The sequence below is a fragment of the Microvirga zambiensis WSM3693 genome (assembly GCF_016735695.1).
Classification (GTDB): domain Bacteria; phylum Pseudomonadota; class Alphaproteobacteria; order Rhizobiales; family Beijerinckiaceae; genus Microvirga; species Microvirga zambiensis.
Map to the genome: position 1 here is coordinate 1 of NZ_JAERQD010000047.1, position 44628 is coordinate 44628.

The 44628-nt window shown below is 58.4% G+C and carries 41 protein-coding genes and 1 pseudogene; 19 read left to right on the plus strand and 23 right to left on the minus strand.

Going from position 1 to position 44628, the window contains the following annotated elements:
* Positions 1 to 87: 87 nt before the first annotated feature.
* The 17 genes and pseudogenes from JKL46_RS36945 to JKL46_RS25940 all read right to left on the minus strand — a co-directional run.
* A pseudogene (locus tag JKL46_RS36945) lies at positions 88 to 515 on the minus strand (transposase); the annotation flags it as partial.
* A 193-nt stretch (positions 516 to 708) separates the two neighbouring features.
* The gene (locus JKL46_RS25865; RefSeq protein WP_201838706.1) at positions 709 to 1479 is read right to left on the minus strand and encodes a ferredoxin--NADP reductase; all 771 of its coding nucleotides are present in this window, start codon (positions 1477 to 1479) and stop codon (positions 709 to 711) included.
* Between the two features lie 55 nt (positions 1480 to 1534).
* Positions 1535 to 2482 carry a glycosyltransferase family 2 protein gene (locus JKL46_RS25870; RefSeq protein WP_201838708.1) on the minus strand — a complete coding sequence of 316 codons (948 nt, stop codon included), beginning with the start codon at positions 2480 to 2482 and terminating at the stop codon, positions 1535 to 1537.
* Entirely contained in the window at positions 2479 to 2859 is a 381-nt protein-coding gene (locus JKL46_RS25875) for a GtrA family protein (RefSeq protein ID WP_201838710.1), read from the minus strand. The genes JKL46_RS25870 and JKL46_RS25875 overlap by 4 nt, the downstream gene beginning before the upstream one ends.
* A gap of 13 nt (positions 2860 to 2872) precedes the next feature.
* A complete protein-coding gene (locus JKL46_RS25880; RefSeq protein ID WP_201838712.1) occupies positions 2873 to 3838 on the minus strand; it encodes an NAD-dependent epimerase/dehydratase family protein in 966 nt (321 codons plus the stop codon).
* An 18-nt stretch (positions 3839 to 3856) separates the two neighbouring features.
* A complete protein-coding gene (locus JKL46_RS25885) occupies positions 3857 to 5656 on the minus strand; it encodes a thiamine pyrophosphate-binding protein (RefSeq protein ID WP_201838714.1) in 1800 nt (599 codons plus the stop codon).
* Positions 5657 to 5722: 66 nt separating this feature from the next.
* Positions 5723 to 7084 carry a lipopolysaccharide biosynthesis protein RfbH gene (rfbH, locus tag JKL46_RS25890; protein WP_246529537.1) on the minus strand — a complete coding sequence of 454 codons (1362 nt, stop codon included), beginning with the start codon at positions 7082 to 7084 and terminating at the stop codon, positions 5723 to 5725.
* Positions 7085 to 7128: 44 nt separating this feature from the next.
* A complete protein-coding gene (gene rfbG / locus JKL46_RS25895) occupies positions 7129 to 8199 on the minus strand; it encodes a CDP-glucose 4,6-dehydratase (protein ID WP_201838719.1) in 1071 nt (356 codons plus the stop codon).
* Positions 8196 to 8966, minus strand: coding sequence for a glucose-1-phosphate cytidylyltransferase (rfbF, locus tag JKL46_RS25900; protein WP_201838720.1), 771 nt, complete (start codon positions 8964 to 8966; stop codon positions 8196 to 8198). Before rfbF ends, rfbG begins: the two co-directional genes overlap by 4 nt.
* A gap of 589 nt (positions 8967 to 9555) precedes the next feature.
* Positions 9556 to 11061, minus strand: a complete 1506-nt coding sequence (locus JKL46_RS25905; protein WP_201838721.1) for a hypothetical protein — start codon at positions 11059 to 11061, stop codon at positions 9556 to 9558.
* A 372-nt stretch (positions 11062 to 11433) separates the two neighbouring features.
* Positions 11434 to 12306, minus strand: a complete 873-nt coding sequence (gene rfbA, locus JKL46_RS25910; RefSeq protein WP_201838722.1) for a glucose-1-phosphate thymidylyltransferase RfbA — start codon at positions 12304 to 12306, stop codon at positions 11434 to 11436.
* Positions 12307 to 12342: 36 nt separating this feature from the next.
* Positions 12343 to 12900 (minus strand): dTDP-4-dehydrorhamnose 3,5-epimerase, encoded by a 558-nt coding sequence (rfbC, locus tag JKL46_RS25915; RefSeq protein ID WP_201838723.1) that lies wholly within the window; start codon positions 12898 to 12900, stop codon positions 12343 to 12345.
* A gap of 62 nt (positions 12901 to 12962) precedes the next feature.
* Positions 12963 to 14024, minus strand: a complete 1062-nt coding sequence (gene rfbB / locus JKL46_RS25920) for a dTDP-glucose 4,6-dehydratase (RefSeq protein WP_201838724.1) — start codon at positions 14022 to 14024, stop codon at positions 12963 to 12965.
* A gap of 173 nt (positions 14025 to 14197) precedes the next feature.
* The gene (locus JKL46_RS25925) at positions 14198 to 16234 is read right to left on the minus strand and encodes a glycosyltransferase (RefSeq protein WP_201838725.1); all 2037 of its coding nucleotides are present in this window, start codon (positions 16232 to 16234) and stop codon (positions 14198 to 14200) included.
* 135 nt (positions 16235 to 16369) lie between these two features.
* Entirely contained in the window at positions 16370 to 17137 is a 768-nt protein-coding gene (locus tag JKL46_RS25930; protein ID WP_201838727.1) for an ABC transporter ATP-binding protein, read from the minus strand.
* 9 nt (positions 17138 to 17146) lie between these two features.
* Positions 17147 to 18001, minus strand: coding sequence for an ABC transporter permease (locus JKL46_RS25935; protein ID WP_343074126.1), 855 nt, complete (start codon positions 17999 to 18001; stop codon positions 17147 to 17149).
* A gap of 77 nt (positions 18002 to 18078) precedes the next feature.
* On the minus strand, positions 18079 to 19386 hold the full coding sequence (locus JKL46_RS25940; protein ID WP_201838731.1) for a nucleotide sugar dehydrogenase: 1308 nt from the start codon (positions 19384 to 19386) through the stop codon (positions 18079 to 18081).
* Positions 19387 to 19836: 450 nt separating this feature from the next.
* Between JKL46_RS25940 and JKL46_RS25945 the strand changes: the two genes are divergently transcribed.
* Positions 19837 to 20730: a glycosyltransferase family 2 protein gene (locus JKL46_RS25945; protein WP_201838733.1), complete on the plus strand. Its 894-nt coding sequence runs from the start codon at positions 19837 to 19839 to the stop codon at positions 20728 to 20730.
* 1 nt (position 20731) lies between these two features.
* Here the strand turns inward: JKL46_RS25945 and JKL46_RS25950 are convergent, their stop codons facing one another.
* The 3 genes from JKL46_RS25950 to JKL46_RS25960 form a co-directional block, all read right to left on the minus strand.
* Complete coding sequence (locus JKL46_RS25950) at positions 20732 to 22171, minus strand: phosphomannomutase (RefSeq protein WP_425493302.1); 1440 nt, start codon at positions 22169 to 22171, stop codon at positions 20732 to 20734.
* A gap of 221 nt (positions 22172 to 22392) precedes the next feature.
* On the minus strand, positions 22393 to 23391 hold the full coding sequence (locus JKL46_RS25955) for a Gfo/Idh/MocA family protein (protein WP_201838737.1): 999 nt from the start codon (positions 23389 to 23391) through the stop codon (positions 22393 to 22395).
* A 41-nt stretch (positions 23392 to 23432) separates the two neighbouring features.
* The gene (locus JKL46_RS25960) at positions 23433 to 24503 is read right to left on the minus strand and encodes a LacI family DNA-binding transcriptional regulator (RefSeq protein ID WP_201838739.1); all 1071 of its coding nucleotides are present in this window, start codon (positions 24501 to 24503) and stop codon (positions 23433 to 23435) included.
* A gap of 159 nt (positions 24504 to 24662) precedes the next feature.
* On the opposite strand from JKL46_RS25960, the gene JKL46_RS25965 reads away from it, so the two are divergent.
* From JKL46_RS25965 to JKL46_RS25995, 7 genes are all read left to right on the plus strand, one after another.
* A complete protein-coding gene (locus tag JKL46_RS25965; protein ID WP_201838741.1) occupies positions 24663 to 25901 on the plus strand; it encodes an ABC transporter substrate-binding protein in 1239 nt (412 codons plus the stop codon).
* Positions 25902 to 26035: 134 nt separating this feature from the next.
* Positions 26036 to 26920 (plus strand): carbohydrate ABC transporter permease, encoded by an 885-nt coding sequence (locus JKL46_RS25970; RefSeq protein WP_425493303.1) that lies wholly within the window; start codon positions 26036 to 26038, stop codon positions 26918 to 26920.
* Positions 26917 to 27801, plus strand: coding sequence for a carbohydrate ABC transporter permease (locus tag JKL46_RS25975; protein ID WP_201838745.1), 885 nt, complete (start codon positions 26917 to 26919; stop codon positions 27799 to 27801). Before JKL46_RS25970 ends, JKL46_RS25975 begins: the two co-directional genes overlap by 4 nt.
* Before the next feature lie 3 nt (positions 27802 to 27804).
* Entirely contained in the window at positions 27805 to 28884 is a 1080-nt protein-coding gene (locus JKL46_RS25980) for an ABC transporter ATP-binding protein (protein ID WP_201838746.1), read from the plus strand.
* A 70-nt stretch (positions 28885 to 28954) separates the two neighbouring features.
* Entirely contained in the window at positions 28955 to 29722 is a 768-nt protein-coding gene (locus JKL46_RS25985) for a sugar phosphate isomerase/epimerase family protein (RefSeq protein ID WP_201838747.1), read from the plus strand.
* A gap of 5 nt (positions 29723 to 29727) precedes the next feature.
* Positions 29728 to 30903 (plus strand): Gfo/Idh/MocA family protein, encoded by a 1176-nt coding sequence (locus JKL46_RS25990; RefSeq protein WP_201838748.1) that lies wholly within the window; start codon positions 29728 to 29730, stop codon positions 30901 to 30903.
* Between the two features lie 36 nt (positions 30904 to 30939).
* Positions 30940 to 31584, plus strand: coding sequence for a ThuA domain-containing protein (locus JKL46_RS25995; protein WP_201838749.1), 645 nt, complete (start codon positions 30940 to 30942; stop codon positions 31582 to 31584).
* Between the two features lie 7 nt (positions 31585 to 31591).
* On the opposite strand, the gene JKL46_RS26000 is transcribed toward JKL46_RS25995, so the two are convergent.
* Positions 31592 to 31864 (minus strand): hypothetical protein, encoded by a 273-nt coding sequence (locus tag JKL46_RS26000; RefSeq protein WP_201838750.1) that lies wholly within the window; start codon positions 31862 to 31864, stop codon positions 31592 to 31594.
* Positions 31865 to 31892: 28 nt separating this feature from the next.
* Positions 31893 to 33359, minus strand: a complete 1467-nt coding sequence (locus JKL46_RS26005; protein WP_201838751.1) for a type II and III secretion system protein family protein — start codon at positions 33357 to 33359, stop codon at positions 31893 to 31895.
* Positions 33360 to 33744: 385 nt separating this feature from the next.
* On the opposite strand from JKL46_RS26005, the gene JKL46_RS26010 reads away from it, so the two are divergent.
* The 6 genes from JKL46_RS26010 to JKL46_RS26035 all read left to right on the plus strand — a co-directional run bounded on the left by JKL46_RS26010 (position 33745) and on the right by JKL46_RS26035 (position 38790).
* Positions 33745 to 34260: a tetratricopeptide repeat protein gene (locus JKL46_RS26010; protein ID WP_201838753.1), complete on the plus strand. Its 516-nt coding sequence runs from the start codon at positions 33745 to 33747 to the stop codon at positions 34258 to 34260.
* A gap of 241 nt (positions 34261 to 34501) precedes the next feature.
* On the plus strand, positions 34502 to 35569 hold the full coding sequence (locus JKL46_RS26015; protein WP_201838755.1) for a glycosyltransferase 87 family protein: 1068 nt from the start codon (positions 34502 to 34504) through the stop codon (positions 35567 to 35569).
* 201 nt (positions 35570 to 35770) lie between these two features.
* Complete coding sequence (locus tag JKL46_RS26020) at positions 35771 to 35959, plus strand: Flp family type IVb pilin (protein WP_201838757.1); 189 nt, start codon at positions 35771 to 35773, stop codon at positions 35957 to 35959.
* Positions 35960 to 36059: 100 nt separating this feature from the next.
* Entirely contained in the window at positions 36060 to 36575 is a 516-nt protein-coding gene (locus JKL46_RS26025; RefSeq protein WP_343074125.1) for an A24 family peptidase, read from the plus strand.
* A 39-nt stretch (positions 36576 to 36614) separates the two neighbouring features.
* Positions 36615 to 37376, plus strand: a complete 762-nt coding sequence (cpaB, locus tag JKL46_RS26030; RefSeq protein ID WP_201838758.1) for a Flp pilus assembly protein CpaB — start codon at positions 36615 to 36617, stop codon at positions 37374 to 37376.
* A gap of 55 nt (positions 37377 to 37431) precedes the next feature.
* Positions 37432 to 38790 (plus strand): CpaE/TadZ family protein, encoded by a 1359-nt coding sequence (locus tag JKL46_RS26035; protein WP_201838759.1) that lies wholly within the window; start codon positions 37432 to 37434, stop codon positions 38788 to 38790.
* 71 nt (positions 38791 to 38861) lie between these two features.
* On the opposite strand, the gene JKL46_RS26040 is transcribed toward JKL46_RS26035, so the two are convergent.
* Positions 38862 to 39314: a pilus assembly protein N-terminal domain-containing protein gene (locus tag JKL46_RS26040; protein ID WP_201838760.1), complete on the minus strand. Its 453-nt coding sequence runs from the start codon at positions 39312 to 39314 to the stop codon at positions 38862 to 38864.
* A gap of 212 nt (positions 39315 to 39526) precedes the next feature.
* On the opposite strand from JKL46_RS26040, the gene JKL46_RS26045 reads away from it, so the two are divergent.
* From JKL46_RS26045 to JKL46_RS26065, 5 genes are all read left to right on the plus strand, one after another.
* Positions 39527 to 41011 (plus strand): TadA family conjugal transfer-associated ATPase, encoded by a 1485-nt coding sequence (locus JKL46_RS26045; RefSeq protein ID WP_246529538.1) that lies wholly within the window; start codon positions 39527 to 39529, stop codon positions 41009 to 41011.
* A 28-nt stretch (positions 41012 to 41039) separates the two neighbouring features.
* Positions 41040 to 42032, plus strand: a complete 993-nt coding sequence (locus JKL46_RS26050) for a type II secretion system F family protein (RefSeq protein ID WP_201838761.1) — start codon at positions 41040 to 41042, stop codon at positions 42030 to 42032.
* A 7-nt stretch (positions 42033 to 42039) separates the two neighbouring features.
* On the plus strand, positions 42040 to 43011 hold the full coding sequence (locus tag JKL46_RS26055; protein WP_201838762.1) for a type II secretion system F family protein: 972 nt from the start codon (positions 42040 to 42042) through the stop codon (positions 43009 to 43011).
* A gap of 229 nt (positions 43012 to 43240) precedes the next feature.
* Complete coding sequence (locus tag JKL46_RS26060) at positions 43241 to 43618, plus strand: TadE/TadG family type IV pilus assembly protein (protein ID WP_201838763.1); 378 nt, start codon at positions 43241 to 43243, stop codon at positions 43616 to 43618.
* A partial coding sequence (locus tag JKL46_RS26065; protein WP_201838765.1) for a TadG family pilus assembly protein occupies positions 43615 to 44628 on the plus strand: 1014 nt, incomplete at its 3' end. The genes JKL46_RS26060 and JKL46_RS26065, both read left to right, overlap by 4 nt.

Genomic DNA, 44628 nt, shown 5'->3' on the forward strand with positions numbered 1-44628 from the left:
ACCTTAAAGCGAGCCTTAAGGTCAGAACGTCACGCGCAAACAGCGCTCTCACAAGAGGGCGCACACCGAGTGCTTACCCCTGTTCTTCAGCAGAATGCCTTGCGTATCAACGAGAAGACGGCGCTTACGCCCCTTGACCTTCTTGGACCATCATAGCCACGCCGTCCGCCCATCTCGGCGGTCTTGACCGATTGACTATCGATGATCTCGGCTGTCGGCTGCGGCGCCCGGCCGATCTTACAGCGATAGCTTTCTCGCAGAACCTGGGTCACGTACTCTCATGTGTCATCCTCGCGCCACCGGGCATAGGGGTAGAGGACGGCACCACGCAGGGGATACTCGTGCGGCAGCACCCGCCACTGGACTCTGGTGCGCAGCAGGTAGAAGATCGCATCGACGATGCGCCGCAACGGATAAGTCTGTCGCCGTCCGGCCGGATGGCCGCGGGGGAAAAGGGGCGCGAGCAGCGCCCATTCGGCATCAGTGAGATCACTGGCATAGGGATAGGTGTTCATAGCGGGGCTCCTCGACCGTCAAACAGCCCGCATTCACCCGATCGATTCTCAAAAAATCTATTCTGAATCAAGTATTTGAATCGAGTAATAAAATTGCTCACCAGCCTCTAATCTATGACCGCATCGGCGGTTGGAGCCTCAGCCTTACCCAGATCAGCTTTATTTTGTGCGAAGGTCTGCTCGCGCAGCCTCCTCATCGCTCAGCAAATGCCTTTTCGACGACAAAATCACCGGGTTCGCCGTGATTGCCCTCTTGCAACCCCATATCAATAAGAATCTGCTTCGTATCTCTAAGCATTGCCGGACTGCCGCATATCATAACCTTATCTAGGTCTGACAAGGGCTCCACCCCAATGTCTTGGAAGAGCTTCTTACTCGTGAGCAATCGTGTAACGCGACCGGTGTTATCGAACGGCTCACGAGTGACGGTTGGGTAATAGATTAGCTGATTACGGATGCATTCCCCTATATACTCGCTTGCCGGAAGTTCCTGCTTAATGACCTGGAAATACGCTAGGTCAGAGACACGGCGACATCCGTGCACAAGAACAACCCTCTCAAAACGCTTATAGGTTTCAGGGTCCTTAATGATACTTAAGAATGGGGCGAGGCCGGTACCGGTACTAAGCAAATACAGGTTTCTTCCCGAATGCAGATTTTCGAGAACGAGCGTGCCAGTCGCCTTTCGCCGGACGATGATGGGATCACCTTCCCTAAGATGCTGCAATCTGGAGGTTAGAGGGCCATCTGGAACAATTATACTGAAGAACTCAAGTTCATCCTCATAGTTCGCGCTAGCGATACTATATGCCCTGAGCAAGGGCCGGCCTTGAACCTCAAGGCCAATCATAGTGAACTGACCATTTACGAACCGAAACGTCGGATGTCTGGTTGTCGTGAAGCTAAATAGCCCTTCGGTCCAGTGTTGGACTTTTGTTACCGTTTCTTCGTTCGAGTTACTCATCGCATTCGTCATCTTATCAATGAAGTGAGGATCTCTTACTGCTCTGTGACTCGCATTACTCACTGGGATTGATGTTGATTGTTTCCCGCTCTATCACAATCGGACCACGTCGGACTTGCGCATGGATAGAGGTAACATACTCACCCAGCATCCCAATAAAGGCGAGTTGAACCCCAGACAAGAAGAACAATGAAACGATTACGGTCATAATTCCTGGCGGTGCGAGATTTGGTACCGCGATAGAGGCTAGAATCGAGAACGCCGCGTAAATGAAACACAGGGCGGCGATTCCGAAGCCGACATAAATGCAAAACCGCATTGGCGCATTCGTAAACGAGAATATCCCGTTCAGTGCCTGGTCTATAAGACGCGGCAGATTGTTCTTGGACAGCCCACGCTTACGCGCCTTCCAAGTGTAAGGGACAATCAGACGCTTGAACCCGCATGAGGCGATGATACCGCGGATGTAAGGGTAATGATCATCATGCGAAACGACAGCGTGCCAAACTTTCCGATCAATCAATTGGAATTCGCCTACATCTGGCGGAATATCAAAATCTGAAAGGCTATTCACAACCCGATAGAAGATCCTGCGGCATGATCTTAGCAGGAAACTTTCTTCCCTGTTCGCACGAGCGCCAGCAACAACCTCAATGCCATTCTCCCAGTGCCGAACGAACTCCGGAATCAGTTCTGGCGGATCCTGAAGATCTACGGGAAGAAACACGAGAATTGCGTCGCCGGTCGCATATCGAAGTCCATTAAACAAAGATCGAAACGGCCCAAAGTTCCTCGCATTCAGGATAACTTTCACATTCGAGTCACTTGCAGCAATCTCCCGCAAGATCTCGACAGTACGATCCGTAGACGCGTTGTCTGCAAAGATGTGCTCTAGGTGATAGTTTGGCAATTCCTGCTCAAAGATCTCTTTAACCCGCTTGTAGCAGGCATAAACGTTCTCCTCTTCATTGAAGCAAGGAGAGACGACTGAGATGGTCTTCATCGTGCGTTTTCCTGAAAAACGTAGGCCCGGAGCGCAATGAATGTCAGAATTACATTCATTGGCAGCAGCATCACTTGGCTCAATAGAGGATCAAGTCCGTTCATGATAAGAATGCGCAAGGTGCTCGCATTAAGCAGATAGACAGCACCGTACACAGCCACAAATCGGAGGAAGTACCGTTTCGTAGCGCCAGCGAAGGCGATTTTACCAGTGGAGTAAAAATTGAAGATCAGTCCTAATCCCGTTGCGACCAAAAGGGCCAACTCTGGAATCAAACTGAGCATGATCAACAGCGCATAAATGCTATAGCCGACGGCAGTATTCAGCAGGCCTGCTACCAAAAAAAGAGTAAAACGTCTCAGGACGTCTGTGGTCAATGATACGGAAATCCTAGGCACAGTGTTCTGCTGGCGCTTTACTCGGGGTGCCTCCCGAGTGCGTGCGCTGCCCTCTATGCCATGTGATTGTTTGCTGTAGACCGGGCATCAAATCGATCCGGGGCGACCACTCCGTGAGGCTCGTCAATCTCGTGATGTCTGCCTCCATATGCCAGATCTGATCGTCGCGATATGGGATCTCTCCAAAGACGAGTTCCATCTTTGGGTCGATTACATCACGAATGGCTTCAACGACCGATCGGATGCTGATCGCGCGCCCAGAACCCAGATTGAAGACCCCTGTCGCGGTTTGGGTCGTGGCTACTGCAAGGATCCCTCTCGCTACATCATCGATGTACAGGTAGTCCCAAAGCTGGGTCCCGAGCGTCGTCTTAGGGCGACTTCCATTCAGCATTTGCTCAATTAGCGAGGGGACCAGCCAATGGGGATTATCGCCAGGCCCATAGGTTGAAAATAGACGCAACCAAGCGAAGGACATGCCGGCATTAGCCGCAAGCTGTCTAGTCAGATAGAGGGTGGCGAGCTTCGATGCGCCATAAAGGGATGTCGGGACTGGAAGTGCGTCTTCACCAATGCGTCCGCTGAGCAGGCCGTACTCACCCTGCGAACCCAGTCCAACGATCTTCGATACTCCGGCCTGTGCGGCGGCCTCAACCAGTGCGCAGGATGCCGAAATGTTGTCGTCAATCTGTACTTGCTCCTGTCGCGCCCTGTTGCTGACGCCGCTCCAGGCTACGTGTATGATCACGTCAGGGCGACTGTTCGCAACAGCCGATGCAACGGCTGTTGCGTCGCGCAGATCTAATGGCGCGAGCTCCAGGTTCGAATGAACTGCAGAAATTCTGTCAGCAGAGCTTCCGGGACGGACCGTTGCAGTAACAGAATGGCCATCTTCCAAAGCCTGTCGTGCAACAGCCGCTCCTACAAATCCACCTGCACCTGTAACGAAAATTCGCATGTCCGTACCTAGACAATATCAGAGAGACTGCTGTTCGAGATTACTGCCCTCAGCTCCAATCATGACCTCTAAGTGAGCGGGCCTCGGATATGGCACGTACCGGTTGCCCTGTGTATACTCAGCTTGGCTCAGGTAAGGGTACTGGTCATTGATAGGGCGTCCCATTTCAAGCTTTGGCTCAATCAACGTTTGATCACTAAGAACAACATCGATCAGGATCGGTCCTTGCTTGAACAGATCAGGGGTGAGATCACTCATCTTCTCGATCCGGGCGTAAGCCAGTCCGTAGGCTTTTGCGACTGCGCCGAAGTCTGGCGTGCTATACCCGTCCTTTGAAGCGATATACCGGCTACCCAAATAGCTATCTTGGAATTGCTTGATGATGCCGTAACAGCCATTGTTCATGACGATTACTGCGATATCTAAGTCAAGATGCCTGATCGTTTGCAGCTCTTGGATATTTACCTGAAGACCGCCGTCTCCATTGTAGGAGATCACCTGTCGTTGTGGAGCTTCTAGCTTGGCACCGATTGCAGCGCACAGTGCGTAACCCATTGGAGAGTTTCCGCCGGCGGTAAAGAGCGTCTGCCGTTTGACGCTGAAACTCTGGTGCAGCCAGCATACCGCCGCGCCCGTGTCTGCTGCGATGACTGCATCCTCATCGACAATCTCACTGAGGCGCCGAATGACATCATAAGGTGACAAAGTGTTTAATCGAAGAGCCGTCGAGCTGGTTTCTCTGCCATAGTACGCTGACTTCATCTCGCGCACATACGCGATCCACTCTGGATCGAGATTGACCGATGGAACCTGTGCGGCGACTTTCGGAAAGTCATGAAGATCCAGGTGAATGCCACGATACCGGTCATTCGCGTATTTTCTGAGTTCCTCGACGTCGACGTCGACAACGGCAACGGTAGCATCCGTGGCAAAATTGTCCGCATTGCCGGAACGCTGGCGATTGTCAAGCCGACTGCCGAGTGCGATGACGGTGTCCGCATTCTGCAAGACAAAATTCGCCCCGCGATTTCCATAAACTCCAATCTGCCCAACAAACTGTGGGTGCTTATGGGGGAACGATGTTAAACCCGCCCAACTGGATACAAATGGGAGGCCAGTCTCCGAGATCCAAGTCGCGACATCTGCCTCGACTCCAGCCAACCCAATGCCGCCGCCCCATAGAACAACCGGTCTCTTCGCCGCAGATAAAATGTCGCTCAGTGCGTATGCCGCATGATTGATGCTCTCGACGTCAACATCGTCCCTTCGAGACAAATCATCGAAGATGGGCTCCATTTCAGCTTGCTGAATGTCCATGGGAACGTCGATGAGAACCGGCCCCATACGCCCGCTTATAGCTATATTGTAGGCCTTGCTCAGCTCGCGCCGGAGCTCTTCGACACTTTTCACAAGAACCGCATACTTGGTGATTGGACGAACAATTTCGACGATCTTCGTTTCCTGAAACCCTGACTGACGCACGTTAGCGCCGTGAACAGCGCTGCTCTCTCGTTGATTAACCTGACCTGTAATATGGATGGAAGGAATCGAGTCAAAGTATGAGCAGGCGATGCCAGTAATAAGGTTTGTCGCGCCGGGCCCAGACGTCGCCATAGTCACACCAACCCGACGGCTGACACGCCAAACCGCATCGGCCGCCATCGCAGCAGCCTGTTCGTTTTGGACGCAGATCACCTCCAGATCAGGATGACGTCCAACTGCATCAACCATAAATGCACAGGCTCCGCCCTGCAGGGTGAATACGCGGCGACTTCCAATGCGAGTCAAGAACTCTGCGATGTATTCAGAGCCGGTCATTGATCGGGTACTCCGTAGGTTAGGGCCAGAATCCATCAGGAAGCCCCCTTCGTCAGGCGTATAGGCTTAGCGAGCTGCTGCGAACGAACTAGCCGTTCCTAGGCGGAAATTTCTGACATACTCATGCAGGTTTTCAATGATGTAATCGAGGTGATCTGTTCCTAACCCTGGGTAGACGCCAACCCAGAATGTACGATTCATCACAATATCGCTGTTCTCGGTTCCACCAACAACTCTGTACTCCCTCCCTGCCATGTATGGCTGGCGAAGAAGGTTGCCGCCGAATAGCAGGCGGGTTCCGATCTTTCTCTCGTTGTTCAGAAAACGGAGCAGATGCTCGCGATCTATTGGAGCATCGGGACGAAGAGTTAAGCAGAAGCCGAACCAGGACGGCTCGCTGTCCTTCGTCGCCTCGGGCAACAGGAATATGTCTTCGAGCTCCTTCAAGCCGTCCTTTAAGTAATTCCAGTTCTGCCGCCGAGCATCAACGAAAGCTGAAAGGCGATCGATTTGCGCGAGGCCGATGGCAGCCTGCATATCGGTAATTTTGAGATTATAGCCCAGATGGGAGTAGGTATACTTGTGATCATACCCGAACGGAAGCTCACCGAGCTGCCACTCAAACCGCTTGTTGCAGGTATTATCCTGCCCAGGTTCGCAGTAACAGTCTCGTCCCCAATCCCGGATTGATTCGACAATTCGCTTGAAGATGGTTTTGTTGCAAAGAACAGCACCTCCCTCACCCATTGTGATATGATGGGCGGGATAAAAGGAGAGAGTAGCCAACTCGCCAAACGTACCCACTTTCTGGCCATTGTAGGTTGCCCCGAGAGCGTCACAGCAATCCTCTACAAGGAACAGACCATGCTTCTTGGCGAACGCGCTGATCACGCCAAGGTTGAATGGATTCCCGAGGGCGTGCGCCACCATGATAGCCCGAGTTCGAGGCGTTAACGCTTCTTCAAGGCATCTGACATCGATATTGTAGGTACCGAGTTCAACATCCAGAAATACAGGAACGAGGCCATTCTGAATGATCGGGTTCACTGTCGTCGGAAAACCGGTTGCACACGTGATAACCTCGTCACCGGGCTTCAGCGCCTTGTCACCGAGGATATGTGAAGTGAGGGCTGTCGCGGCCAACAAGTTGGCTGAAGATCCCGAGTTGGTCGTCAAGGTTCTTCGCGCACCAGTCGTCTTAGCAAGGACAGCTTCAAACCGAGAGTTGAATCGTCCGGTCGTCAGCCAAAAGTCGAGACAGGAATCGACCAGATTTCGCATCTCTGGAGCACCCAGAACCTTGCCAGCAGGAGGCACTGGTGTCGAACCAGGCACGAATGCCTGAGGACCGTGCGCCAACTCAGCATAGCGTTCGGATAGAGAGAGAATTTGTGCCCGCAATTCAGCGAGTTCAGCATTAGACTTCATGGTCGCCATCGCTCATATACTGGGGGCGCGTGAGCATCAGCTCCTCACGCCTCATAAAAATCGGCTATTTGTTGCTTCGTGAATGCCCTCATGTCCTGGCCCTGATCCCAGGCTGCATACCATTCAGCAGTCCAGCGGATTGCCTGATCGAACCGCAATCGAGGGTTCCAGCCGAGCTTCGCCTTGGCCTTCGCACAATCAAGCGTCAAGAGGTTCGCTTCATGTGGGCCAGACGCAGCCCGATTGGTTACAATGCGTCCTTTACCGATCGCACTTACCAAAGCATCCGCTACATCGATCACTGCACGCGTGTCGTCCGCCTCTGGACCAATGTTCCAAGCCTCGTCGACTCCCTCGGGCGATGTTGTCAGACGTTCTGCAAGGCCCAAGTAAAACGCGACAGGATCCATGACATGTTGCCAGGGCCGGACAGCATGCGGGTGACGGATCTGAACCTCACCGGAAGCACCGAGACAGCCGCGAATGATGTCAGGGACTAAGCGATCCTCTGACCAATCTCCGCCACCAATGACATTGCCAGCCCGAACCGTGGCGATCCGCGCTGGATGACCATCGGCCGCGTAGGGAGAAAAGTAACTCAGCTGCATCGACTGTGCAGCAATCTCGGCACAGCCCTTGCTCGCGCTGTACGGATCGCGTCCGCCGAGGCGATCGTTTTCACGGTAACCCCAGACCCATTCACGATTGTCGTAGCATTTGTCGCTGGTGACAATGAGAGCGGCCTTAACCGACGGAGCTCGTCTTATAGCGTCAAGGACAGTTACAACGCCGCCGACATTAGTGGCGAACGTGCCGACCGGATCCCTGTATGAGGCCCGTACCAACGCTTGGGCGGCAAGGTGAAATACAACCTCTGGCTGGTACGTTCGTAGAACTTCTTCGAGCAGGCTTAGGTCATTGATCTCACCTATTGATGAGGAAACGAAATGCTCGGCTCCGACTACGTGGAAGAAGCTTGGATTGGAATTCGGCGAGTGAGCCAAGCCTACAACCTCCGCGCCCAATTCGGCGAGGCAAAGCGAGAGCCATCCTCCCTTGAAACCCGTGTGCCCGGTCACGAGCACCCGTTTCCCGGACCAGAAACTGTGGTTCATGCCCAAACCTTCCAAGGCGCCCGGCCTGTCGCCCAGAGTTCCTCCAGATAGTTTTTGTCGCGCAATGTATCCATAGGTTGCCAAAATCCCTCATGCTTGAAGGCATGGAGCTGGCTCTCTTTCGACAAACTCTCGAGGGGTTCACGCTCCCAGATCGTGCTATCGTTGGCCAAGTAGCGACCAACTTTCGGTGACAGAACGAAGAACCCGCCGTTGATAAAACCTCCCTCGCCGTCAGGTTTTTCTTTGAAATCCCGAACCTCGCCTTCGACGATCTCAAGCTGGCCAAAACGCTTCGGGGGGTATACGGCAGTTACGGTCGCCAAGCCTCCGTGGCTTTTGTGAAAACGAAGCGAGGCGCCGATATCGACGTCAGAAACGCCATCGCCATAAGTCAGAAGGAAGTCGTTCTCTCCAATATGGTTTAGAACGCGCTTGAGGCGGCCGCCTGTTTGGGTTGTGTCGCCGGTATCGACAAGCGTCACACGCCACGGTTCAGCACTGTTGCGATGCACCTCCATACGGTCTTCCGCAAGATGCAAAGTTACATCAGACGTATGAAGGAAGTAGTTGGCAAAGTACTCTTTGATTGCGTAGCCTTTATAACCCAGGCACACGACAAAATCGTTGAACCCATGATGACTGTACATCTTCATGATGTGCCAAAGGATCGGCTGACCACCGATTTCAACCATGGGTTTGGGCTTCACTACTGTTTCTTCTGACAGCCGAGTCCCGAGTCCGCCTGCCAGGATGACAACCTTCATATTGGAATGCACAGGCCCCTCATTCGGATCTGGTGATCGGATACATCATTCGCCACTTCCCTTCCTGACCACCGCTATGCTGTGGCAGGATCGAGTGGCCATTCAACGTTGGCAGGCTATTGGGATAAATCGCTTGGAACGTCAAGTCAGCGCGGCGAGAGAGTTACATTTTCTTTGAACATCCGAGACAGGAACTTCGCCGGAAGATTAAGTATTTTTCGGTTTATAGCTCTGTATTTGTACCAAGCCGACCTCGTGTCTTGAGCAATAGCTTAGGTTAACGTACGGCACGCTTTCTCTTGTTGCCACTTACCGCCAATCACATACATTGCATGTACATAAAATTCGGACGCATAAACTTCATGTTATGAGATATACACGCCTATAGTCGAGCGTTACGCTGTAAACTTGGTCGCGGCGCTGCGGCCGCCCACTAAATGTCCAAAATGGGCTGCTTTGCCTCAGCCTTGTCTTCCAACCGAGATGATACGATCGACGCGCTCGGTAGAGCTCGGCAACGTAGCAGGCCTCGTAATGCTGTCCTGCACGCCCTAAGATTTGAGTCGGGCAAGTTGCTGTCGTTCGATCTTTACTGCGTGATTAGTTGCGGTGCGGGCCGGAGTTTCACACGCCCACCATCAAGACCCAACCAAGCGTACTTTCCGCTCTGAACCCCGGCGAACTGGATGAGTCCAATGGCGAATATCAAAGTTGCCACTGCAGCAATGGCGCCAAGTCTTGCCCGAAGCAACATCAATGTAGAACCACGAATGCCTACGAACGCCAATAGCATGTAGAACCACATCTGCGCGGGAAAGAAGAACCGCCCCTCAATTGAAGTCGGCACTATAACAAGCAGTGGCACCACCGATGCTAGAACGAACCATTTGTACTTAGCGGACCAAACTATCTTGGACGCGACACATACAAGTCCAATTGCCAGACCTCCTAGAAGCAGCGACGCTAGGGATAAAAAGGTGTCGTACATTCGGTAATTACATGCATAGATATTATCCCGTAATACCGTGAACCCGTTGAATATGTGTCTGATATACAACGCTGCAAAATCAATTGGATGGCGCAAGACCATTCCAACATACTCTAGTATCGATCGATTTTCGATCGATACATCAAAGTAAAACGCACCCTCCGGTGCTGGCTTGAGAACCTCAATTCCGTTTCTGGCTAAGAGCGAAACGCCAGCCGTATCCATGAAGTAGGCGCACTCGTGCCTTTGAACGGCAGTTCCCATGAATATCTGAAGGACATACAAGCTACCTGAGTGGGAGAGTGGGTTTGCAGTCCCAATCTGAGCAGCATTCAACAGGGCCTGCGGTACCAAGGCAGCAAACACACCACCGATGAATGGGAGCAGGACAAGAGTTTTCACATTGGGGGTAACACCCCTCGCAAGCATAATGCCTAGGACATAAATAGGTAAGGAAAGTGCGTAAATTGGCCTGATATTGAGGCACAGACCGACGGCAGCTCCAGCGATGAGCCCCAAGAAAAGGCGCTTGCCGTCTGACGCGCTTTCCAGAGCAAGGATGGTCGCAAGAGCCGCCGCCGCCGCGAGGAAAAATGACCATGTGTCGCTCAGGGGGTTTATAAGATATCCGCCCCAGAAGAGCATGAACAAAGCAATAGTCAGTAACGTGCCAACCGCTGTGGAATCTACAGAGAAGACCTTTTTGGCCAGAGTTGGAATCACATAAACCAAAGCCGCCGCGGTAACGACAGCATTGAACACATGAAAGAGCCTGAACTCTTCTATTTGGATCGCCTTTGCTATAAACCTAAGAAACCCGAGTATCAGCGGGAGCGAATAGCCCCTAAACGTGGTTTCGAAGTCATAGAGTGAAAAACTGCCACTTTTGAAATAGCTGCTACCTAAGTTCCAGTAATGCTCAGCGTCACAGCAGAAATATGGAGGCGGGTTCGATCCGGCTACATATCCCATCATTACCATAACGGTGATAATGAAAATTGCGAGGCGCATTTTCGGATATTGTACTACATCAGCTGTAAACCAGTTGCGCGGCGGCAGACTGACTGGTTGCGACATATCGTTCACGTTCCTCAGGGGTTCGGGCATGCTACTATCGAGGCACGAGAAATCCCGCCTAAGATGAATTGTCAATGCGGGATTGAAGCACGACGCTCAGGTTTCCTGCACTCTTGATCCTCAGGTCATCAGTCGCACTCCGATACCGAACACGTTGATCGATTGATCCGGACCTAACAGCAGATCAGTTGCTCGGAACACGACCGTTGCAATGAACGTGCGGAACGTAGTTGTTGTGCCGAACCTTGTTCCGGAGATGCAGACATTGGGAAGTGGAAGCGTGTAGCCTATGCAACGTGCACTCCAAACACCATAATGAGTGCAAAGGGTGGAACATTGGCGTAGTCAATGCTGACCAAACGGAGTTCACTTCGCTAACGCCCATTCTGCAGAGTTTATCGTCTATCTTTCGAATTCAGCAATGCGGAGCAAATACTGCCCATAGCTGCTCTTTGGAAGCCGATTAGCAAGCTCCACCAATTTGGTCCGATCGATCCAGCCGGACGCGTAGGCAACTTCCTCGGGACAAGCGATCCGGAAGCCTTGCCGTTTCTCCAATGCACGAACGAACTCGGCAGCTTCCACAAGGCTATCAGGCGTACCAGTGTCAAGCCAGGCGTACCCGCGTCCCATAAGCTCAACCTGAAGCTCTCCCTTTTCGAGGTAAACACGGTTGACGTCGGTGATCTCGAGTTCGCCACGCAAGGAAGGCTTCAGGTTTGCAGCAATGTCGACGACTTGGTAATCGTAGAAGTATAGACCTGTGACGGCCCAGCTTGAGCGCGGCAGTTTGGGCTTCTCCTCAATCGAAGCCGCTTTACCAGTACTATCGAACTCGACAACGCCGTATCGTTCGGGGTCGGTTACATGGTAGGCGAAGACTGAAGCTCCTGATGTGCGACTGGCGGCAGAGCGCAGCAAGTCTGTCAGACCATGCCCATAGTAGACGTTGTCGCCCAAAATTAGCACCGACGGGCCCCCGGCCACAAAATCAGCACCAATGATGTACGCCTGCGCAAGCCCCTCCGGCTTTGTCTGCTCGGCATATGACAAACGAACGCCCCACTGCTCACCAGTTCCAAGAAGCTGCCGGAACCGTGGAAGATCTTCGGGCGTCGAAATAATGAGAATGTCCCGAACACCCGCTAGCATGAGGGTGGTCAGCGGATAATAGATCATCGGCTTATCATAGATGGGCAGCAGTTGCTTGGACGTGACATAGGTCATTGGATGTAGGCGCGTCCCGCTGCCACCTGCCAGAATGATGCCCTTCATGTCTTTATCTCTCGCTAGAATTGAGTATCACCGGACTCAGTCGAAATAGAACGGCAACTCAGCCAGAGCCGGTTGCCGTTGGTCCTTCTCGGAAAGAACTGCGTCGTCCTGGTTGATGGGCCAGAAGATGCCGATGGCCCGATCATTCCAGAGCAGCCCATGATCGTGAGCTGCGGAGTAGTAGTTCGAGACCTTGTACTGGATCTCGGTATCCGGCTCGAGTGTACAGAAGCCATGGGCAAAGCCGACCGGGATAAAAAGCTGGCGGCCATTTCTTGCCGACAACTCGACTGCGACATGCTTTCCAAATGTCGGGGATGAGCGCCGAATATCCACTGCAACATCAAGAATGCTGCCACGCACAACCCGGATCAATTTGGCTTGCGCAAATGGCTCGCTCTGAAAATGTAGTCCCCGCACAGTGCCGACCGTTGCTGATAAGGAGTGGTTATCCTGTACAAATTCCGCATCGATACCAGCGTCTACGAAACGTCCCCGGTTGTAGGTCTCGGAAAAGAATCCGCGATTGTCGCCAAAGCGTTGCGGCGTCACGATCTTCACATCAGGGATTACAGTCGGCTCAACAACAAGCACGTGACACCTTTCCTCATTCACATTCAGCACTGGGTCGTGAACCGGTGGATCAAGCAACGAGCTTAGACCGCGATCCCGAGGCGTTCGCCCTGGTAAACGCCGGAGCGGACGCGCTCCCACCAGGCTTGGTTATCAAGATACCAAGTAACTGTCTTTCTCAACCCGCTCTCGAAGGTCTCGGCCGGACGCCATCCTAACTCGCGCTCGATCTTGCTGGCGTCGATGGCATAGCGCCGGTCATGGCCGGGCCGGTCCGTCACGTAGGAAATCAGCTTTTCCCGCGCACCGATCGCATTGCTCGGCGCCATCTCGTCGACGAGCTGACAGATGGCGCGCACGACATCGATGTTCGTGCGTTCGTTCCAGCCGCCAATGTTGTAGTTCTCGCCCACCCTGCCCTTTTCGGCCACGAGGATCAAAGCGTCCGCATGGTCATCGACATAGAGCCAGTCGCGGACATTCTCACCCTTGCCATAGACCGGCAGCGGCTTTCCCTCAAGCGCGTTCAGGATCATGAGGGGAATGAGCTTCTCAGGGAAATGATACGGCCCGTAATTGTTGGAGCAGTTCGTGATCAGCGTCGGTAGGCCGTAGGTGTGGTGCCACGCGCGCACGAAATGGTCCGATGCCGCTTTGGAGGCCGAGTACGGCGAGTTGGGCTGGTAGGGGTATTCCTCGTGGAAGAACCCCTCTTCGCCCAGGGAGCCGAAGACCTCATCGGTCGAGATGTGATGGAAGCGGAAAGCATCACGGCGCGCGGCGTCCAGCTTGTTCGAGTACGCCAGCGCAGCTTGCAGAAGCGTAAAGGTGCCGACCACATTCGTCTGCACGAACTCCCCCGGGCCGTCGATTGACCGATCGACGTGGCTTTCGGCGGCAAGATGCATGATCACGTCGGGCTGATACTCGCCAATCATTGCCTCCATCTGCTTTGCATCGGCAATATCGGCGCGCAAAAAACGATAGCGATCGCTACCGGCAACGGGTTCAAGAGAATCGAGATTCCCCGCATAGGTGAGCTTGTCGACGACCAAGACTTGATGCGGCGTGTCGGAAATCAGCTTGCGGACGACGGCCGATCCAATGAATCCGGCACCTCCGGTGACCAAATATCTCTTTGCCATGACCCCTGCTCTTCTTCATCCCCGGTCGCGGAGCATGCTCTTTCGTCGAGTATGAGCAACCCGCTTTCTGTATATCCGGCCGGGTACTAGCGTATAATGGCGATACCGTCCACGGCTTCTTGCTTTGGCCCGACTAAGAGGGCAATAAGCCACATTCGTAGAGCACGCTCGACCTATGGTAGATAAGATGCCCTCTCCCGAGGACTCCGAGGCAACTGCAGATAGCGCCCAGCCTCCGTACGCACCCGGTTCAGCAGAGGGTGTTCCTCTACCTGTCGATAGGCCGCCAAGATCTTGTCCGCACCATAGAGTTCCCGCAGGCGCTTCCAAGCCTCGGCCATATGCATCACCCGCTTTTCCTCATCGATGCTTCTCGACTTACGGTGATAAACGAAGGTGTTGGTCGCAACGGCAAGCTCAAATCCCGCGTCAAGCGCCCGGAAGCAATAGTCATTCTCTTCACCGTAGAAGAGCTTGAAATTCTCCTCGTCGAAGAAGCCGACACTTTCGATGACCTCCTTCTTGATGCCGAAGCAGAAGCCATGGACGAGGGGCACGCGGGGCACGAGATCTGCGTCGCTCCACGCCTCGCAGGCGAGATCGAGGTCGGAAGGAGCCACATCTGGCGGCAGCAGGTTGATGGCGGTGTTCTTGCCCTTGGCCTTGATCTGGGGGATGGATTGTGCCCCTGCGGCATTCGAAAGCGGACCCACGATGCCGATCCTTGGGCTCTGGTTTGCCGCGTCGAGAAGCTTGAGGGCCCAATTCGGGCTGACGATGGTGTCACTGTTCAGGAGAATGCGAAGATCCGCGATTCCGGCGGCAAGGCCCCGGTTAGCGGAGCGTGTATAGCCCAAATTATCCTCATTCTCGATTAGGGTGACCTGTTCCCTGCCCTTTGCAAACTCGCGCAAGTAGGACGTTGTCTGCGCATCGGAACGATCATTGACAATGATGATCCTGTGCTTGGGCAGCAGGCTTGCCCAAGCCGATTCCAGGCAAAGGCGCACATCCTCCAGGGCATTGTGCACGCATATGATGATATCGACAGGAACATTGGTGACGGATTTCAGCCGCCCGTCCTTTGCCTCAGCGAAAGAACGCTCTTTGAACGGGCTGGCGAGCGTCCCATAGTGAAGGATTTTCTCCGGAACAGTCAGGGTTCTTGCAAAAATATGCCGAAAGTACAGGAAATCCTCATGATGCCTCACAGAGGCACCCTGCGGCAGCAGGGGAATTATGGAAAGATCGGGACAGCGATAAATCACCCACGCCAGGCCCAACTGGTCACGGCGGCTATACCGTTCTATTTGCTGCCACCACAGGTGAAGGACGTCGGATGTCTCTTGCCTCTTGAGGGGAACTACCATGAAGCCGGTTTCGAACAGCGGCTGCTTGAGGGGCAGTCCAGCCCTTCGGTAGTGCTCGATCTGTCTGTCGATGAGCTTTGCGGAATCCTTGTTGAGGCGCTTGCAGGCTTCGGCCTCATCGTAGAAGCATGCGCGATGGGGGTGCGCTATAAGTCCTAAATCGGCGCCCTTGCTCGTGACCAATCCAATGTAATGGTGAATGTCGCCCTTCAGGATGATGTTAGCGTCCAGCCAAATGGCGATCTCATGATCCTGAAACAGCTCATGGGGGTGCGTCTTGACCCAGCGAGCAATTCTCGTCGGGTCGGGATGATAATACGGCGCGGCGCGCATCTGCCAGACACCATAGTCGTTTCGTGGGCGATCCGTGAAGCACACGTAATCGACATACGGATCAATGCGCTCCGGGAGGAGCAGGTTGTCATATTCGCCGAAGATCGCCGTGTAGATTACAATCCGGCGCCCGTCTGCGGGGGCCGCTCGATAGGCCGCGATCTGCCTACCTATATCGTCCCGAACAACCCAACGACTGTCGAACAAAGCCTGGGCAGCCTGTTTCGGTAATATGACGGCGAAACCATCCTTCGTTCGATCAAGAGTGCGCTGAACCAGGGCCGCCACACCGGGTAGGCTGCGGGCTAGGGCGCGCAAAGGACGCGTGACGGTCCAGGACAGCGATCCACGCAATTCCCTGATCTCAGCGTACAAGCCATGAACGGTGGCTTGGAGCTCGGCGATCTCCTCGCTCTGTCTTTCGAGTTGCTCGCGTAGAGAGGTAGCGTCAGCTCCAGCAGCCGCGTTGTCGTCCGGAGGTGTAGACTGCAGGGCATCCTGAGTCATCGATCCAAGACCTTGCCGCACGCTATTCGCGAAACCCTCCGAGGAAGACTTGGGGTTGCCGCGCGCGAGGCGATCCAGCTTCCTGCATTCAATGCATGCCCTTCTTCCTCGCGCTTTCGTGCCGACATTGTGAGATCACCCATCCTTGGCGCTGACGCCCGCGGAAGCGGCATAGGTTTCGATCACCTCCTCAAGATCGCCGAATGCTTTGATGCGACCATGTTCCAAGAGGACCGCCTTGTTGCAGAGATCCCGCAGCACCTTGTTGGAGTGGGAGGCCAGGACGAGTAGCTTGGACTCACGTGCAAAGCTCTCAAGCTTCTCGTTAGCTTTTTGCAAGAAACGGGCGTCACCTGTTGCTACGACCTCATCCAGCAAAAGGATGTCCGTTTCCACATGCGTTGAGATGGCGAAAGCCAGACGTGCCCGCATGCCCGAGGAATAGGTGCGCATAGGCAGATCGAGAAAATCTCCGAGCTCGCTAAACTCCGCAATAACATCGGCTTTTTTCTTTAGTTCTGCCTTGCTCATCCCAAGGAAGAGCCCGCGAATAAAAATGTTGTCATAGCCGGTCGAATCCATATCGAGACCGAAGCTAAGGTTCAGCAGTGGCGCCACACGTCCTTGAATGGTGACCCGTCCATGCGTCGGCGGATAGAGCCTGGCCATCACTCGCAGGAGCGTGGTCTTGCCCGCTCCGTTATGCCCCAGAAGTGCCAGACGATCGCCTGGACCAAGCGTCAGCGAGAGTTTATCGAGGGCGCGCACCACCATCTGCCCCGCCTGCCCTGATGACAGTTGCCCGCCGATGGGCTTGTCCGCAGATGAAGGACGCTTCCTATCAGACTTCGAGGCGTGGACCGGAAATTCCAGCGTTATGTTTTCAAGCTTGATCAGCGCCATTATCCGACCTCAAACCCAGAACGCTATGCGCCGGCGCCAATGAGCATAGACTGGCAAGGTGATCCCCCAACCGACAACCGTAATTCCAAAAGCCACAGCCCAGATCAAAAGGCCTGGCGGCTGCCCCAGAAGCGGAGCGCGCAAGAGTTCTATGAAGTAGTAAAATGGGTTGAAGTAAACGAAGACTGCGCGGATGCCGCTGGCACTGTCGGGAAACCAAAGGATGGGCGTCACGAAGAAAGCAAGGCGCATGGCATTCGGAATCAGCTGCCCTAAATCTCGATAACGTACATTGATGAGGCCCAATAGCAGGGCCACCCAAATCCCGTTCAGCAATATCATCGCTAGTGCGGGCAGAACCAGGACGATGCTCGGAAACGGCCACACTTGGTAAAGAGCAAGAACCGCAAAATAGACAATGGCGTTAAAGCCGAGGATGATCAAATTTTTCCAGAGAAGTTTATAGACATACACTGTCCCGGGAACGGCGATCTCTCGGATGGCGGAGGCGTTACTCACGAAGGCGTCTTTCCCCTCGGTCACTAGCGCATTTAGAAAGATCCAGATCATATAACCGGTGACGAGATGGGGAATATAATCCGACATCGGATGCCCCATAATCCCGCCGTAGAGACTGCCAATACAAGTCGCAACAAACGCCAAGCTGAGTGTGTTCCAGAACGGGCCAATGTGTGATTGCCGATGACGTGTCTGCACGTCTCGCCAGCCAAGCGTCATCCACAGTTCGCGCCAGCGCCATCCATCACGAACCTCACGTAATACGTCTAACACTTTCGAACCGTCGGTTCTCAACTTTGTTTCCTTGATTTTGATAGCAGCGCTTGAGCCATCATCCCGAAGCACCAAACGCTTTTATCTTGAACCGAAGCCCAGCGATAAGGCAGTGATCATAATCTCAGAACTTTGGTCGTACAGGCAGATTACGCCTTCACCACGTTGCTGCGCGCCCCGAGATACCGTCCGCGCGTATCGACAATGAGCTTCGCGTACTTCTCGATAGTCTCGTAGTCGAACTTGTCGTGATCGGTCGCCAGCAGCACGAGATCGTAGCTGGCCAGCACCTCTGGCGTCAGTTCGACGCTTTTGAGATCGAATGAATAACGCCGCATCTTCGGGAAACTCGGAACATGTGGGTCGCTGAAGGCGATCTGTGCCCCCTTCGCCTGCAGCAGTGTCATGAGCTCGACCGACGGCGATTCCCGCATGTCGTCGACATTCTTCTTGTAGGCAATGCCAAGGACAAGGATCTTGCTGCCGCGGATCGGCTTCTCACGCTCGTTCAAGGCATCGGCGATCTTCTCGACCACCCATTCGGGCATTGTGCTGTTGATCTCACCAGCGAGCTCGATGAAGCGCGTGTGCAGACCATATTCACGCGCCTTCCAGGTCAGATAGAACGGATCGATCGGGATGCAGTGCCCGCCGAGGCCCGGGCCCGGATAATAAGGCACGAAGCCGAAGGGCTTGGTCGCGGCGGCCCGAATGACCTCGTGAATGTCGATCCCCATCCGGTCGGCAATGATCTTCATCTCGTTGACGAGGCCGATATTGACCGCCCGGTGAATGTTCTCGAGCAGCTTCGTCAGCTCGGCTGCCTGGGTCGAGCTCACCGGCACAACGGTGTTGATCACCTGGCCATACAGGGCGAGGCCGACCTCGAGGCATGACGGCGTGCTGCCGCCGCAGACCTTGGGAATGGTGTGCGTGCTGAACTTGGCATTGCCTGGATCCTCGCGCTCGGGCGAGAACACGAGAAATGCATCCTCACCGATGGTAAATCCGGCCTTCTCGAGCCGTGGGCGCAATTCTTCCTCCGTCGTCCCGGGGTAAGTCGTGCTCTCCAGGGACATGACCTGGCCGCTTTTCAGGTGGGGAAGAAGGGCGTCGACCGTGTTCAGCACGAAGCTGAGATCCGGCTCCCGGTATTTGTTCAGGGGGGTCGGCACACAGAGGATCAAGGCATCCACATCGCGGGCACGGGAGAGATCCGAGGTCGGCTCGAAGCCATTCCTGATCGCTTTCGCGATCCCGTCCGAGCCGATATGTTCGATATAAGTCTGCCCCCGCTTCAGGACGTCGACCTTGCTCTGATCGATATCGAAGCCGACGACCCGGTATCCGACTTCAGAGTAGCGGAGCGAAAGCGGCAGACCGACATAGCCAAGCCCAACGATGCCGATCACAGCGGTCTTATCGTTCAACTTTTTTAGCAGCGTATCTTTGTGCATCGGGACAACTCGGCTTCAGGCTCGTGGGACGGCGCGCCCCTTCTATAAGGGCATTGATCGAGACCGCATACCTCGGGAAAGCGCCATAGTGCCGCGCCTGCCATAGGGAGAGGCATCCGGTCGGCAAGCCTGACCGGTACGCGTCGGAGGCCGCTATACCGCTTTGGCCCCTCGCCAGCAACCCTGGCCACTCGCACCGGCTCAAAGGATGTGCAGCGTCGCGAGTACGATCACTTGGCTCGTCGAATAGGTTAAACTTCTGAATTGATTCTAAAGTTTTAAATATGTAATGTTGTTACAAAGCGCTCGTCATTGCACCACGCAGAAGGCAACTCGAGCGCCTGCAAAGCCTAGTTTCCGATTGTTGGACCGTTCTCTCACGGTGGAGCCCCGAGCTTGCTCGGCCCTGGAGATCACCTTACTAGGGCGCACCTGATCCTGGGGAACATCATGCGCATCGTGGCCGTCGCGGTTACTTACAATCCGGACATTGACGTTCTGGCCCAGACCCTGCAATCGGTCACCTCCCAAGTTCAGCACCTCGTTGTAGTTGATAATGGTTCCGGGAATATCGAGGACATCCGGAGCACGGCCGCAGAGCTTTCGGCCCACCTTGTTGATAACCCTAACAATATCGGGATTGCGGCCGCCCAGAATCAGGGTGTTGCCTATGCTCGCGCCGAAGGTTTCTCACATGTGCTGCTGCTCGATCAGGACACCTTCCTCGCCCCAGAGGTCGTGGCTGACTTAGCCCAAAACCTGCTCGCCCTCGAACGCGACCACGGCCCAGTCGCCGCAATTGGGCCGGCCTATTATGAACTCAACAGCCGGCGGCAAACGAGGGGCTACGTCGCCAACGGACTCTGGCTATCCCGGCTATCCCTCGCAGATGCGAAACGCCCGGTCGCCAGCGACTTCATCATCGCATCGGGCTCCCTGATCCCACTGACCGTCCTCGACCAAGTCGGCGGGTTCAAAGAGGAACTCTTCATTGACCTCGTGGACGTCGAATGGTGCTTCCGGGCCCGCAAGGCAGGATACAAAAGCTTTCTCTCGCCGACGGCCACCGTCGATCACCGCCTAGGCAACGACACCGTTCAGATCGGCACGAAGCGTGTCGCGGTCCATGTACCGATCCGGAACTATTACTGGGTGCGAAACGCGCTCTGGCTCGCCCGCCAGCCCCATACGCCGCTCGCCTGGCGCCTCTATTTCGTCAGCCGAAGCCTTGGATTTCTGGCAACCTACACGACACTCGTCGACGAGCGGGCGCGCAGGCTGCAGCTCATGGCTCGCGGAATTTGGGACGGCATCGGCGGGCGGCTCGGCCCCCTCCGGCAGTGATTCACCCCACATGCCTCTGCGCGGTGGCAAGGCCCCATTCCAGCAGGGCTTCAGCCCGCTCAGGGGTATCCGCTTCAACGTAAACACGGAGTTCGGGGGCGTTGCCGGATGCCCGGAAATGAACGATCTCGCGATTATTCGCCGTCAGGCGCAGACCGTCGCGCCGATCAAGCTCGGCACAGCCGCCCAAGGGGGCGAGCGTTTCGTCAAGGAAACCCCTATCCTCTTGCAGTCGATTGAGGAATGAGGCGCTCCTCTCGCTGGCCACATCCTTCAACCGGTTGCTCGCGGCAGCCTTGAACGCATAGGTAGCCGCAACGTCGGCAAGTGGTCTTGCCTCCCCTACAACTTGCCCGAGCACGCAGAGGATCGGCAGCATCGCGTCACGGGTTGGGAGCACCTTCAGACTGCGCCCATTCCGGACGATGTCCGAACCGAGCAGAACCCCGCCGTTGGCCTCGAATCCGACGATGGCCTCGGCGCCCGAGCGGGCCGCTTCCTTCATTCCCTCGATGACGTAAGGGGATCCGACCCGGGTGCGAATGACTGTGGGGAATGCGCCTGAGGCTTCCAGGGCCGAGTTGGAGGTCACTGGGGTGACGATAACGTCCGCCCTCAACAATTTGGCCGTGATTGCCCCCACCAGATCGCCACGCAGGAAGGTTCCGTTTCCGTCAGAGATCAGAGGCCGGTCCGCATCGCCATCCGTCGACACGATGGCGTCAAGCGCCTGCACGCCGGCCCAGCGCCGCGCCAGAGCCTCGTCCTCCTCCCGCAATGCTTCCGTGTCGACAGGGATGAATTGCGTGGCGCGCCCGAGCGGCACAGCCCGGGCTCCAAGGGTTTCGATCATCTCGACCATGATGTCACGGGCCACTGAGGAGTGCTGATACACCCCGATCGTTAGGCCCTTCAGCGCTCCGGTCCCGAAGAAATCTCGGTAGCGAGCCAAGTAAGCCGCAATGAGGTCAGTGTCCGGTGCTTCGGCCTGGAAGCTATGGGCAGCCTCCGGTATCGAGGCAATCGCCAGCCTGGCATGCCAGGCCAGAATGGCAGCCTCGTCTTTCTTGTCGATCTCGCCCTGAGCCCGATAGAATTTCAGCCCATTGCGATCCTCCGGAATATGGCTTCCGGTGACCATGATGGCAGGGAGGCCAAAGCGGATGCCGTGATAGGCAAGCGCCGGCGTCGGCAGGGCACCGCAATCGAGAGGCCGAAGTCCGGACGCGTGAAGGGCGGCACAGCAAAGTCGGGAGATGTCCGGGCTGCTGGCGCGCAGGTCCTGTCCCACGAGGACGACATGGCCGGCCGCAGCCGCCGCGCCATCGGCTTTCAGCATCTCCGCGAACGCGCATGTATATGCGAAAGCCGGAACGCCATCCAACTCCGTTACGAGCCCACGCAAGCCGCTTGTGCCGAACTTGAGGGACGACTGGACCACGTCCGGAATCATATCCATCCTCGTTTGCACTCTCGTCCTGAAGCCGGAGAGATCGATGGCCTGCTTGCCGCATCGCCAAGGGAATGGCGATCAGGGCTATTTTCGCGACTTGGCGATCAAGATCAATGCATCCACTTGGGGAGTCCCGTCATCCTCATGGGTGGCGCTTCCGAAGGATTGCCTTCAGGACGAGCCGTTCGACGCACCTTGCCTTATGCCGTTCAAACCCGTTCCCACGCCTCCGAGCCCTCCGATCTGCGCAGCGCATCCAGGATGCGCATGTTCATGACCGCATCCTCCAGTCCATAGGCCAGAGGCTCGATGCCACGGACCGCGCGGCTGAAGGCTTCTCCCTGCAACCGGTATTGGTCCACCACGGGAAACTCGATGGCACGGGCGGAGCGGTTGGCATGGGCAGTTCCCTCGTCGACGAAGATCCGCGTGGGAATATCCGGCGGGGCGTTGAAGGGGATCTCGATTTCGATCCTTCCCTTCGTTCCGAGGATCTGGACCCGCTGGTAGGGCACCGACTGGGTCGAGACCGTGAAGGTCATCTGCCGCCCGCCCCCGAAATCCATCAGCGCGCTGGTGGTGCGGTCGACGCCGAAGGCGGGATCGCGGTCCATCAGCGTGACCGCCCGAACGGGGTCCACATCGAAGAAATAGCGACCGGCGACGACCGCGTAGCAGCCGATGTCGAGGAGCCCTCCCCCGCCGATGTCGGCCTTGTTGCGGATATTCGTGGGATCGCTGTTGAAATAGGCGAAGAGAACCTGGATCGCGCGCAGCTCCCCGATCTCGCCGCTCTGGATGATCTCGCGGGCCCGGTGCCATTGCGGGTGATGGCGGACCATGAAGGCCTCCGCGATCAGGACCTGCTTCGAGGCCTTTCGGAGCTCTTCGGCCTCGTCCGCCGTGATGGCGATCGGCTTCTCGCACAAAACGTGCTTGCCAGCCGCCGCGGCGGCCAGGGTCATCGGCACATGCAGATGATTGGGCAGCGGATTGTAGATCGCCTCGATCTCGGGATCGGCGAAAAGGGCCTCATAGGAGCCATGGGCTCCGGGAATGCCGAGCTCCGCCGCCATGGCCCTGGCCGCCCCCTCCTCCCGCGAGGCGACGGCAACCACATCGCAGAGCGGGCTTTTCATCATGCCCGGAACGACTTTCGTTCGACCGATCCGGGCCGTGCTCAGGATGCCCCAGCGGACGGGTTGCATGGCGTTCTCCTCCTCCCCGCTCATTGCGGAGCATTTCGGCTTCAGAATACCGAGCGGCGCAGCGATTTGTAATCCTTGTGCAGAACCGGCCCGGTCGTCTCGCGCTCCAGGAGCGTCAGGGGCAGGCGGATGTTCCAATCCTCGGATTTCATCTCGCCCCGGATGAGCTTCAGGAGCACATCGGCCCCGACCCGCCCGAGTTCATGCAGGGGCTGGCGAAACGTCGTGAGTGTCGGCTCGGAATAATCCGAAAACTCGACCCCGTCGAAGCCGATCACCGACACGTCCTGCGGCACGCGGATGCGCTCGGCCCGCACGCGTTTGATGAAGCCGATCGCGCTCTCGTCACAGGCGGCGAAGATGCCGGTCGGACGGTCCTCCATCCGCACAAAGGCTTCGGCGGCGGCAACGCCGGTCGAGAAGACGAAAGGCCCTTCCCAGCGCACGAAATCGTTCCGGCTGAGGCCGATGGCCGCAATCCCCTCCTTGAAGCCGCCGAACCGCTCGCTCTCGATGATCGAGCTCAGCGTGCCCGAGATATAGCCGAACCTGCGGTGGCCGAGGGCGGCGAGATATTCCACGGCCCTGCGGGTGGCCTCCCGGTCCTGGACGACCACATTCGGGATGGCCGGGTCCTGAATGGCGGCGCACATGCCGACGATCGGGAGGCCTGATTCGCGCATGCTGCGGGCGCCGTGCTCGGGGATGTAGCCGGTCAGCAGGAGAACGCCGTCCACCTGCCGGGACAGGACGAGGTCGACGTAGCGGGCCTCGCGCTCGCGCCGGTTGTCGAGATTGCCGATGATGATGCCGTATCCCGACTTCGTCAGCTCGTCGTCGACGCCGCGGAGGATCTCGGCAAAGACCGGGTTCGTCAGCCTCGGCGCCACCACCAGCACATTCATGGTGCGGCGGGTGCGCAGCTTCTGCGCCGTGCTGTTGGGAGTGTAGCCGCTGCGGCGCACAGCCTCCATCACGGCATCGTGCGTTTTTTTCCGAACCTTGTCGGGATCCGAGAGGACACGGCTGACAGTTGCCGTGGATACGCCTGCAAGTCGTGCAACGTCGGCAATGCGTATGTCCTTGACCGCCCTCCAGCTATTCCGACTCATGCAGGTTACCCCTAGGACCTCGGCAAGATACGTTACCCTCTTTCAGGGGGCGACAACTTACCTCAACTTCCTTCTTGACTAATCTAAAAAGCACATACAACCTATAACTCAAGATGTAATCGATTACAAAAATCGATAAAGCGCTTCTGGGAGGAAGCTATGAGCATGAAAACACGCGTTTCCGCGTATACTCTTTCTGTTGCCCTCGTCTGCAGCACCGGAGCCTTTGCGCAACAAAAGGCCGAGGTTCTCCATTGGTGGACCTCCGCCGGCGAATCGGCCTCGGTGAAGGTCTTCGCCGACCAGTTCACCAAGGCCGGCGGCACCTGGGTCGACAACGCCATCGCGGGCGGCGTCAATGCGCGCACCGCCGGCATCAACCGGATGGTGGGCGGCAATCCCCCGACCATGATGCAGTTCAACACCGGCAAGCAGTTCGACGAGCTGGTCAGCAACGATCTGGTGCGCGACGTCGACGCCCAGGCAAAAGCCGGCAAGTGGCGCGAGATCATGCCCAAGCCGATCGTCGAGGCTGCCGTCCGCAACGGCAAGTTCTATGCGGTTCCCGTCAATATCCACGGCCAGAACTGGATGTTCTACAACACGAAGATCTTTGCCGATGCAGGTCTTCAGCCTCCGAAGACTTTTCCTGAGCTGATCGAGACCGGAGAAAAGCTCAAGGCCAAGGGCGTGATCCCGATCGCACTTGGCGGACAGCCGACCTGGGAGCACAACCTGTTCCGCGCCGTGCTCGTCGGCAATGGCGGCGCCGAGATGTTCCGTCAGTTCTACGGCGTCCGTAAGCCGGACGTGCTGAAGGATCCGAAGTTCAGGCAGACCGTCGAGCTCTTCGGCAAGATGCGCGGCCTCGTCGATCCGGCGAGCCCCGGCCGCAACTGGAACGACGCGACGGCGCTCGTGATCACCAACAAGGCGGCGATGCACTTCAACGGCGACTGGGCCAAGGGCGAGTTCACCGCGGCCGGCCAGACGCCAGGCAAGGAATACGGCTGCACCCTTGTGGGCGACACCCCCAAGGAAGTGATCGGCGGCGACGTCTTCGTCTTCCCGGCGACCAAGGACAAGGCGGCGCTCGAGACCCAGGACAAGCTGATCCAGGTTCTTCTCGACCCGGCCACCCAGCTTGCCTTCAACATCAAGAAGGGCTCGATCCCGGTCCGACTGGATGTGGACGTGTCCTCGATGGACGTTTGCGCCCAGAGGTCGAGCGCGGTGCTGAAGGATCCGGCCAACCAGGTCGAGGCTATGGAGCTGCTGAGCCCGCCGAACTACTCGGGCGCCATCCAGGATGCCGTCACGCAGTACTGGAACACCCCGAGCATGACGGTCGATACCTTCATCGAGAAGGTGAGCAACGCCATGCGGGACGCGACCTGAGGACTGCCTGCCTCGCCCCGTATCATACCGGGGCGAGGCACCCCATCGCTGGATCTTAATGCACTCTCAACGGAGCCTGTCCGGTGGATACCATCTCGATTCGCGCTCCAAGCGTCAGCCCGAGTGGCACGAAGATCCGGCGCAGCCTGCGAACCCGCCTGCCCGCGGCCATTGCCCTTCTCCCGACCGCGCTCATCGTTCTCGTTGTCTATATCGGCTGCATGCTCTGGACCGTGCGGCTTTCGTTCACGAGCTCGACCCTTCTGCCCAAGCTCGACTGGTTCGGCGTGACGCAATACACCCGGCTCTTCGCCAATGACCGTTTCGTCACATCGGCCGAGAACATTTTCATTTTCGGGGCCTTGTTCATCTCGGGCTGCCTCATCATCGGCTTCCTGCTCGCGGTCTTCATCGACCAGAACGTGCGCGGCGAAGGCCTTTTCCGCACGATCTTTCTCTATCCTTTCTCCATGTCCTTCGTCGTCACCGGCGTTGCGTGGCAATGGTTCCTGAATCCCGCCCTGGGCCTGCAAAAACTCGTCCGCGACATGGGATTCGAGACCTTCACCTTCGACTGGATCGTGAACCAGAGAATGGCGATCTACACCATCGTCATCGCCGGCCTCTGGCACGGCTCCGGCCTCACCATGGCCATCATGCTCGCTGGCCTGCGCGGCGTGGACAAGGATCTCTGGAAGGCCGCCAAGATCGACGGCATCCCGACCTGGCGCGTCTATACATCCGTCGTTCTGCCGCTGCTCCGGCCGATGGTCGTCACCGCAGTGGTGCTGCTCGCGACCGGTGTCGTGAAGCTCTACGACCTCGTGGTCGCCATGACCCTCGGCGGCCCCGGCATCGCCACCGAAGTGCCGGCGAAATTCGTCATGGACCACCTGTTCGAGCGCAACAACATCGGACTGGGAACCGCCGCCGCGACGATGATGCTGATCACGGTCGTGATCGTGCTCGCCCCCTGGGTCTATGTCCGCTACGTCCGTCCGCAAGGGAGCCACGCATGAACGCCGCAGAGCCGCAGGGCCGCCGCCCTCACCGTCTCACCGTCGGGCGCATCGGCGTCTATGCTTTCCTGGCGACGTCGGCCCTGTTCTTCCTGCTGCCGCTCTGGATCATGGTGATGACGTCGCTCAAGCCCATGGAGGAGATCCGGCTCGGCAACATCCTCGCCCTGCCCGCCGCCATGACCTTCGAAGCCTGGACGAAAGCTTGGTCTTCCGCTTGCACAGGTCTCGAGTGCAACGGCATCAGCGTCGGCTTCTGGAATTCGGTGCGGATCCTGATCCCCTCGGTGATTCTTTCGATCATCGCCGGCGCGGTCAACGGCTACGCCCTGTCGTTCTGGCGCGTGAAGGGCGCCAACGTGATGTTCGGCATCCTGCTGCTCGGCGCCTTTATCCCCTACCAGGTCTTCCTCTATCCCCTGGTGCGCATCTTCTCGCTGACCGGGGTCTACAATTCACTGCTCTGCATCGTGGTCGTGCATGTGATCTTCGGCCTTCCCACCATGACGCTCCTGTTCCGCAATTATTATGCGGGCCTGCCGCTCGAGCTGTTCAAGGCAGCGCGCATCGATGGCGGCGGGTTCTGGTCGATCTTCTTCCGCGTCATCCTGCCCATGTCGACGCCCATCATCGTGGTCGCGGCGATCCTGCAGGTGACCGGCATCTGGAACGACTTCATCTTCGGCCTGACGTTCGCCGGCCGCCAGAACCTACCCATGACCGTGCAGCTGAACAACATCGTCAACTCGACCCAGGGCGAGCGCGCCTACAACGTCGACATGGCCGCCACCATGCTCGCGGCGCTCGTTCCGCTCGTCGTCTATTTCGTCTCCGGCCGCTGGTTCGTCCGCGGCATCGCCGCCGGCGCTGTGAAGGGATAAGGCATGTCGACCGTTTCCGTTCGTGATGTGAGTGTCGCCTTCGAGGCCGTTCAGGTCTTCGATGGTCTCTCTCTCGATATCGACGAAGGAGAGTTCATCGTCCTGCTCGGGCCGTCCGGCTGCGGCAAGTCCACCCTGCTCAATGCCATTGCCGGACTGCTCGACGTGGCCGAGGGGCAGATCTGGATCAACGGAAAGAATGTCACTTGGGATGAGCCCAAGGACCGCGGCATCGCCATGGTGTTTCAGTCCTATGCTTTGTACCCGCGCATGAGTGTGCGCGAGAACATGTCCTTCGGGCTCAAGATGGCGAAGACGCCGAAGCCCGAGATCGAAAAGCGCGTCGCCAAGGCCGCCGAGCTTCTGCAGATCGTACCCCTCCTCGACCGGCGCCCGGATCAACTCTCCGGCGGCCAGCGCCAGCGCGTCGCCATCGGCCGCGCCCTGGTACGCGACGCGGCCGTGTTCCTGTTCGACGAGCCGCTGTCCAACCTCGACGCCAAGCTGAGGAACGAGCTGCGCGTCGAGATCAAGCGGCTGCATGCGAGACTCGGCAAGACCACCATGGTCTATGTTACGCATGACCAGATCGAGGCCATGACGCTCGCCGATCGCATCGTGGTCATGAAGGAGCAGAAGATCCAGCAGATCGGCACGCCCGACGAGATCTATCACCGCCCCGCCAATCTGTTCGTCGCAGGCTTCGTCGGTTCGCCGCAGATGAACTTCATCAAAGGCAGGATCGAGAATACCGGCGAGGGCCTGAGCTTCCTGGCCGGTGACCGCCGCCTCTCGCTGGCCGAGTACCCCTTCGCCACAGCTCCGGTCCCGGGACAGGAGGTCGTGCTCGGCATTCGTCCTGAACATCTGGAGATCTCCGGCTCCGGCAGCTGGCCGGGCTTCAAAGTCGACATCGTCGAGCCCATGGGCGCCGACACGGTGATTTGGTGCAGCGACGGCGTCGGCTCGGTCCAAGTGCGCACCACGGGCAGCCGCAGGGCGTCCCGCGGCGAGAGCCTGACGCTTCACGTTGCGCCGACCGAAATCTCGCTCTTTGCCGCCGATACCGGCGATCGCCTTTGACATCACCGACATCGCGACCGGACCGTTGAGACCGCCCGTCGCGCCTGCCTTCACGAACCCTGAGGATTCCATGAGCGTCACCGATATTCTTTCCATCCAGCTTTATACCTTGCGATCCATGGAGGATCTCGATCTCATCCTCGACACGGTCGCTGATGCCGGCTACCGCAACGTGGAAACGGTCGGCTCGCATCTCGACAAGGCGGCGGAGGTTCGCTCCAAGCTCGATGCGCGCGGCCTCAAGGCGTCTTCCAGCCATGTCAGCATGGCCGCCTTGCGCGAGAAGCCCGATGCCGTCGTCGATGCCTGCCGCACGCTCGGGCTCACGCATCTCTACATGCCGGCCGTTCCGCCGGAAGAGCGCGACATGGCGGCGGACGGCTGGCGTTCGCTCGGCCGCGAGCTGGGCCAGATTGCCGAGCGCTTTCAGTCGAAAGGAATCCGCCTTGGCTATCACAACCACCATTGGGAGCTGAAGCCGAAGGATGGCGCGAAGACCGCGCTCGAACTGATCTTCGAGGCTGCCGGATCGAGCCCGCTCACCTGGCAGGTCGACGTCGCCTGGCTCGTGCGCGGCAATGCCGATCCCAAGGAGTGGATCGACCGCTATCGCAGCAGGGTGACTGCCGCGCACGTCAAGGACATTGCGCCCGCAGGTCAGAACGAAGACCAGGACGGCTGGGCCGATGTCGGCTCCGGCACCCTCAACTGGCGCGATCTCTGGCGCGTGTGCCGCGACGCAGGCGCCGAATGGATGGTGGTCGAGCACGACAAGCCGGTGAACCCGGCACAGACGGCCCGCAACAGCTTTGCGTTCCTGCGCAACATCGAGGATTGACGATCATGAATTCCCTCAACGTCGGCATCATCGGATGCGGCAACATCTCGGGCATCTATCTCAAGAACATTCCCGCCTATAACGGCCTGACCCTTCGCGCCTGCGCCGACATGCGGCCGGAAGTGGCGCAGGCCCAGGCCAGCAAACACGGCGTCGAAGCGCTCTCGGTCGATCAGCTTCTGGCGCGTAACGACATCGACCTCGTGGTCAACCTCACCGTGCCGGCCGCCCATTTCGGCGTCTCGCTCGCGGCGCTCAGTGCCGGCAAGCACGTGTTCTCGGAGAAGCCGCTCGCGGTCGATTTCGAGCAGGGCCGCAAGCTCGTCGACGAGGCGGAGGCCCGCGGCCTTCATCTCGGCTGCGCGCCGGACACCTTCCTCGGCGGCGGCGGGCGCCTCGCCCGCAAGCTCGTGGATGACGGCAAGATCGGGCACATCCTCTCGGGCACGGCCTTCCTGATGTCGCACGGCATGGAGCACTGGCACCCGGATCCGGAATTCTTCTTCAAGCCCGGCGGCGGCCCGATCCTCGACATGGCGCCCTATTATCTGAGCGCCCTCGTCAACCTGATCGGCCCGGTGAAGCGCGTCTTCGCCATGTCGAGCATCGGTTTCCCGGAGCGCATCGTCACGTCCGAATCGCCGCGCAAGGGCGACCGGATCCCGGTCGAGACCGCCACCCATGTGACGGCCCTGCTGGAATTCACCTCCGGCGCGCAGGTGACCTTCTGCATGAGCTGGGACGTGTGGAAGCACAGCCATCCCGCCATCGAGATCTATGGCTCGGAGGGCTCGCTGCGTGTGCCGGATCCGAACTTCTTCGGCGGGCAGGTGGAAATCACCGAGCGCGGCGGTGACTGGCGCCCGGTCGATTCGAGCGACATGCCGCTCGGCGCGCCGAACTGGCGCTCGCCCAACTGGGCGCCGGAGATGCCGAACAAGGCCAATTACCGCGCCCTCGGCCTCGCCGATCTCGCCAGCGCCGTATTGAACGGCACGCCGCACCGCTCGAGCGGCCGCCTCGGCCTGCACGTTCTTGAGGTCATGCACAGCATCCTCGAGGGCGCGGCGACCGGGCAGCCGCGGGCGATCACCACGAGTCTCGAACGCCCGGCCGTTCTCGACGATGCCGATGCGGCGGCTCTCTGGAAAGGACAACCTCAGACGGCGTCCGCCGCCTGAGGCCCGCTCCACTCATTGCGACAGAAAGAAAGAAAAATGCGGGAAGCACTCATCGTGTGGGGCGGCTGGCACGGCCATGAGCCGGAGCAATGCGCGGGCATCGTTGCCGAGATGCTGCGGGACGAGGGTTTTCAGGTGCACCTGGAAACCTCCACCCGGGCTTTCGTCAGTCCCACGCTCTCCACGATGAGCCTCGTCGTGCCGATCTATACGATGTCGAAGATCGAAAAGGACGAGGTTGCCGGCCTGTCGAAGGCCGTGCGCGAAGGCACTGGCCTTGCCGGCTTCCACGGCGGCATGGGCGACGCCTTCCGCGAGGCAGTCGAGTACCAGTTCATGTGCGGTGGCCAGTGGGTGGCTCACCCCGGCAACATCATCGACTACCGCGTGAACATCACGCGCCCCGACGACCCGGTCATGCAGGGCATCCAGGATTTCGACTATCATTCCGAGCAGTACTACATGCATGTGGACCCCTCGAACGAGGTCCTGGCGACGACCACCTTCTCCGGCGAGCATGCCCCCTGGATCGAAGGCGTCGTCATGCCGGTGGTCTGGAAGCGCAGTCACGGCCAGGGCCGCGTGTTCTACAGCTCGCTCGGACACGTGGCGAAGGAATTCGACGTGCCCGAAATGCGCACCATCCTCCGCCGCGGCATGGTCTGGGCCGCGCGGGAATGAGCAGGAGCTACTGCGCAGGCGGTGCGGCAGCTCCGGAGGGCGGAGCCGACGCCGGCTCCGGCGCAGGTGCGGCTGCAGCCGAGCCACCACGGACATAGCGCTGGATGACGGCCGCCGTGCGCTGGCCATCGGCGGCGAGATTCGTATCTGCCGCATAGGGTGGCCAGGGATCGGCGGTATGAATGACCTTGTTCCAGGCAATGGCATCGCCTGCTTCCATGGTCACGGAATCGCGATGCTTCGTATAGTCGATGCAGCCGCCGACGCAGAGCGCCGGCATCACATACAGAAGCGTTCTGAACCGGCTATTATTTCTTGACGATCTTCTTGCCGACATTGCGCTTTTCCGACTGCAGTTCGACGATATGCCCATAGGGACCGATCACGCCCTCGCCGTCTGCGAAGCGCTTCTGCATGTTGCTGTCCACTTCGAGCGATCCCATCAGGAAGAATTCCAGATCATTGCTGGGCTTGGATCCATCGAGAGGAGTGCGCAGCGGCTGTCCGGGTTTGGCCGGTCGCACCAATCGCGGCGTTACGATGATGACCAGATCCGTTTCCTGCTCCTGGAATCCCGAGGAGCGGAAGAGCGCGCCGATAACGGGCAGCTGGCCGATCCAGGGAAGCTGCTCCTGGTTCTTGGAATGCATAGACTGAAGAAGGCCTGCCATCGCGAAGCTCTGGCCGTCTCGGACCTCGATGGAGGTGCTTGCCCGCCGCGTGATGAAGGCCGGCACCGAAACCAGACCGGCATTCACCCGCACGGAATTGTCGACCTGGCTAACCTCCGGTTCGAGCTTCAGGTTGATGAGACCGTTCTCCAGCACCACCGGCGTGAAGCTGAGGCGGACGCCGTATTCCTTGTAGTCGACGCTGACGCTGTCATTGGACGCAACCGGAATCGGCACTTCGCCGCCTGCGAGGAAGCTGGCCTTCTCCCCGGAAAGGGCAATGAGATTGGGCTCGGCCAGGCGGCGCGCCAGTCCCTTCTCCTCGAGCGCCTGCACCAGGATGTCGGCGCTGATGCCCCTGCCGAGAAAATTCGCAATCAGCGTGCCGAATGGGGAGGCTCCGCTCGGCAGCAGTGGATTGAAGCGAACGACGCCGTCCTCTATTTCCTCTTCGCCCCGAGGCAGGTAGCCCCCAGTTCTGACATCCCTTCTGTTGCCCAGTCCACGCCAGCTGATGCCGAGCTCGCGCCCTGCGCTGCGGTTGGCTTCGATGAAACGCACCTCCAGCATGACCTGCTGTCCGCCGGTCACGCGAAGCGCATTGATGACTCCGTCCGAGCCGTACTGCTCCGCAATTTCGAGCGCCTTGCGCAAGGCAATCCCATCGGGAACCGTACCGCTCAAGCGCAGCCTTCCATTGATGGTTTCGACCCTGATATTGGCCTGAGGGATCACCTCCCGGATCGAATCGGCGAGATCGGGCGTGTCCGCACCAACCTCGACGTTGACCGTTCCCATCAGCTCGTCGGCCGTGTCGTAAACGGCAACATTGGTCCGGCCTTCCGCCCTGCCCAGAACGTAAAAGGATTGGCTCGTGAGAGGAACCGCCGTCGCCACGTCGGGATTGCCGACCACGACGCGACCGACATTCGCTAACGTCCTCGCGGTCAGGAATTGCCCGCGGGCGACATCGATCTCACCGATCGCCCGCCCCTTGCTGAAGCGGAGCAGACGTTCCTGCGCTTGGGAGGGCGACGCGCTCAGGAACATTCCGGAGGCAATGAGAAGGATCAAAGCGAGCACGCCGAAGAGCGCCTTCCACATGACCCGCCCCTGTGCCTCACAAACCCCTGCCCACATGTCGAGAACCCGCCTTTTCTTAGGCTTTTTCTAGGTTGCCGCCAGAGACTGAGTCCATTCGGCCTAACGGCCTAGACTTGCCCGACGGCCTGAAACTCAGACGGTATGGTCGAGGCCAGCCCATGTCGCCTCGGCCATATGGCCTAGACTGCTCGCCCTGCGTTTACCCTTTGAATCGGAAGGTGAGACATTTGACAGCACCTCGGCCCGGAAGCACTTGCGGCTAAAGATGATACATTGCTACATCAATGATCCTTCCGCATGAATTGCCCTTAGGGAACGACAGCGGATCCATTTGACTTGAGCAGTCCCGGAGAGAACCGGGCAGGAAGTGCATGGGGTTATGCTGATGTGGCCATCCACACGCAGTTTGGCAGTCGGGCTGGTGATGTGTATCGCCCTTCCCCTGTCAGCCTGCAACAGCGCCGGGGCGCTCTCAAGCTTTAGTGACGGGCCCGCCGCACTCGAACTGCCCGCCACCGTCGATGCCTATCCGGATGGAGAGGTGCTCCACGTAGCGAAGACGCAATTTGCAGAAGGGAATTTCGGTCACGCGGCCCGTTACTACGAGCGGGCGGTCGAGATCATGCCGAAAAACCCTGAGGCATGGCTCGGCCTGGCTGCCTCCTACGATCGGGTGCGCCGCTTCGACCTCGCCGACCGGGCCTACCGGGAAGCGGGTCTTCTGATCGGCGATCGCGCCGAATATTACAATAACATCGGCTATTCCTATCTGCTGCGCGGCGACGTCGCCAAAGCGCGCACCAACTTTCTCAGAGCCTATGAGCTCGACCCGGCGAGCATCACGGTCAACAACAACCTGGACCTTCTGCGGGATGGCATATCCCGCTCCAGGAAGACCTGAACCGGCCGCTTTCATGCAGCCCCACCTGACCGATATCAAGACTGCGGAGAGCTGCGACGCAAGCATGAGTGGGAACGACCCAATTGAACCCGTTCAAACAAGATCAGGCCGTGCTTCATCAAGCCCGCCTTCATGGTTTTGCACGGCCGTCGTCGCCTTCGCGACCCTCAACGTTGTCTTTCTGACCCTAGCCGCCTTGGGCGGCAGCTGGATATTCGATCGCCACCAGCGCATCGTCCCTGTGGATTTCGTCAGCTTCTGGACGACCGGCCGGATGCTGCAGACAGGCCCGGCGGCCGAAATCTACGATTGGGCGCGGCATCGGGTGGCAGAGATCGAGCTGATGGGCGAGAGAGATACCAGGCGTTATCTGTGGCACAATCCGCCGGTTTTCCTCCTTGCGGTCGCTCCACTGGCGTTCCTACCCTATGCCACAGCCTATGTGGCATGGCTGGGCGCTACCTTTGCGGCCTATGCCGCAACCATTCGTCTCATCCTTCCCCACATCCGTCTGCCCCGGATCGTTATGGGAGCCGTGGGGTTCCCTGGAAGCCTCTGGACGGCCGTTACCGGTCAGAACGGCTTTCTCACCGCCGCCCTGGTCGGCGGCACTCTCCTGCTGATCGACAAGCGTCCGATTGCGGCCGGGATTCTGCTCGGCCTTCTCACCTATAAGCCGCAATTCGGCATCCTCTTCCCCCTTGTCCTGGTGGCAACAGGCCGGTGGATGGTTTTCGGAGCGGCTGCCTTAACGACACTTGCCCTCTTTATCGTAACGGCATCTGCTTTCGGCTTCGATACATGGGTTGCCTTCTGGCGTTCCATCGCTGTCACCCAGAAGGCCATTCTTGCCGACGGGATCATGGGAACCAACAAACTGCAATCGTTTTACGGGATAGCGCTCTGGTCGACCGGGAGCACGACGGTCGCCTGGACGATACAGGCTCTTGTGACGACGGCGAGCGCTGCCGGTGCCCTATGGGCTTGGCGCAGCGAGATCTCGCCCGACCTCAAGGCGGCGACCATGGGAATTGCTGTCCTGCTCGCAACTCCATACGTCCTGATCTACGATCTGCCCGTGCTTTCCATCCCGATGGCGTTCCTGATCCGCTTTGCAGGGTATCGCGGCGTCTGTGCATCCGATGCAGCTGTCCTGGTGACTGCCTGCGTTCTGGTCTTCATTTTCCCTATGGTCATGATCGCCACGGGACTCCTCGCGCAGATCATGATCGCAGGGCTCATCATCCGTCATATCCTCGACGAGCACGCATGCCGATCGGTGCCGGCAGCCGTCCGGCTTGCCAGATAGATGCTTTCGAGATCGGAGTTATGCGAGCCGACTTGCTGTTAGGCCGTTCGGTCGAGGCTCTGGCGCGGTGCAAGCCTAAGCCATCAGGCTGAATGGACCCACACACAAAAAGCGCCTCTGAATAGTGTCGCACAGGCTTAGGGTCTGTGGGGGTGTTGCAGAAAAATGCAACGGACCAGTACTAAGTCGGGGAGTTAAACCATGAAATCTCTCGCTACACGCTTCATCAAAGACGAATCCGGCGCGACCGCCATCGAGTACGCTCTCATCGCCTGCGGCCTCGCAGTGGTGATTGTCGCCATCTTCGCGAGCGGCGGCCCAGTCGACGATATGCTCACAGGGCTGTTCGAACGGGTCGGCTCCATCGTCGATAATGCTCCGAGCACTTAGCACTCGGTAAAAACAATCCCTGGCGACGGAGGAGAGACGAGCTCCTCCGTCGCCGGCGTCACTTTTCCAAGCATCTGTCTGCACACATCGAGAAGCCGACGTGACCATTTCTGCTACCGCAGCCTTCTCCGCGAGCCTTTGCTTCGCAATCGCAACGCTATGGGCGGCTTTCATGGATCTGACGACCATGAAGATCCGCAATGAGATCGTTCTTTTCCTTTTGGCCGTTTATGCAGCGCTGGCGCCTTTGGCGGGTTTCAACATCGCTGAAATCGGGTTTAGCGCCTTGATCGCATTCGGTGTTCTTGTCTGCATGTTCGTTTTCTTCGCTTTCGGTTGGATTGGCGGAGGCGACGCCAAGCTGGTCGCCGTCGTGTCATTGTGGCTCGGCGCCGATCATGCACCCGCCTTTGTGCTTTACACCGCCCTCTTCGGCGGACTCGTCACATTGGTGCTCATTCAGTTCAGGATGCGTCCGCTCCCTCTTGCTCTTTATCGCATGGACTGGATCGTCAAGCTGCATAAGGCCGAAGTCGGCGTTCCCTATGGCGTCGCCATTGCAATAGCGGCTCTGCTCACCTTCGCAAAAACCCCTTGGATGACGATCCTTTCATAATCGTGGCCATGACCTGAACTCGCGCTGGGGGATTCTGACATGATGCGATTCATAATCCTCACAATCGCACTCGGTGCTGGAGTTCTTGCCGGCTGGCTGGCGCTCTCGTTCAGGTCGAACAACGCTGTCGCAAAGGTAGAGTCTCCGGCGCCGCAGGTACGCATGGCGGAAGTCCTCGTCGCCGCAAGCGAGCTCGCTCTGGGCCAGACATTGAACGACAAGGCACTCCGCTGGCAATCCTGGCCGGCGGATGCGGTCGGACCGAGCTTCATCACCCGGACGGCCCAGCCGAACGCGCTGCAATCCTTGAACGGCTTGATGGTGCGAAGCCCCTTCATTCCCGGGGAGCCGATCCGGGACGAAAAGCTGTCGCGCAATTCCAGTCTCCTGGCCTCGCTGCTGACAGCGGGCAAGCGTGCCGTTGCCATCCGGATTTCAGCCGAAAGCACCGCCGGTGGCTTCATTCTTCCCAACGACCGGGTGGACGTCATCCATACCGGGACCCAGGTGGGCGAGGGACAGAAGCAGACGACAAGCAGCACCCTCTTGAGCAATATCCGCATGTTGGCCGTCGATCAGACGATCACCGAGGCTAAGGGCAAGGGCACTGCGATCGGCAAGACGGCGACCCTCGAACTCAGCCCGGCGCAGGTTGAAATTATCGCTGCGGCCCAGGCGTCGGGGACGCTCTCCCTCTCGCTCCGCCCCCTGGCCGAGAGCGAGGAGGTTCCGACCAAGTCTCCGGAAAGTTCGTCAGTCCGCGTCCTGCGTGCCGGTCAAAGTGAAATCTTGAAATTCTAACGCCAAGGATTTTGCGCGTGCCGCTCTCACGACCTGAAGCAGAGGATTACCGGGCATGACGGATCGGAACTCCGCACAGGCAAACGATCTCCCTCGGGCATGGTCGGCCAATGCAGCCGAGGCCCGACTGAGTCATCAGGTTCCGGTAATCGAGCCATCGGTGCGCCCGAGAGAAGGCATCAGGATCCCAAAGATCGCAATCGACGTGTTTTGGGACAGTCCGCAGGTCGCCGCCTCTCTCGACAGGATGGCGGTGGATCGGGTGATGTCCGGGGCTCGTGTCAATCTTCGACAGGGTGGCATCGCGGCAGCGATAGACCACTATGAACAGGCACCGACTCCCAACCTCGTCGTCGTTGAAAGCCGCTCGTCCGCCAGCGCATTCCTCGTTGAACTCGATCGGCTGGCCGAAGTCTGCGACGCCGGCACGAAGGTTCTTGCCATCGGCCATATCAACGACATCGTCTTCTATCGCGGGCTCCTTGAGCGAGGTGTCAGCGACTACATGTTGGCTCCCGTCGATCCTGTCGCCGTCATCGAGGGAATCTCGCGCATCTATGGCGACGGCAATGCCGAGAAGCTTGGGCAGGTTTACGCCTTTATCGGCGCGAAGGGCGGTTCCGGCTCGTCCACGATTGCCCACAACGTTGCCTGGACGATTGCCCGCCGCTTCAGCTCGGGTGTCGTGCTGGCCGACATGGATCTGCCTTTCGGTACGGCAAGCCTCGACTTCAACGTCGATCAAGGCCAAGGTGTCGCGGAAGCGATCAAGGACATCGGGCGGCTCGATTCAGTGCTGTTCGACCGTCTCCTGATGAAATGCCGCGACAATCTGAGTCTGCTCTCAGCCCCCGCGGAGCTGAATTCCCACTACGATCTCGAAGAGCGCACGGTCGAGAGACTCCTTGAAGTCGCTCAGTCGAGCGTCCCCTTCGTCATTCTCGACATGCCGCATCTCTGGACGAAATGGTCCAGGAATACGCTGGTTTCCGCGGATGAAATCGTGATCACGGCGACGCCCGACCTTGCCAGCCTGCGAAACGCCAGAAACTTGGTCGATATACTCAGGCAAGCCCGTCCGCATGATCCGCCTCCGAAACTGGTCCTGAACCAGGTCGGCGTGCCCAAGCGGCCGGAGATCAAGCCCGACGATTTTGCCAAGGCATTGCAGCTCCAGCCGCTCGCCGTCATTCCATTCGAGGCAAGCCAGTTCGGAACCGCCGCGAACAAGGGACAGATGATCGCGGATGTTTCAACGAAAGGGCAAGCCTCCAAGGCGATTGGCCTCATCGCGGAAGCCCTGACGGGCCGGCAGGAGCAGAAGAGCAGTCCGAGGAAGCTGTTCGGCCTCGGGTCGTTGCTTACCGGCCTGAGGCGTAAGTCGGGCGGAGGGTCTGCGAAGAAAGCCACTTAGACGACTGCGCGATCGAGGCTGCTGAATTATGAATCCAGCACATTCCGTACGGGCAGACAATCCCGGAGAACCTATTTGGCAGCGACTGCAGCGACTGGCCGGCACGTCTCCGAGCAGGAGAAAACCTGCTGCTGAATTCCATGATAGACGGTCGTTACCTGATTGCCGTTCGCAAGCACGTTCACGGAGAGATTAGCGATCTCCCGCCCGCCATCTCCGAAAACGATCATGTTGGTCGTACCGATGGCCTTGCCGGTCAGCACGATCGTGTACTCGTCGCTGAACGTCCCATCGACGATGCCGGGATTGCCGATAACGACCGTGCGGGCCGGATGATCGAAAGACAGGATTCTGGCGAAGTCCAGCGTCACTCCGATGGATGTGGACGTCCGTCCGGCCAGGAGGTCCGGGCTTATGGTCGGCGTCGTTCGAACTTTGGCCTCCTCCGCGGCCGACTTACCGGCGAATGATGCCGCACCGATAATAGCCGTCATGGCGGCCAGCGTAAGAGTGCGCTTCAACATAAAGGCGTCCGTTTCAGTATCCTCTCCTTCAGAGCATTCATCCACCGGCGTCGGCAATTAGGCCATTTGGCCGATCCCCAACTCGGAGATCTAGACCGGAAAGCCGAGTGGACCCTCTGTGCCCGGCGACGTTTAATGAGTGCTTGTCAACAAGGCCTGCCGACCCGGCCGCAAAGTCTTGAACCTCATCCAATTTAAGGACATCAGCTTACATGTTCGGCAAGAGAAGTCTGAGCGAAGAACCGGCTAACCGGTCTCCAGCACCTCTTCCGGCCAGTCAGATCGAGCGCCACCGCTCGCCCCCTCCTCCTTCGGCAAGCGAATCCGATCCGAGCCTTCGCTCGGATGTTCCAGCCAGCGAGCCCAAGCCCCGCGCGGAGGAAAGCAAAACTGCAGCCTCCTCGTCCCGCAAGTCGGATAAGTACTACGAGGTCAAGAATCAGGTCTTTGCCGCACTGATCGAAACCATCGACGTGGCGCAGCTGTCCCGGATGGATACGGACCATGCTCGTGATGCCATCGGCGAGATCGTCAACGACATCATCACGGCCAAGAAGATCCTGATGTCCATCTCCGAGCAGAACGAGCTTCTGCAGGACATCTGCAACGACGTTCTCGGCTACGGACCGTTGGAGCCGCTCCTCGCGCGAGACGACATCGCCGACATCATGGTCAATGGAGCCGACACGGTTTACATCGAGGTCGGCGGCAAGGTGCAGAAAACGGACATTCATTTCCGCGACAATTCGCAGCTGCTTCATATCTGTCAGCGGATCGTCAGCCAGGTCGGGCGGCGGGTCGATGAGTCGAGCCCGATATGCGATGCGCGCCTGGCGGATGGGTCGCGCGTCAACGTGATCGCGCCTCCGCTTGCCATCGACGGCCCCAGTCTGACGATACGTAAGTTCAAGAAGGACAAGCTCACTCTCGACCAGCTCGTGAAGTTCGGCTCCATCACTCCGGAAGGCTCCGAGATCCTTCAAATCATCGGGCGCGTCCGCTGCAACGTCCTGATCTCCGGCGGCACCGGATCGGGAAAGACGACCCTCTTGAACTGCCTGACCCGCTATATCGAGCTCGGCGAGCGGGTCGTGACCTGCGAGGACGCCGCCGAGCTGCAGCTGCAGCAGCCTCATGTGGTTCGCCTCGAGACGCGGCCGCCCAATATCGAGGGCGAGGGGCAGGTCACCATGCGCGATCTCGTCAAGAACTGCCTGCGCATGCGCCCGGAGAGGATCATCGTCGGCGAGGTTCGCGGCCCCGAGGCCTTCGACCTCCTGCAGGCGATGAACACGGGCCATGATGGCTCCATGGGAACGCTCCACGCCAATTCGCCCCGTGAAGCCCTGTCCCGTCTCGAATCCATGATCACGATGGGCGGATATACCCTGCCCTCGAAGACGATCCGCGAGATGATCGTCTCGTCGGTCGACGTGATCGTCCAGGCCACGCGCCTGCGAGACGGCTCCCGCCGCATTACGCATATCACCGAGGTGCTTGGCCTCGAAGGCGACGTGGTCACGACGCAGGACCTGCTGGTCTATGAGATGCTGGGCGAAGACGCCAAGGGAAACATCGTCGGCCGGCACCGCACGACAGGGATCGGCCGTCCGCGCTTCTGGGACAGGGCCCGGTATTACGGCGAAGAAAAGCGGCTGGCTGCGGCCTTGGACGCCGCCGAGAAGTCCAATGCCTGACGGTCGGCATCAGGGAGGCTGAGCCACGATGTCCTCCGAGCTTGCTCCCTTCGCCATTGCCCTTCTGGCATTTCTCTGTGCCGGCGGCCTGGTCTTCGCCCTTTTTTCATCCCAACTTGCCAAGCAGTCCGAGAGCTACAAGCGCTTCGCGGCGGTCGCGGCGCACGACACGCTTCTGGATCGGCTGGCAAGCGGTGAGGAGACCAGGCGCAAGAAGGCGATCGAGGTCACCCTCCGGGAGCAGGAAGAGAAGCAGAAGGCCAAGCACGGCTCCAAGCCGACCCTGGCAGGTCGATTGAGACAGGCTGGCCTGGAATGGAGCCGGAACAAGTATTACGTCGCCTGCGCCGCATCTGCCGCTCTGTCATTTCTGATCGCGCTGGGCTTGCTGGGAATCGGGCTGATCCCATCCTTAGGCTTCGGGTTGACCGCGGGCCTCCTACTGCCTCATCTCTATGTCAGCCTGAAGAGAAAGCGGCGTCTGAAGGGCTTCTCGGACGAGTTCCCCAATGCCGTCGACATCATCGTCCGGGGCGTGAAGTCCGGCCTGCCCCTGGTGGATTGCCTGAGGATCATCTCGCTCGAGTCGCAGGAGCCGGTACGGAGCGAATTCAGAGCGATCCTTGAAGATCAGACCATGGGACTGCCGATGGAGCAGGCCGTGCAGCGCCTGCCGGAACGGATACCGCTGTCTGAGGCAAATTTCTTCGCCATCGTCATCGCGATGCAGAGCAGAACGGGCGGCAGCCTATCGGAAGCCCTCGGCAACCTGTCGAAGGTTTTGCGCGAGCGCAAGAAGATGCAGGGCAAGATCAAGGCGGCGAGCTCCGAGGCGAAGTCCTCCGCTGCGATCATCGGCAGCCTTCCCATCCTCGTCATTCTCCTCATCTATCTGACGTCACCCGACTACATTGCCCTGCTGTTCACGACCTCTGCCGGCAATCTCGTTCTCGGCGCCGGAGCCTTCTGGATGCTCATGGGGATCCTCGTGATGCGCAAGATGATCAATTTCGACTTTTGAGGCGCACATGAGTCCCGACACAGTGCTCATGAACGCCGACCTGCTCATAACCCTCTCGGCGGCCGTCTCCACCTTCGCGGCGACCATTCTGGTTTTCTGGCCGTATCTCGACCGCGACCAGCTTCACAAACGCATGGCGCATGTTGCCAGCGAGCGCGAGCGGATCCGAGTTCGGGAGCGTGCCCGGCTCGCGGCTCAAAACAAGCAGGCCTCCTTGAGAGTGGAGCCGAAGAAATTGTTCAAGGAGATCGTCGACCGCTTCCACCTCGCGAGACAGGCGGAAGACGGCGAACTCGTCCAGATGCTCCGCATGGCCGGCTACCGCGGCGCCGGACCGGTCATCACCTATCTTGCGGCCCGGATCATCGCTCCGCTCTGCATGCTTGCCTTCGCTTTCCTTTACGTCTTCGTGATCCTCCAGCTTCAGCATCCGCTCTTCGTGAAGCTCGGCCTCGTCCTCGCGGCAGCCGGGTTCGGAAACTATGCGCCGTTTCTTTTCGTGAAGAACAGGATTACCAAACGGCAGAAGTCTATCCGCCGCTCCTGGCCGGATGCGCTCGACCTGCTGCTGATCTGCGTCGAATGTGGAATGAGCGCCGAAAGCGCCATGCGCAAGGTGGCGGAGGAAATCGGGACGCAATGCCCTGAACTCGCGGAGGAACTCAGCCTGACGACTGCCGAGCTCGCCTATTTGCAGGACCGCCGCAAGGCCTATGAAAATCTCGGCGCACGCACGGGGCTCGACGGCGTCAAGAGCGTGGTCACCAGCCTGATCCAGTCGGAAAAGTACGGCACACCCCTAGGCCAATCCCTCCGCGTTCTCGCTCAGGAAAACCGGGATATGCGCATGAGCGAGGCCGAAAAAAAAGCCGCGGCCCTGCCCCCCAAGCTGACGGTTCCGATGATTCTCTTTTTCCTGCCTGTTCTGTTTGCGGTCATCATCACGCCTGCCGGCATTCGAGTCATAGCGATGCAGTAATCGCCGGAGGAAGACTAGTTTACTAAGCGCAACGTCCCCTAAGGGCAATGTACTGCTCCCCTCTACCCGGCGGTCTAGAGCGTTTAGCTGAATACAGCGGCTTGCGACTCGATAGTATTATGAGTGCAAGTTCGGCATTACGCTTTCTGCTTAGGGCATCTTCGAAATGGGCCTCGGTCCGCTATCCGTCTTGAACTGTCTTCTCCGCGGCGCGAGAGAAGAGCGGGGTGTGTCCGCCGTCGAGTTCGCGCTCATTGCGCCTGCTCTGGTCGCTCTCATGGGTGGAATAGTTGAGGGAAGCCTCCTCTTCTACACCTGGGGCAACATGGAGCATATCGGCCGCCAGGCGGCTCGTAGCGCGGCAATCGGCGAGTTCACAAGGGAAGAAGCAGAAACCTTCATCGTCGCAGGCATGGCGCAATCCGTTGGCGCGCCGAATGTGACGGCAACAGTCACTTTTGCATCCGGATCGACCCCGATCGAGAACGAGGTCATCGTCAATGTCTCGGTCCCGGCAACCGAGCTTTCCAAGTTTCAGCCTTTCGGCCTGTTCCGGCTGATCACTCTTTCAACCAGGGTTACCATGCATCGGGAGGTAAGCTCATGAAGAGCTTCCGCATCTTAGGACGCGCTTTCAGGAGAAATGAGAAGGGCTCGGCTGCCATCGTGGTTGGGCCTGCATTGATCGCGCTCGTAGGGACTGCCGCGGTTTCGGTCGACACGATGCAGGGCTTCACCGCAAAGGAGCACTTGCTGACGACGGCTCAAGCCTCTGCATCTGCGGCTGCGAGCCTCATGCCGGACAAGAACCGCGCGGTCGAAGCGGCCCTCACCTTTGCCGAGACCAACGTCAAGGGAGCGCCTCCCGGCTCGGTGGTGCGATATGAGGACATCCAGTTCGGCTATTGGGACAAGAAGAGCCAGACCTTCACCCCTCGCGCCTATAACGAGACCGCCAACGCCATTCGCGTGACGGCCAGCCGCACGTCCGCCAAAGGCAACGCGGTGCCGACAATCTTCGGCCGCGTGCTGGGAATCGATAAACTTGGCGACCTTTCGGTCACCTCGACGGCGGTGCGCTTCGACGGCCAGCCCTGCATCAACGCCCTTGCGCCCACAGGAGCCGGCCTGACGGTCAGCGCGAAAGCCAAGATCGACATGCCGGATTGCGCAATCCACGTTCAGTCGACATCGGACGACGCCGTCACTACGGAATCGACCTCACATACCAAGGCGGAAGAAGTCTGTCTGAACGGCAAGTACGTCCGAAGGAACAACAGCGAGGTCGAGCCTACTCCGGGCCTCGGCTGCACCTTCGTCACTCCGGATCCATTTGCCCAGTTGCCGCCTCCTCCGACCTCGTCGGACGGTTGCCTCTTCAGAAACAAGCCGCCCATCAACGGCGAGCTGCTGGGACTGATTCAGAATGCCGTCTATTGCGGCGGTCTGCATATCACAGGCAACTCGACCGTCGTGCTGCCTCCCGGCGTCTACACCATGCGCGGCGGCAAGCTCACCGTCGACGCAGGCTCGACCCTCAAAGGTGAAGGCGTGACCATCTATCTGACGGGTAGCGGCACGGTTCTCGACTTCAAGGCGGGTGCCAATATCGAGCTC

What these genes read in the sequence shown, in the direction of transcription:
- JKL46_RS25865 (WP_201838706.1), bottom strand. Translation starts at nt 1,479, where the DNA reads ATGAGTAACTCGAACGAAGAAACGGTAACAAAAGTCCAACACTGGACC.
- JKL46_RS25870 (WP_201838708.1), bottom strand. Translation starts at nt 2,482, where the DNA reads ATGAAGACCATCTCAGTCGTCTCTCCTTGCTTCAATGAAGAGGAGAAC.
- JKL46_RS25880 (WP_201838712.1), bottom strand. Translation starts at nt 3,838, where the DNA reads ATGCGAATTTTCGTTACAGGTGCAGGTGGATTTGTAGGAGCGGCTGTT.
- JKL46_RS25885 (WP_201838714.1), bottom strand. Translation starts at nt 5,656, where the DNA reads ATGACCGGCTCTGAATACATCGCAGAGTTCTTGACTCGCATTGGAAGT.
- rfbH (WP_246529537.1), bottom strand. Translation starts at nt 7,084, where the DNA reads ATGAAGTCTAATGCTGAACTCGCTGAATTGCGGGCACAAATTCTCTCT.
- rfbG (WP_201838719.1), bottom strand. Translation starts at nt 8,199, where the DNA reads ATGAACCACAGTTTCTGGTCCGGGAAACGGGTGCTCGTGACCGGGCAC.
- rfbF (WP_201838720.1), bottom strand. Translation starts at nt 8,966, where the DNA reads ATGAAGGTTGTCATCCTGGCAGGCGGACTCGGGACTCGGCTGTCAGAA.
- JKL46_RS25905 (WP_201838721.1), bottom strand. Translation starts at nt 11,061, where the DNA reads ATGCCCGAACCCCTGAGGAACGTGAACGATATGTCGCAACCAGTCAGT.
- rfbA (WP_201838722.1), bottom strand. Translation starts at nt 12,306, where the DNA reads ATGAAGGGCATCATTCTGGCAGGTGGCAGCGGGACGCGCCTACATCCA.
- rfbB (WP_201838724.1), bottom strand. Translation starts at nt 14,024, where the DNA reads ATGGCAAAGAGATATTTGGTCACCGGAGGTGCCGGATTCATTGGATCG.
- JKL46_RS25925 (WP_201838725.1), bottom strand. Translation starts at nt 16,234, where the DNA reads ATGACTCAGGATGCCCTGCAGTCTACACCTCCGGACGACAACGCGGCT.
- JKL46_RS25930 (WP_201838727.1), bottom strand. Translation starts at nt 17,137, where the DNA reads ATGGCGCTGATCAAGCTTGAAAACATAACGCTGGAATTTCCGGTCCAC.
- JKL46_RS25940 (WP_201838731.1), bottom strand. Translation starts at nt 19,386, where the DNA reads ATGCACAAAGATACGCTGCTAAAAAAGTTGAACGATAAGACCGCTGTG.
- JKL46_RS25945 (WP_201838733.1), top strand. Translation starts at nt 19,837, where the DNA reads ATGCGCATCGTGGCCGTCGCGGTTACTTACAATCCGGACATTGACGTT.
- JKL46_RS25955 (WP_201838737.1), bottom strand. Translation starts at nt 23,391, where the DNA reads ATGCAACCCGTCCGCTGGGGCATCCTGAGCACGGCCCGGATCGGTCGA.
- JKL46_RS25960 (WP_201838739.1), bottom strand. Translation starts at nt 24,503, where the DNA reads ATGAGTCGGAATAGCTGGAGGGCGGTCAAGGACATACGCATTGCCGAC.
- JKL46_RS25965 (WP_201838741.1), top strand. Translation starts at nt 24,663, where the DNA reads ATGAGCATGAAAACACGCGTTTCCGCGTATACTCTTTCTGTTGCCCTC.
- JKL46_RS25975 (WP_201838745.1), top strand. Translation starts at nt 26,917, where the DNA reads ATGAACGCCGCAGAGCCGCAGGGCCGCCGCCCTCACCGTCTCACCGTC.
- JKL46_RS25980 (WP_201838746.1), top strand. Translation starts at nt 27,805, where the DNA reads ATGTCGACCGTTTCCGTTCGTGATGTGAGTGTCGCCTTCGAGGCCGTT.
- JKL46_RS25985 (WP_201838747.1), top strand. Translation starts at nt 28,955, where the DNA reads ATGAGCGTCACCGATATTCTTTCCATCCAGCTTTATACCTTGCGATCC.
- JKL46_RS25990 (WP_201838748.1), top strand. Translation starts at nt 29,728, where the DNA reads ATGAATTCCCTCAACGTCGGCATCATCGGATGCGGCAACATCTCGGGC.
- JKL46_RS25995 (WP_201838749.1), top strand. Translation starts at nt 30,940, where the DNA reads ATGCGGGAAGCACTCATCGTGTGGGGCGGCTGGCACGGCCATGAGCCG.
- JKL46_RS26000 (WP_201838750.1), bottom strand. Translation starts at nt 31,864, where the DNA reads ATGCCGGCGCTCTGCGTCGGCGGCTGCATCGACTATACGAAGCATCGC.
- JKL46_RS26005 (WP_201838751.1), bottom strand. Translation starts at nt 33,359, where the DNA reads ATGTGGAAGGCGCTCTTCGGCGTGCTCGCTTTGATCCTTCTCATTGCC.
- JKL46_RS26010 (WP_201838753.1), top strand. Translation starts at nt 33,745, where the DNA reads ATGTGGCCATCCACACGCAGTTTGGCAGTCGGGCTGGTGATGTGTATC.
- JKL46_RS26020 (WP_201838757.1), top strand. Translation starts at nt 35,771, where the DNA reads ATGAAATCTCTCGCTACACGCTTCATCAAAGACGAATCCGGCGCGACC.
- cpaB (WP_201838758.1), top strand. Translation starts at nt 36,615, where the DNA reads ATGATGCGATTCATAATCCTCACAATCGCACTCGGTGCTGGAGTTCTT.
- JKL46_RS26035 (WP_201838759.1), top strand. Translation starts at nt 37,432, where the DNA reads ATGACGGATCGGAACTCCGCACAGGCAAACGATCTCCCTCGGGCATGG.
- JKL46_RS26040 (WP_201838760.1), bottom strand. Translation starts at nt 39,314, where the DNA reads ATGTTGAAGCGCACTCTTACGCTGGCCGCCATGACGGCTATTATCGGT.
- JKL46_RS26045 (WP_246529538.1), top strand. Translation starts at nt 39,527, where the DNA reads ATGTTCGGCAAGAGAAGTCTGAGCGAAGAACCGGCTAACCGGTCTCCA.
- JKL46_RS26050 (WP_201838761.1), top strand. Translation starts at nt 41,040, where the DNA reads ATGTCCTCCGAGCTTGCTCCCTTCGCCATTGCCCTTCTGGCATTTCTC.
- JKL46_RS26055 (WP_201838762.1), top strand. Translation starts at nt 42,040, where the DNA reads ATGAGTCCCGACACAGTGCTCATGAACGCCGACCTGCTCATAACCCTC.